At 61.2% G+C, this 57,671-nt stretch carries 35 protein-coding genes and 2 tRNA genes (1 of these 37 running past the window's edge); 19 read left to right on the top strand and 18 right to left on the bottom strand.

Annotation, left to right across the window (positions count from 1 at the left end; genetic code table 11):
* Together VF629_RS00185 and VF629_RS00180 are read left to right on the top strand one after the other, a co-directional pair.
* Positions 1–79, top strand: the 3' end of a protein-coding gene (locus tag VF629_RS00185) for an ABC transporter permease (protein ID WP_331056416.1). The gene continues 1,184 nt to the left of window position 1, outside the view; 79 of the gene's 1,263 nt are visible here — the last part of the coding sequence; its start codon lies beyond the left edge, outside the window; its stop codon occupies positions 77–79.
* Between the two features lie 167 nt (positions 80–246).
* The gene (locus VF629_RS00180) at positions 247–1,362 is read left to right on the top strand and encodes a mechanosensitive ion channel family protein (RefSeq protein ID WP_331056415.1); all 1,116 of its coding nucleotides are present in this window, start codon (positions 247–249) and stop codon (positions 1,360–1,362) included.
* A 184-nt stretch (positions 1,363–1,546) separates the two neighbouring features.
* Here the strand turns inward: VF629_RS00180 and VF629_RS00175 are convergent, their stop codons facing one another.
* Positions 1,547–2,449 (bottom strand): TerB family tellurite resistance protein, encoded by a 903-nt coding sequence (locus tag VF629_RS00175; RefSeq protein WP_331056414.1) that lies wholly within the window; start codon positions 2,447–2,449, stop codon positions 1,547–1,549.
* Between the two features lie 252 nt (positions 2,450–2,701).
* Here VF629_RS00175 and VF629_RS00170 point away from each other — a divergent pair.
* The 3 genes from VF629_RS00170 to VF629_RS00160 all read left to right on the top strand — a co-directional run bounded on the left by VF629_RS00170 (position 2,702) and on the right by VF629_RS00160 (position 3,837).
* Positions 2,702–2,776 (top strand) — tRNA-Val (locus VF629_RS00170).
* Positions 2,777–2,888: 112 nt separating this feature from the next.
* Positions 2,889–2,963 (top strand) — tRNA-Val (locus VF629_RS00165).
* Positions 2,964–3,036: 73 nt separating this feature from the next.
* Entirely contained in the window at positions 3,037–3,837 is an 801-nt protein-coding gene (locus VF629_RS00160) for a hypothetical protein (protein ID WP_331056413.1), read from the top strand.
* A gap of 355 nt (positions 3,838–4,192) precedes the next feature.
* Here the strand turns inward: VF629_RS00160 and VF629_RS00155 are convergent, their stop codons facing one another.
* Complete coding sequence (locus tag VF629_RS00155) at positions 4,193–4,759, bottom strand: serine protease (RefSeq protein ID WP_331056436.1); 567 nt, start codon at positions 4,757–4,759, stop codon at positions 4,193–4,195.
* Between the two features lie 50 nt (positions 4,760–4,809).
* Positions 4,810–5,295, bottom strand: coding sequence for a hypothetical protein (locus VF629_RS00150; protein WP_331056412.1), 486 nt, complete (start codon positions 5,293–5,295; stop codon positions 4,810–4,812).
* A 697-nt stretch (positions 5,296–5,992) separates the two neighbouring features.
* Between VF629_RS00150 and VF629_RS00145 the strand changes: the two genes are divergently transcribed.
* Positions 5,993–6,808 carry a PA2169 family four-helix-bundle protein gene (locus VF629_RS00145; RefSeq protein WP_331056411.1) on the top strand — a complete coding sequence of 272 codons (816 nt, stop codon included), beginning with the start codon at positions 5,993–5,995 and terminating at the stop codon, positions 6,806–6,808.
* Positions 6,809–7,061: 253 nt separating this feature from the next.
* On the opposite strand, the gene VF629_RS00140 is transcribed toward VF629_RS00145, so the two are convergent.
* Together VF629_RS00140 and VF629_RS00135 are read right to left on the bottom strand one after the other, a co-directional pair.
* Positions 7,062–8,279 (bottom strand): efflux RND transporter periplasmic adaptor subunit, encoded by a 1,218-nt coding sequence (locus VF629_RS00140; RefSeq protein ID WP_331056410.1) that lies wholly within the window; start codon positions 8,277–8,279, stop codon positions 7,062–7,064.
* A 9-nt stretch (positions 8,280–8,288) separates the two neighbouring features.
* Positions 8,289–12,692, bottom strand: a complete 4,404-nt coding sequence (locus VF629_RS00135; protein WP_331056409.1) for a CusA/CzcA family heavy metal efflux RND transporter — start codon at positions 12,690–12,692, stop codon at positions 8,289–8,291.
* A 295-nt stretch (positions 12,693–12,987) separates the two neighbouring features.
* On the opposite strand from VF629_RS00135, the gene VF629_RS00130 reads away from it, so the two are divergent.
* Genes VF629_RS00130 through nfi form a run of 4 tightly spaced genes read left to right on the top strand, consistent with a single transcriptional unit; the run spans position 12,988 to position 16,304 of the window.
* Positions 12,988–13,842, top strand: coding sequence for a hypothetical protein (locus VF629_RS00130; RefSeq protein WP_331056408.1), 855 nt, complete (start codon positions 12,988–12,990; stop codon positions 13,840–13,842).
* 1 nt (position 13,843) lies between these two features.
* Positions 13,844–15,196, top strand: coding sequence for a PAAR-like protein (locus tag VF629_RS00125; protein ID WP_331056407.1), 1,353 nt, complete (start codon positions 13,844–13,846; stop codon positions 15,194–15,196).
* A gap of 11 nt (positions 15,197–15,207) precedes the next feature.
* Positions 15,208–15,615: a hypothetical protein gene (locus tag VF629_RS00120; protein WP_331056406.1), complete on the top strand. Its 408-nt coding sequence runs from the start codon at positions 15,208–15,210 to the stop codon at positions 15,613–15,615.
* 26 nt (positions 15,616–15,641) lie between these two features.
* Positions 15,642–16,304, top strand: a complete 663-nt coding sequence (gene nfi, locus VF629_RS00115; RefSeq protein WP_331056405.1) for a deoxyribonuclease V — start codon at positions 15,642–15,644, stop codon at positions 16,302–16,304.
* A gap of 128 nt (positions 16,305–16,432) precedes the next feature.
* On the opposite strand, the gene VF629_RS00110 is transcribed toward nfi, so the two are convergent.
* Positions 16,433–17,071 carry an efflux RND transporter periplasmic adaptor subunit gene (locus tag VF629_RS00110; RefSeq protein ID WP_331056404.1) on the bottom strand — a complete coding sequence of 213 codons (639 nt, stop codon included), beginning with the start codon at positions 17,069–17,071 and terminating at the stop codon, positions 16,433–16,435.
* An 84-nt stretch (positions 17,072–17,155) separates the two neighbouring features.
* A complete protein-coding gene (locus VF629_RS00105; RefSeq protein ID WP_331056403.1) occupies positions 17,156–19,162 on the bottom strand; it encodes a tetratricopeptide repeat-containing sensor histidine kinase in 2,007 nt (668 codons plus the stop codon).
* Positions 19,163–19,450: 288 nt separating this feature from the next.
* Between VF629_RS00105 and VF629_RS00100 the strand changes: the two genes are divergently transcribed.
* Complete coding sequence (locus VF629_RS00100; RefSeq protein WP_331056402.1) at positions 19,451–21,073, top strand: hypothetical protein; 1,623 nt, start codon at positions 19,451–19,453, stop codon at positions 21,071–21,073.
* Positions 21,074–21,155: 82 nt separating this feature from the next.
* Positions 21,156–22,325: a hypothetical protein gene (locus tag VF629_RS00095; RefSeq protein ID WP_331056401.1), complete on the top strand. Its 1,170-nt coding sequence runs from the start codon at positions 21,156–21,158 to the stop codon at positions 22,323–22,325.
* 99 nt (positions 22,326–22,424) lie between these two features.
* On the opposite strand, the gene VF629_RS00090 is transcribed toward VF629_RS00095, so the two are convergent.
* Both VF629_RS00090 and VF629_RS00085 read right to left on the bottom strand, forming a co-directional pair.
* Positions 22,425–24,764, bottom strand: a complete 2,340-nt coding sequence (locus VF629_RS00090) for a BamA/TamA family outer membrane protein (RefSeq protein WP_331056400.1) — start codon at positions 24,762–24,764, stop codon at positions 22,425–22,427.
* Between the two features lie 47 nt (positions 24,765–24,811).
* On the bottom strand, positions 24,812–29,992 hold the full coding sequence (locus VF629_RS00085; RefSeq protein WP_331056435.1) for a translocation/assembly module TamB domain-containing protein: 5,181 nt from the start codon (positions 29,990–29,992) through the stop codon (positions 24,812–24,814).
* 230 nt (positions 29,993–30,222) lie between these two features.
* On the opposite strand from VF629_RS00085, the gene VF629_RS00080 reads away from it, so the two are divergent.
* Positions 30,223–33,012, top strand: a complete 2,790-nt coding sequence (locus VF629_RS00080) for a 4-alpha-glucanotransferase (RefSeq protein ID WP_331056399.1) — start codon at positions 30,223–30,225, stop codon at positions 33,010–33,012.
* A 111-nt stretch (positions 33,013–33,123) separates the two neighbouring features.
* Here the strand turns inward: VF629_RS00080 and VF629_RS00075 are convergent, their stop codons facing one another.
* A complete protein-coding gene (locus tag VF629_RS00075; RefSeq protein WP_331056398.1) occupies positions 33,124–35,517 on the bottom strand; it encodes a T9SS type A sorting domain-containing protein in 2,394 nt (797 codons plus the stop codon).
* A gap of 1,097 nt (positions 35,518–36,614) precedes the next feature.
* Between VF629_RS00075 and VF629_RS00070 the strand changes: the two genes are divergently transcribed.
* Both VF629_RS00070 and VF629_RS00065 read left to right on the top strand, forming a co-directional pair.
* Positions 36,615–43,316 carry an IPT/TIG domain-containing protein gene (locus VF629_RS00070; protein WP_331056397.1) on the top strand — a complete coding sequence of 2,234 codons (6,702 nt, stop codon included), beginning with the start codon at positions 36,615–36,617 and terminating at the stop codon, positions 43,314–43,316.
* 140 nt (positions 43,317–43,456) lie between these two features.
* Positions 43,457–44,383: an NAD(P)/FAD-dependent oxidoreductase gene (locus tag VF629_RS00065; protein WP_331056396.1), complete on the top strand. Its 927-nt coding sequence runs from the start codon at positions 43,457–43,459 to the stop codon at positions 44,381–44,383.
* A 45-nt stretch (positions 44,384–44,428) separates the two neighbouring features.
* On the opposite strand, the gene VF629_RS00060 is transcribed toward VF629_RS00065, so the two are convergent.
* Positions 44,429–44,983, bottom strand: a complete 555-nt coding sequence (locus VF629_RS00060; protein ID WP_331056395.1) for an RNA polymerase sigma factor — start codon at positions 44,981–44,983, stop codon at positions 44,429–44,431.
* A gap of 437 nt (positions 44,984–45,420) precedes the next feature.
* On the opposite strand from VF629_RS00060, the gene VF629_RS00055 reads away from it, so the two are divergent.
* Positions 45,421–46,131, top strand: a complete 711-nt coding sequence (locus tag VF629_RS00055; protein WP_331056394.1) for an alpha/beta hydrolase — start codon at positions 45,421–45,423, stop codon at positions 46,129–46,131.
* A gap of 21 nt (positions 46,132–46,152) precedes the next feature.
* Here VF629_RS00055 and VF629_RS00050 read toward each other — a convergent pair whose 3' ends face one another.
* The 5 genes from VF629_RS00050 to ruvX form a co-directional block, all read right to left on the bottom strand.
* On the bottom strand, positions 46,153–48,462 hold the full coding sequence (locus tag VF629_RS00050) for a patatin-like phospholipase family protein (protein ID WP_331056393.1): 2,310 nt from the start codon (positions 48,460–48,462) through the stop codon (positions 46,153–46,155).
* Between the two features lie 98 nt (positions 48,463–48,560).
* Positions 48,561–48,935 carry a DMT family protein gene (locus tag VF629_RS00045; RefSeq protein ID WP_331056392.1) on the bottom strand — a complete coding sequence of 125 codons (375 nt, stop codon included), beginning with the start codon at positions 48,933–48,935 and terminating at the stop codon, positions 48,561–48,563.
* An 87-nt stretch (positions 48,936–49,022) separates the two neighbouring features.
* A complete protein-coding gene (locus tag VF629_RS00040) occupies positions 49,023–50,000 on the bottom strand; it encodes a zinc dependent phospholipase C family protein (RefSeq protein WP_331056391.1) in 978 nt (325 codons plus the stop codon).
* 78 nt (positions 50,001–50,078) lie between these two features.
* Positions 50,079–50,678: a peptide deformylase gene (gene def, locus VF629_RS00035; protein ID WP_331056390.1), complete on the bottom strand. Its 600-nt coding sequence runs from the start codon at positions 50,676–50,678 to the stop codon at positions 50,079–50,081.
* Positions 50,679–50,843: 165 nt separating this feature from the next.
* Positions 50,844–51,269 (bottom strand): Holliday junction resolvase RuvX, encoded by a 426-nt coding sequence (gene ruvX, locus VF629_RS00030; protein ID WP_331056389.1) that lies wholly within the window; start codon positions 51,267–51,269, stop codon positions 50,844–50,846.
* Between the two features lie 422 nt (positions 51,270–51,691).
* On the opposite strand from ruvX, the gene VF629_RS00025 reads away from it, so the two are divergent.
* From VF629_RS00025 to VF629_RS00015, 3 genes are all read left to right on the top strand, one after another.
* Positions 51,692–53,365 (top strand): S41 family peptidase, encoded by a 1,674-nt coding sequence (locus VF629_RS00025; RefSeq protein WP_331056388.1) that lies wholly within the window; start codon positions 51,692–51,694, stop codon positions 53,363–53,365.
* Positions 53,366–53,629: 264 nt separating this feature from the next.
* Positions 53,630–54,835 carry a homogentisate 1,2-dioxygenase gene (locus VF629_RS00020; RefSeq protein ID WP_331056387.1) on the top strand — a complete coding sequence of 402 codons (1,206 nt, stop codon included), beginning with the start codon at positions 53,630–53,632 and terminating at the stop codon, positions 54,833–54,835.
* 71 nt (positions 54,836–54,906) lie between these two features.
* Positions 54,907–55,425 carry a hypothetical protein gene (locus tag VF629_RS00015; RefSeq protein WP_331056386.1) on the top strand — a complete coding sequence of 173 codons (519 nt, stop codon included), beginning with the start codon at positions 54,907–54,909 and terminating at the stop codon, positions 55,423–55,425.
* Positions 55,426–55,497: 72 nt separating this feature from the next.
* On the opposite strand, the gene VF629_RS00010 is transcribed toward VF629_RS00015, so the two are convergent.
* Complete coding sequence (locus VF629_RS00010) at positions 55,498–56,175, bottom strand: hypothetical protein (RefSeq protein WP_331056385.1); 678 nt, start codon at positions 56,173–56,175, stop codon at positions 55,498–55,500.
* A 278-nt stretch (positions 56,176–56,453) separates the two neighbouring features.
* Positions 56,454–57,671, bottom strand: a 1,218-nt coding sequence (locus VF629_RS00005) for a hydroxymethylglutaryl-CoA reductase (protein WP_331056384.1), incomplete at its 5' end; no start/stop codon positions are given.

The raw sequence follows: 57,671 nt of genomic DNA, 5'->3' as shown, positions 1-57,671 counted from the left end.
CATCGGGGTAATTGCCGGCATTGTGCCGGCGGTGATGGCCGCCAACCTGGACCCCGTTATCGCCATTCGGGCCAAGTAGAAACGCCTGCTGGCGTCTTGGCGTTGAAACAACCCTGCGGGCTCCCATTACCGCGCCGCTGGCCGGCTGGGCGCAGCGTTTGCGCAAAAAAAAAGTTGTCATGCTTCGACAAGCCCAGCAGGACGTTCAAGTTATTGTTCAGATAAGTTCTTAACCATTATTGCTTCATGACGCTACCTCCTTTTTTGCAGCACGAATTTCTGGGTAATACCGTGGGGCAGTACCTGCTCGCGGGGCTGATTCTGCTAGTGGGCGGGGCCTTGCGCCGGCTGCTGTCGCGGCTGCTGAGCAAGGTGCTGTTTCGCCTCACCAAGCGCTATACCGCCGGCGTAACCGAAACGGAGCTGCACGACTTGCTCATTCAGCCCGTATCCATCCTCTTTTTGCTTTTTACACTCTATTTGGCTTTCAGCGTGCTGCGCTACCCCATGCCACCCGACGCAGTGGAGGGCATAGAGCCCTGGCCCAAGGTGGCGCTGCTCCGCGTGTTCCTGTTGGGCGTTATTGCCACCGTCACGTGGGTGGTGCTGCGCATGGTCGACTTTGCGCTGCTGGTGGTGAAGCGCCGCAACGAGCTACGCGCCACGGCCCGCGTGCAGCGGCTCGACAACCAGTTTTTGCCTTTTGCCAAAGACCTGCTCAAGGTGCTCGTCATCGTTATCGGAGTGATGGTGGTGCTGGGCGAAGTGTTCGGGGTGAACGTGACGGCGCTGGTGGGGGGCTTGGGCATTGGGGGCCTGGCCGTGGCGTTTGCCGCCAAGGAAAGCCTCGAAAACCTCATTGCCTCCTTCACCATCTTCCTCGACCAGCCCTTTGCCGTGGGCGACCTCGTGACGGCGGGCCCCGTGAGCGGCACCGTGGAGAAAATTGGCTTCCGCAGCACCCGCCTTCGCACAGCCGAAAAAAGCTACCTCACCGTGCCCAACAAAAGCATGATTGACAAGCCGCTCGACAACCTCTCGCTGCGCACCTCGCGCCGGGTGGGCTTCTCGCTCACCTTCGACCAGCGCACCACCAGCGCGCAGCTTCACGCCATCATTGCCGCTTCGGTAGAAGCCATGAGAGCCCACCCGCTCGTGACCCAGGACGTGCAGATGAAATTCAACGCCCTTACGCCCACGGGCAAGGAAGTGACCGTGCAGTACTTCGTGGACACCACCAGCTACGACGAGTACCTCGACGTGAAAGAAGACCTCAATTACCGGCTGGTGGAAGTAGTGGAGCAGCACGGCGGCTTCTTTGCCAACGCGCCCGCCCCGGTGGTCGAAGCAGCCAAAGTCTGAACCACGGATTCCTGCGGATTGGTCGGATTCCACGGATTTTGTGGACGCCTCCCTTTTTGTTTTGCAATAATCCGACAAAAAAGGCCACTCATATGAGTGGCCTTTTTTGCTTTCAATTTTGTGCAGCAATCGTCCACAAAATCCGTGGAATCCGACCAATCCGCAGGAATCCGTGGTTCAGATATTACCGGCCACCGAACAGGCCGCCGAGCAAACCGCCCATGCCGCCGCCGCCACCCAGCAGGCTACCCAGGCCGCCGCCGCCAGCTTGGCGGGGCTGCGTGTTGGGCCGGCCACCCAGGCCACCGAGGATGGACATCATCGAACCCAAGCCGCCGCTGCCAATGGCCGAGCCCTGCTGCGGCATACTGGCCGACTGGTTGCCGCCGCCCATCAGGCCACCAAGCATGCCGCCGCCGAGCAAACCGCCCAGCATGCCGCCCAGGCCGCTATTGGTGGCGCCGCCGAGCAAGCCGCCCAGGCTGCCGCCCCCGCCGAGGCCGCCAAGCATGCCGCCGCCCCCGCCCATGCCTTGGCTGCGGCCGCCCATTACCCGCGAAATCACCATGGGGGCTACTACGCCCAGCAGGCCGCCCATGAGCGCACCCTTGGGAATGCCCACGCTGGAAAGTTTGTCGCCGATGCCGCTCAGGAAACCCTGTTTGCCGGGGTCCTGGGGGTCGTGTTGCACGTGCGCGGCTTGGTCAACCACCGTTTCCAGGGTCTGCTGCTGCTGCTGGTTGATGCCCAGGTACTGCGACATCTTGGTAATCATGACCTCCTCGTCGTTGGCATACGAGCCATCGGCCCGCGCGAAGCTGATGAGGTCGGTGACGAGCGAAAAGCGCAGGTCGCTGTTCTTGAGGGCGTCGAGGTTCTGCTGAATGGTTTGGTTGTTGGAGTCTTGAGCGGCGGCCAGCACCTGCTGCGTGGCGCCACCCGACAAACCGGCCTGCTGGGCCAAGGCTTGCAAGAACTCGGCTTCGGCGCCCGAGGCTTGGCGGTCGGCAGTGGCCAGGCTGGCAATGGCGCTCAGGTAGGCGGTTTTTTCGGCTTCCGAGTAATTCTGGAGGAGTTGGGCGTCCATGGGGAAAGAAAAGTTGGTTGGGAAAGAAGTCTGCACACTTCAACGGTGCCGCCGCGAATACGTTGCTTTTCACGGAGAGGAGCCGCAAGGCGTATTATTTGCCGCTTGTGCGCAAATTTTCTGGCCCTGAAAATGAATTTGTTGCTACGCCAGGACCCGTCTTGGGGCAAGATTGCGGCCGATAAAACCGAAATTTGTTTGGCACTTCCAAAATCACCTCCCATCTTTGCAATCCCAAACGGAAATGCCCACGGGGGATTAGCTCAGCTGGTTCAGAGCATCTGCCTTACAAGCAGAGGGTCGGCGGTTCGAACCCGTCATCCCCCACAGTGATTATCAGCCACTTAGGTTAGAATCTGAGTGGCTGTTTGCTTTTGGTGCCTACTACGGTGCCTACAAACGCCCAGGAAAGCTTAGCGCTTGCTTGTGTGTCTCATTCGGGAGGTTAGCTCAGTTGGTTCAGAGCGCTGCTTTCACACAGCAGAGGTCGAAGGTTCGAGCCCTTTACTTCCCACATCGATTAACAGCCATTTAGCTTGCTTGCTAGGTGGCTGTTTTGCTTTTGGTATACTACGGGTACTAGAACCATGTTCACTCCTGAAATTTATAATCATTGCACCAAAGGGGAGGACATTAAGCGGCTGGAGGACCTTTGTTCTCATTGCCCAATCCCTGCCGAAGTAGAAGCAGCTTCGAAGCGCATCAAAGCTGAAATAGCGTCCCGTAAGGAAACTGACACGCCTTCTATGTTCCTGCGCTATTGTGAAGAGAGCTTAGAGCGTCATTCTAAGCTAGCGGCTAAGTTAGCCAACGACTTAAATAATCCTATCAAAAACTGGTATCCACAAACAATGGGCGCTAAGTTTTGGAATCAGGAAGTAGCAAAGCTGTATCGTGACGAACTATCCAGTTTAGAAGCTAACGCAGCCCCTAGTAACCCTTTTGGTATGCCGCCTGAACTGTATGCGCTGGTCCTTCAAATGCAGGAACAGCAGCGTCATGAGGCGTTAATGCAGTCGGTTGAAGCCAAACCCGCAAAACGTTCAGTAAAAAAGGCCAATAAGGTCGCCAGTGATGCACTTGAGGGCTTGCTACGCCAGATTGATAAAGCAACATTTGAGGCTTTGTTGCTAAGGGAGGGAATGTTGACGCTGGAAAATGAGAAGCTAGCAGCGGCTCCCAGCAATACCCCTGGGGCATGGGTAGCATTGGGATGGGCGCTCAAGGAAACGGGGCTATTGCGAGAGAATGGGTTTGCGTCGTTACGCCGCGCGCTTGTGCAACAGTACGGGGCTAAAGTAAGCGAGAAGGCTATGCAGGAAGGGCCGGGAATTAGGGTAGAACGGCGCTACAATGAGTTTGTGACGGCCCTAAAAGGCTTGAAATAAGCAGAGAAATTGCGGAGTAGTGCGGTTGTGTGCGGGCCGCAAGGTGCCGCAAAGGGCCTTGGGTTCCTTTGACCCAACGCTACCGGCCAACCTTTCCGGAGCAGTGGAAACATGCACACTTTGGAAACCCTGTTTAGAACGGTCGCTGAGCAATTGTCTACAAATGAGTCAGCGGGGCCACTACTGTTGCTTTGCTTAACTCTAGTAAAAGGAGCTATTTATGAAACTGGTAAACAGATAGCGTCTGTTATTTGGCGCTGGCTAGCTAAACGCGGACAGTCTGAGCGAAAGTAAGTTTGATAGTAAGCAAAAAGCTCCGGCCACGTGGGCAAACTTGCAAAGCAGTTCAACGCCTTTATTCAAAGTCAGTAGTGTATCGTTTATAGATGTTAGACTGATAGAGAGCAGAGAGAATTGTTTTTGCCGGGATACATGCTGAATAGGGAGTAATACCTTTTTCTTGAAACGTTGACTTCTCGAAAAGCTCTCGCGCAACCATTCCCACAACGCGGCCAGTGTCGTCAATCACAGGGCTGCCGCTACTGCCCGGTGCAGTACGGGCCGAAATAACAAGTAAGTCTTGCCCCCACATGTCAGCAACTTGGGCATTTACTTCTCCCCGATGGACAACTTGATAAGCTTCCCGCGACAAGGGCACGGCTGGGTAGCCGATTGTGATTACATCTTCTAGTAGTGGCACATCTGTACTTAAGCAGAAATTAGAAGCAGGTGGTGTATCAACCAACCTGATTAGTGCCATATCGACGCCAGTTTTAGCTAACAGGAGTTCGACTTCGCTATGCCCTAGTTCCGTTTCCTCTTTTGTCAGGACTCGAAAGCTGCTGTGTTTGTCAAGCACATGGTCATTTGTTACAATAAGCCGTAGGCTGGGGGTGCTGGGGGTAGTAGGTGGCAAATCCATAAACCAACCCGTGCCGATGGATACATCTTCTCCGCATTTCACCTCAATTTTTACAACAGAGGCATGGTAACGACGAATAATATAATCAAAACCAAATAAATGGTGTATATTAAATCGTTATCCACTAAGTATTTAACAAAATACGTATTTACCTCATACTCTTTAACAGGAAATAGCCATGTAATGCCGTCAGGCAGTCGTTCAAATAGCATACCCTTATCGGCCAACAGCGCAAATGCTTTATCAACTAGCTCTACAGGCATGTTTCCATAACTTGGCTTACCCAATCTCATTGAAAGAATATGGAAAAAGCGGGTAGAAATTCTTCCGTTGATAGGATAGTAAGACATGGGAATCCTTTGCTTCCATCCTTCTAGCGAGGATTGTATAAGAGCGACTTCAACTTTGGCTATCTCTTGGATGAAGGGCCATAGTTTTGAGTTAGTGCATTGCGCGCTGATATAGTCAACAACAAGCTCAAGCCATGCCAAATTTTCGGCGTGTGAAGTAAAGTATATCGATGCAGGGAACTTCATACCTGTAAGGTAAGAGGGTTATACCTGTGCTGAATGAAATCTGAAAGCAGACTAGCCGGAAACGCATTGTTTCTGGCCAGTTACGGCAACGAAAACCCTTTGGTCATAGTCCAGCGCCTCTAAGCAACTGATAGGCTGTGTGCAGCTCTAACCCCGACACGTGCCAGTTCACGTCCAAATCTGGGGGCAAATGGAGACGAACCGGCTGAACATAGATAATAGCGACCAGCGTTGCGACTGGCTCCGTATCAGCTAAAGTTACTTTGGGTCACTTCTGACAAGTAGGCAGAGCAATTGAAAACGTAGGGAGCTATTGTTCACACGCAAGAGGTCGAAGGTTCGAATACTTTATTTAAAACATTGATTAACAGTAATTTAGTTTTCTGCTGGATGGCTGTTTTGCTTTTAACAGTATCAGGTGCAGACCGCAGCGGGAGAGCATAACCGCCTCAGTAAGCCAAGGGTGAAGACACCACGCAACTATACGGCTGCCGAGAGCACCAGCGGCCCACGGTAGTAGGTGGCAAGATGCCGTTGAAGGTAGATGCATGGAATGCGCCAGATTTTTAAGTAACTGCCTCAAAACCCGTTTGCTACCCGTACTGCTTGGGGCAGCAACCTTTGTGGGGGCATCAACGAATGAGAAGCGTGCCCGCTGTAGTTGCAGCGTGGCCTTCACCGTTTCATTTCCCATTCCATGAGCCACCCCGACAGCCCCCGCGTTAGCCCCGATTCTGCCGCAGCTAACGCCCTCTCCAAAGCCGGCGACCAGCAGGCGCAGGCCACCGACACCTCCTTAACCGCCGACGCTGGCAGCACCGACGCCCAAACGGCCGCGCCCGCAGCCGGCGGCGCCGCTGCCCTGATTTCGCAGGCCCAGCAATGGCTGAAAGGCCAGAGCCTGCCCACTTCGCTCACGCAGGTGCCCGAGCCCCTCAAGCGCCTGCCCTCGCAAATCGGCACCCAATGGGGCCGGCTAACCACTACCCAGAAAGTAGTGGGCGGCGCCCTGCTGGCAGCCGGTGGATTTTATCTGCTCCGGCGGACCGGCGCGGCTGCACGCCGCGAGAAGTCCAACCCTGTGAGCACGTTGCACGAATTGCTGCTTTTTGTGAACGACCGGGTGGAAGGCTACAAGCGCGCAGCGCACGAAAGCCAAGACGCGGACCTGCGCAATTACTACGAGCAACTGGCGGGCCAAAGCCGGAATTTTGCCACCCGCCTCAACGGCTACCTGCGCGTACAGGAAAGCGAGCCCGAAACCGGCACTACGCTGAAAGGCAAGCTGTACCGGGCCTGGATGGAAACCAAAGCAGCCGTGACCGGCTACAACGAGAAGGCCGTGTTGGGTTCCAACGTGTACGGCGAGGAATGGGCCATCAAGGCCTACAAGGAGGCGTTGATGGACCGCTCCGTTACGGGTTCGCTGCGCCGCGAGGTAGAGCGCCAGTACGAGCAGTCAAAGCAGACTTATCAGCGCCTGCAGCAGCTGCAATCGCAGCATCAGGCGTAGGGCACAGCTTCCCCAAGGGAATAGCGACAAAAGCGCGGGCTAACAGCCCGCGCTTTTTCGTTTTGTAGCGACCTTAACGTTTATAAAACCGTTTAGGCAGTATGTCGCTAGCCGGTCCGACGCCCTAGGCGTCCGACCGGTTGTCGGTCAACGGTCCTTTGGGTTTCGTGTTTGCGGCAACTGGTCGGACGCCTAGGGCGTCGGACCGGGCGGGGCCGGCTTTCCAAACCGCTTCGCTGCGGCAAACTGCCTGTTAGTCTTCCGCTTCGGCGTTTTTCAGTTTACCGAGCAGCGAATACGCGCCTTGCGTGACAAAGCGTAAAGATTGGCCTTGCGCAGAAGTGGGCAAGTGGACTTCGGTGTAGCCGTCCTCGCTCACGCCCTGCGTCACGGGGACCATGCGGTAGGCGGCGTTGCCGGCTTGGGCGGCGGTATCGGCCGCCACGAACACGTAAGCCTGCGCGCCAAACTGCACGACCGCCGCCGCCGGCAGCGTGGGCACCGTGACGCGGTTGGTTTCGATGACGGCGCGCACGAACGTGCCGGGCAGCAAGTGCTCGTCTTCACGGTCTTGGTGGGCGTGCACGCGCACGGTGCGCTCGTCGCTAATGGTCTTGCCGATGAGGTAAATGTGGGCCGTCCGCTCCCGGCCGATGGAGTCGTTGCCCAGCGTGAAGCGCACCAGCTGGCCTTCTTTGAGTTGCGGCACGTCCTTCTCGAAAACGGTGAGCTCGACGTGCAGGTGGTCGGGGTCCACGATTTCGAAGAGCACGTCGGTGGGCGTAATGCTTTGGCCCACGCTCACGTTGACGGCTTTCACGAAGCCCGCTTTGGGGGCCCGCACGCTGGCCGTGCTCACGATGGCGCCGCCCAGCGGCAAGCCCGCCAGCCGCAGCCGGGCGCCCTGGGCGTTGGCTTTCACCTGCATGGCTTCGTACTCGGCCCGGGCCCGCTGGAAGTTCTTTTGCGGGGCCACTTCCTGGCGGAAAAGCTCGCCCTGGCGCTCGTACTCCGCTTTGGCGAACCGGAGCTGGCTGCTGGTCTCAAGGTAATCTTGCTGTAGCTGCACGAACTCGGGGTTGCGGATGGTGGCCAGCACCTGGCCTTTGCGCACCCGCATGCCTTGCAGCAGCTCGGTGTGGGCCACGAAGCCTCCCAATGGCGCACTCACGGACACCAGGTTTTCCGGCGGCACGTCCAGCACGCCGTTTACCTTCAGGCCCCCGCTCATGGGGCGCTCGGTGATGCTGCCGAGGCGTACGCCACCCATCTGCTGCTCGGCCGCGGTGAGGACGACGCGGTCGGGGAGGGCTTTTTCAGCGTCTTCGTTGGCGGGGGCGCCGGCGGGCGCTGCCTGGGCTTCGGGCTTGGAAGTGGTTGCCTTATCGCCGCAGCCCACGAGCAGGCTGAGCAGCAAAAAGGTCGAGGGTAAATAGCGCATGATGATGTTCACTACGGGCAGGACGGCCACTGGGCTTGGTTATTGACCGCCCAGCAGATATTCCAGCTCGATGATGGTCTGGTTGTGTTGCAGCAGGGCATCGAGGTAGTCGAGGCGCAGCCGACGGGCCCGTTCCAGGTTGAGCAGGTATTCAGAATAGCCGGTTTCGCCGGCTTTGTAGGCCAGGGTAGCCAGCCGGGTGATGACGACGGCTTGCGGCAGCGCCATGGTTTGAAAATAGGCCAGGCGTTGCTCGTGCTCGGCTCGGCGGGCCCCCAGCTCGTCGACCAGCGCGGCGAGTTCGGCGCGGTAGCGGTCGGCGTTTACTTGGGCCGTTTGCTCCTGCAGCCGGGCCGCTTGCACGCGGGCTTTCTGCGGCGCCCGCCACAGCGGCACCGCCACGCCGGCCTGCACCCCTTGGAACCGGGAGCCCCGGCCAAAGTACCGCTCGGCTCCGGCCGCGTCGAGCCGCTGGTAGCCCACGATGCTTTGGTTGAAATAGCCCACGGTGAACTCCGGCAAGCCGGCGGCTTGGGCCACACGGGTTTCGGCGCGGCGCTCGGCCAGTTGCTGGGCCAGCACACGGGCCTGCGGGCTGGTGCGCTGCAGCGCGGTGTCTGAGGGGGCCACGGCCGCGAGCAGGGTCAGGGGGCGCAGCAGGCTGTCGGCTATTGCTACAGGGGCGGGCACTTGCAGCAGGGCCTGCAGCTGGCGCTGGGCCACCCGGAAATTGGTGCGGGCTGCCAGCAGCTGCGTGCGGATTTCGCCCTGCTGCACCAGGGCCGTGGCAAGCTCTAAGCGGGCGGCTTCGCCGGTTTTGAAGCGCAGGTTGGCCGCGCGCAGAAACTCGGTGTATACGCTGTCTTGGCCCCGCAACACCCGTAGGCGGTGGCGGGCGTGCACGGCCTGCTCGTAGTGCAGCCGCACCTGGCGCCGCAGCTCGGCCTGCACCTGCTGCAGCTGGGCTTGTTGCCCGGCAATGCGGGCGTCGGCCAGGCGGGCGGCGCTCCGGTACACGCCCGGCAGCGCCACGCCCTGCGTGATGGTGAACTGATTGTCGAGGTTTTGGGAATTGTATTGGCCGTAGCTGCCCCCTACGGTGGTGCGGCCAATGTCGTGAACGGCGCCGCGCAGAGCCTGCTGAGCTTCGAGCGCTCGGGTGCCGGCCAGCACCGTGCCATTGGTTTGCAAGGCCTGCGTCACGGCTTGCGTGGCGGTGAGCGGCGCTTGCGCCCGGCCTAGGAGTGGAAGTAGCAACAGCAGCAGCAGTAGCGGCAGGCTCTTGACGGCTCTGGGGCTGGGTGTGGGGGTGAGCTTTGGCGGTTGCTCCCGCTCGCTCAGGGCGTAGAGCACGGGCAGCACCAGCAGGGTGAGCAAAGTGGCCGAAACCAGCCCGCCGATGACAACGGTGGCCAGCGGGCGTTGCACTTCGGCGCCGGCCGACTGCGACAGCGCCATGGGCAAAAAGCCCAGCGACGCCACGGTGGCCGTCATCAGCACGGGCCGCAGGCGGACTTTGGTGCCGCGCATGATGCGCTCAGTAAGGTCATGGACGCCTTCGGCCTTGAGCTGATTGAAGTAGCCAATGAGCACAATGCCGTTGAGCACGGCCACCCCGAAAAGCGCAATGAAGCCCACACCCGCCGAGATGCTAAACGGCATGCCCCGCAGCCACAGCGCCGCAATGCCCCCAATGGCCGAAAGCGGAATGGCCGTGAAGATGAGCACCGATTGCAGGAAGGACCGGAACGTGAAAAACAGCAGCGCAAAAATGAGCACCAGCGCCACCGGCACCGCAATGCTGAGCCGCGAGGTGGCCTGGCGCAGGTTCTCGAATTGACCGCCGTAGGTGGTGTAATAACCGGGTGCGAACTTCAGCTGCCGGTCCATCTTGGTTTGCAGCTCTTCCACCACGGTTTGCACGTCGCGGCCGCGCACGTTGAAGGCCACCGAGACGCGCCGCCGGGCGTCGTCGCGCTGAATTTGGTTGGGGCCTTCGCGCATTTCCACGCTGGCCACTTGCTCCAGGGGCACCTGGCGGCCATCGGGCGCGGCCACAAAGAGGCGGCGGACGCTGTTGATGTCCTTGCGCAAGTCCTGGCGCAGGCGCAGCACCAGGTCGAAGCGCCGCTCCTGCTCGAACACCTGGCCGGCCACTTCGCCGGCGAAGGCGGTTTGCACGGTGCGGTTCACGTCGGCCACGTTCAGGCCGAACTGGGCGAGGCGGTTGCGGTCGAGCGCCACCACGATTTGGGGCAGGCCGGTTACTTGCTCCACGTACACGTCTTCGGCCCCGGCCACTTGGCGCACCAGGCGGCCGGCCTGCTGGGCGTAGTCGGCCAGCTGCTGCAGGTCCTCGCCGTAGATTTTGAGCACCACGTCCTGCTTGGCGCCCGAAATCAACTCGTTGAACCGCATCTCAATGGGCTGCTGGAAGCCAAACGTGACGCCGGGAATAACACTCAGCGCCTCCGACATTTTCTCGGCCAGCTCCTCGCGGTTCGGTGCGGAGGTCCATTCCTGCTGGTCTTTCAGCACCACGATTAGGTCGCCGGCCTCCACGGGCATGGGGTCGGTGGGAATTTCGCTCGACCCGATTTTGGCCACCACCTCTTTCACCTCGGGAAATTGCTTTTTGAGGATGCCGCCGGCCTGCTGGGCTTTTTCGATGGTGTAGCTCAGCGACGAGCCGGTGAGCGTGCGCATTTCCACGGCGAAGTCGCCTTCGGTCAACGAGGGAATGAATTCTCCGCCCAGTGTGCGAAACAGCAGGGCACTTCCCAGCAGCAAGCCGCCGGCGGCCGCAAGCACTGCCACCGGCCGGCGCAGGCTGCCGCGCAGCACCGGGTGGTAGCGGCGAATAAAAAAGGCCATCATGCGGTCAGCAAAGGTCGTTCTGGACTCCGTGGAGCGGCTCAGGGCCAGCGCCGACATCATGGGCACGTAGGTGAGCGAGAGGATGAAGGCGCCGAGGATGGCGAAGGCCACGGTTTCGGCCATGGGCCGGAACATTTTGCCCTCGATGCCGGCCAGGGCCAGCAGCGGGAGGTACACGATGAGAATGATGATTTCGCCGAAAGCCGCCGAGGAGCGAATGCTGGAAGCGGCCTGGTAGGTTTCGTCGTTCATTTCGCCTTGCGTGAGCTGGCCGGCGGCGGCGTGGCCGGGCGCGTGCCCGCCGTGCAGCCGGTGCACAATGGCCTCGACGATGATGACGGCCCCGTCCACAATCAGCCCGAAGTCGATGGCGCCGAGGCTCATCAGGTTGCCCGACACGCCAAACAGGCGCATCATGCTGACGGCAAAAAGCATGGCCAGCGGAATCACCGACGCCACCACCAGCCCCGCCCGCCAGTTGCCCAGAAACAGCACCAGCACAAACACCACAATCAGGGCGCCTTCCAGCAGGTTTGTGCTCACGGTGTGAATGGCCCGGTCCACCAGGCTGGACCGGTCGAGGAAGGGCTCGACGGTAACGCCCTCGGGCAAGGTTTTGCGGATGGTGGCCATGCGCTGCTTCACGTCCTTGATGACTTCGGCCGCGTTGGCGCCCTTGAGCATGAGCACCAGCCCGCCCGTGACTTCGCCCTGGTCGTTGAGCGTCATGGCGCCGTAGCGCACGGCGGCGCCGTAGCGCACGTCGGCCACGTCGCGCACCAACACGGGCAAGCCGTTGGCGGTGCTGCGCACGACGATGTTGCCGATGTCGGTGGGGGAGGTGGCCAGGCCTTCGGTGCGGATGAAGGCCGCGGTGGGGTTTTGGTCGAGGTAGGCGCCGCCGGCGTTTTGGTTGTTTTGGGCCACCGCCTGGTACACTTCGGCCACCGTGACGTTGAGCGAGCGCAGGCGCTCGGGGTCGAGGGCCACTTCGTACTGCTTGAGGCGGCCGCCGAAGGAGCTCACTTCGGCCACGCCGGGCGTGCCCAGTAGCTGGCGCCGCACCAGCCAGTCCTGAATGGTGCGCAGCTCGGTGGCGTCGTAGCGCTGTTCGTAGCCCGGCTTGGCCCGCACCAGGTACTGGTAAATCTCGCCCAGGCCGGTGGTGAGGGGCGCCACGGTGGGCTGGCCGGTGCCGGGCGGAATCTGGCTTTCGGCCTCCTTCAGCCGCTCCGTGACTTGGGCGCGGGCCCAGTACACGTCGGTTTGGTCTTCGAACACAATGGTGACCACCGAGAGGCCGAAGCGCGAAAGCGACCGGACTTCGACCCGGCCGGGAATGGTGGCCATGGCCTGCTCCACCGGAAAGGACACCAGGCGCTCAATCTCCTGGGCCGCCAGCGAGGGCGCCACCGTGTACACAATCACCTGGTTGCTGGTGATGTCGGGCAGGGCGTCAATGGGCAGGCGGCTGAGCGAGTAGCTGCCCCATACCACCAGGGCCAGGGTCAGGAGCCCGATAACCAGCTTGTTGTGAATGGAAAAATGAATCAGTCGGTCGAACATCCGCGGACGGGGGTAGGGTCTAACACGTCGATGCGGCCCTGCCGACTCGTGGCGCCAACTACTGCAGGCAAGGCAACGGCGCTAGCCGTCAGCCATTTCCTCTGATAAGGAAGGGCCAGCAGGCCAAACACTAACCGCATACTGCGCAAAGGTACTTCAGCCACCAAGCCAAGCGCCGGTTTCACTGACTACGGCCGACGGAGGGTAGTTGGTTATATGCTTTGGGCGTTTCTGGCAAGTGCAAGGCTGACAAATAGATGGTTTGCAATAGCTTTACCGGCTCTACCCTAAACGTATGCAATCTTCCCCCTTCCCCGCGTCGGCGGTACCGGTCGGTGCCCGTGTATCGCGTACCTACCAGATACAGACGGATACCAGCACCAAAGTGCGGGACCGAACCGTCAGCAACTCCATCGCGACGACGCTTCGGCAGACGCACTACGGACGCACCCGCTACGGCACCGATGCGGTGTTTACGGAACTGCTGTCTTTTCAGCAGACCGACCAGTCACCGCTGGCCGTTTTACTGGCCGACCTGAACCCGGTGAATAACCAGGTGCTGTTTGAGGTCAGCACGTACGGCGACTTGCTGGCCATTCGTAATCTTGAACAAATAGAAGCGCAGTGGCAGGGTCTGCGGCCTCATATCAAGCACAAGTACGGGCGCACGGCGGAGGGTCGGGCATTCATCGAAGGATTCGAGCAACGGCTGAGTTCAGATGCCTTACTTAGCAGCTTTCGCCACAAAGGGGCCTACGGCATCCTGTTTCCGGGGCAGTTCAATCCGGCCGGACCGGCCGGCGCAATTCGTCGGGGCTACAGCGAGCGGCTGATGAGTGGTTTCTTTGGCAGCGTCGACCTTCCACTGAAAATGCACACCCAAGTAATGCCGGACAGCGGAGCGCCGGGCCAATGCCAGCTGCGCGTAACGGGCGAGATTGACGAGGTCCGGTTTGACGCCGCTGGCTTCCAGCTGCTGGTGAAGCAGGCGATGGATATGATTAACTACCGCGTGGTGCATCACCTCGACTGCCAAGAGGAGTACGACCTGGACGAGGCCGGCTGGCTCACGGCGGCCCGGCAGGAGCTGACCTTTACGGTGGACAACTTCTACCACCAGCACACCCGCCACGAGCTAAAAGTGGTATGAGATGGCAAGCAAAGGCGATAAATACATCACCAGCGGCGTGTGGCTGCGCTGCGACAAGGGCGCGGTCCCCGGCCAACTGACGGCCACGCCCAAGACGGTAAAGCTCTACGGGCAGGACTGGGCCACGCAGCTGGATGCCGTGCCTCTGGTCAACATTCCTTCCTTTGGCGCGTGCCTGGTGACGCGCACCCCCTGCGCGCCGCTGACGGGGCTGTGGACCAACGTGATGGAAACCGTCAGCGTGCAGGGTCAAAAGCCGCTGCTGGACCTTTCCACCTGCCAGTGCACGGTGGGCGGGCTGATAAAAATCTATTTCACCCAGCAGGCCGCCCTCGCGGCCGGCCTCGCGCTGCCACCGACGCTAACCCAAGAAGATGCCGACGCCGAACAGGAAGCGAAAGAGGACGCGGAGTTTTGGGGCGATGTAGGCAAGGGACTGCTGATTGCGGCAGCGGTGGTGGGCACGGCCGCTATCATCGTTGGCACCGGTGGCGCGGCGCTGGCCGTGCTGGGAGCCGCCGCCGCGACCGGGGCGGCCGTAGGCGGGGTGGGCGGCGCCGTGGCGGGCGGCATCAGCGGGGGCGCGGAAGGGGCGGTATCGGGCTTCTTTCAGGGGGCGGCCTTCGGCGCGCTGGGTGGCATTGCCGTGGCCAGCGGGGCGGGCGTGGTGGCCGGCGCACTGGCCCTTGGGGCGGCCGGGGCCGGGGTGGCCAGCCTGGGCTTTCTGGGCAAGGCGTGTTACCACAACCCGAGCCAGGAAAACGGGCTGGTGCTGGTGGGAGCCGGGGCGGGTCTGCTGGCGGGCGGGTTGACGGCGAAGGGGATAGGCGGGGTGAGGTCAGCCGCTACTAAATCTGGCTCGTTATCGAAGGGCATTACTGATTTAGTAAAGTCAGTGCGCGAGGAAGCTCTGAACCGAGTCGCTAATCTGTCGGTAAACAAGAGAGGTCCGTGTTACAGTGGTGTGCATGACCCGCTAACAGGGAGAACTCACTACGGCGAGAATTTTAACATGAGTAAGCCTGCGGGTCGGGCGGCGTACACTAAGTTCTACGAGGAATCTCATCCTGTTATTAAAGGCCGGATTGACTCCCAAAACGAGGCATTGCGAAATGGTACGGCCACTGCTAAAGAGACGGCTGGAACCCCCGGGGCACACTCAGAAGTTGTTGCGTTGGACAAAACGTTAAAAGCACGGGAAGCCCACACAGGTCGACCCGTGACGGAAGCAGACTTGTCGGAGCTACATCTTCATAACCGGTCCACAATGAATGCGACTGCCGGGCAACCGATGAACCGCTGCGATAACTGCCGGAACATCACGCACGGAGTCAACTCCGTTGGTCACAAATAAATACTCGTACAATGAACAGGATAAACATAGATGCTCTGGATGGTCGGATTGACCAGAATGTCACCGTTCTCTACCAGAATGGCCAACCCTACTCCGGAACTGTGTATGAGATGTCTCAGGGCCGGACTGATGTGGAATACGAAGTCTTCAATGGCGTAAAGCACGGAATAGAAACGGAATTCTATCCTGATGGGAAGATTCAATCCGTCAGCCAATATATTGGCAATCTGCTGGATGGGCCGTTGATTAACTATTATGAATCCGGTGCGGTCGAGGAAAAAGCCATATTTGAGAAAGGCGTGTGCGTTCGCTCGACCTCGTATGATGAGAACGGGCAAGTTGTTGAGGAATATACCATCAGCGAGGAAAGTCCGGAATACCCTTGGCTCACTTACCTCCGACAAAAAAGCCACGTTTAAGAAAAGGCTCGTTTACTTTCTTTTTCATGCTGACCGAATTCCAAGCCATTAGTATTCAGCAAGAGTTGCGTCAGCGCGTCATCACAGTTGATGATTTGCCGCAGCCCGTGCAGATTATTGCAGGGGCTGATGTGGAGTATGACAAAAACAGCGACCAGATTGCGGGTGCCATCGTGCTGCTCGACGCGACCACCAAGGCGGTGCTCGACGCGGCAACCCACGTAATGGCAGCGCCATTTCCGTATGTGCCAGGCTTGTTCTCCTTTCGGGAAATGCCGCCGCTGCTGGCCGCTTACCACAAACTGCGCCTGCAACCGGACGTAATTATCTGCGATGGCCAGGGCCAGGCTCACCCACGTCGGTTCGGGTTGGCCTGTCATTTAGGCATCGAACTGAATATACCGACCATCGGCTGTGGTAAAACCCGGCTCATCGGTCAGTTTGATAACCTGGCTTCGGAACGGGGTGCCACAGCTTCACTTGTGGATGAATTGACTGGCGAGGTACTCGGCCTAGCGCTACGGACGCAAACCGGTATAAACCCGCTTTTTGTATCGGTTGGGCACCGTGTCTCACTCGAAACAGCTACTCGACTAGTCCTGTCGATGAGCGACGCTGTGCGTCTGCCTGAAACTACCCGGCAAGCGGATAAGTATGCCCGCGAAGCACTGAAAGGCGCTGTTTACTAGAAGGGTGCTAGGTCGCTGAATACGCCCGGCGCAAGCTATAAGCAAGCTATAAGCTACAATCACCTCGTCCGTGGCCCATTGCTGTGCTTGGCACTATCGAAAAACACCGTACCATCGCCAAGCCCTGCTCAGCGGCTGGTGAGTTGGGGTGCTGAAGCCCGCAGCCGCACACAGGCGCGCTCGCCAATGCGGAACGGGGCCCGCGAGGTGAGCATGATTTGCACCACCTCGGCGCCGGCGCTGTCCTGCGCCGCAGGGCCCACCACGCCGGTTTCTACGCGGGATGGGCGGCTGGCCACCCACACCCGAACCGAGTCGCCGGGGTGGGCGCTGCCCTGGCGGCCGGGCGGCAGGGCCAGCGAAACCATCAAGTGGCTGCGTTTGGTTAGCGTGGTAACGACTGTAACGGGCGTTAGGTACTGGCCAACCGTGATTTGGCAGCGACCCACAAAGCCGTGGCGGGGCGCCAGCACGTAGGTGTAGTTGTAGCACTTGGCCAGCACCTGCCCGCCGCGCACGTATTCGCCGTCCGCAAAATAGATTTTCCGCACCCGCCCCGTGACTTGCGCACGCACGGCGTCGGTGCCGCCCGCGCCCACGTCGCCCATCGCCACGAAGTACGTCGAATCCGGCGTTGCCTCGGCTGCGTCGAGGGCCGTCGGCGCGGCAAAGGCTTCGGCGGGCGTCGCGGAGAACGGCTGTGCCCACCAAACGCCGCCCAGCGCCAGCACGCCCAGCGTGCCACCCACGAGCAGAAGCTTTTTCATACTACTAAAATATTAAATATTTGCCGTTATTAATGCGGCTGCACCGGCGTGGGTTTGGGCCGGAATGGGCTGGCCGCTGCATTGCTAGCCAGGAAGGCATATGGTGAATTCGGCGAATTCTCCCTCTTGGGAAGCGACAGTGAGCGACCCGCCGTGCGCCTTCGTCACAATGTCGTGCGACAGGGACAAGCCCAGCCCCGTGCCTTCGTGCGCGGGCTTGGTGGTAAAAAAAGGCTGAAAGATTTGCTGCTGCACTTCTGCTGGAATGCCGGTGCCGTTGTCCCGAACCCGAATTTCGGCCTGGCCCGTGGGCAAGCGCTGGGTGGTCACGCAGACTTCGGGCGTGTAACCAGCGGGGGTGTTGCTTGTTTGCTGGCGCTGCTGCACCGCGTAAAAAGCGTTGGTGAACAGATTGAGCAGCACGCGGCCCAAATCGGGGGCCACGGCCGGTACCAAGCCCAGGTCGGGGCACAGCTGCGTGGTGATGGTCGTGGTGAAGGAGGCGTCGCGGGCGCGCAGTCCCTGGTAAGCCAAGCGCAGGTACTCGGTCACCAGGGCGTTGAGGTCGGTGGGGGAGCAGGGCGCGCTGCCGTGGCGCGAGCGCGCCAGCATGCCGGCGATGATGGAGGTGGCCCGCTGGCCGTGCTGGCTGATTTCCTGGAGGTTTTGTTTCAGGCCGGCGAGAAGCAAGTCCTGGTTGGCGTCGCGGGCGGGCTTGGGCCCTTCGATGGCAATGTCGTCGACCAGCAGCGCGCTCACGTCGGCAAAGTTTTTCACGAAAGCCAAGGGGTTTTGCAGCTCGTGGGCAATGCCGGCCGTGAGCTCACCCAGAAACGCCATTTTTTCGCTTTGCACCAGCTGGTCTTGCGTGGCCTTGAGCTGGCCGAGCGTGCTGCTCAGCTGGTCGCGCTGGCTGGCAATCTCGGCGTTTTGCGCGTTTAGCTTTTGGTTGGCGCGCTGCTTGAGGCGGTTGTTGCGCCACAGCAGCAGCAGGGCCGGCACGGTGCTGGCCAGCGCCGCCAGCAGCAGGTTTTGGCGGCGCTCGTCGCTGGCGGAGGCCCGTTGGTCAGCCAGCTCCTGCTGGCGCAGCCGTTCGCTCACGTCGATGGCCTGCAGCTGGGCCATTTTGTTCTGGCTAAACAGGGTGTCGCGGGTGCTGCCGGCCAGCAGCAGGTAGCGAAAGGCGGCCGCGCTGTCGCGCCGGGTGGCGTGGGCCGCCGCCAGAAACTGGCTGGCTTCCAGTACGCCCCGGGGGTGGTGGCCCACCTGCCCGGCCGCCAGCGCCTGGCGCCCAAAGTAGAGGACGGAGTCGGCCCGCGGGCCGTTGAGGCGCTGGGCAAGCCGCGCCTGGCCCATGTAGGCGCGGCACAGCGCGAAGGTGATGCGCTGGTTGCCCGCCCGCCGAATGCTCCGGCGGTAGTATTGCCGGGCCAGGGCGGGCTTGCCCAAGCCAGCGTAAATGTTGCCCAGCATGGCCGCGTCGCCCACTTCGCTGGTCAGGTCGTGGTTCCGCAAGCTCAGCGCGTACCCTTGTTGGGAATAGAACAGTGCCGAATCGAGCTGGTTGAGCTGGACGTACGCGTTGCCGATGTTGCCCATCAGGCGGGTGAGCAGCTGGGCGTTGTTGCTCTTTTCGGCCACGCGCTTGGCCCGGAAAAAGTAGGCCAGGGCCGTGCGGCTGTTGCCTTGCTCCCAGTTGAGGTAACCCAGTGCGTTGGTGGCCCGCCCGATGAGGAAGTCATCGCGCAGCATTTCGGCCAGCCGCCGCCCTGCCAAGCCCATTTGCAGGGCGGCGGGGTAGTTGCCCACCTCGCGAAAGCCAGACCCCAGCCGCACCAGGGCCCAGGCTTTTCCGCGCGCATAGCCCAGCTTTTGGGCCAGCTGCAGGGCTTGCTTGCCGTAGGCAATGGTGAGCAGCGGGTCGGTTTGGGTGTGCTCGTGCGCCAGTTGAGCCAGCAGCAGGACCCGGCTGGTGTCGGGTGGGGCAGCGAGCAGTCGCTGCTGCAAGCTGTCGAGGTGGGTGTTGGGTGGGGCGGCAACAGCGGCTGCCGCCGTGGCGCACCACACCACCAGTAAAAGGCTTGTTTTCATATAGCAAAGAGTGCGGGCGGGAACGGGTAACGCAGTGCGTAAGTGGGCAGGTAGCCGCTCCTGTGTTGGGGCTGCTGGGCAGTAGGCCCCGGCAAAAGCAGCGCATCAGGGCGGCGTAAGGGCGGGATGGGAAGAGTAGCTAGTGGCTTCTAACCGGCGGGTTCTAACATATATAATAACCAATTTACTAAGATTATTCAATATACTGCCCGTTGGTAGCCTCTGCCATTTGAGCGCTGCAGAAGAGCATATTTGCAGCGCTGTTCACTCCTGCGTTTCATCTTCGTGTTGTCCACCCGCTCTGCTTCCGTTCGCGTGCGCCGCTTGGCAGCAGGGCTGTTTTTTGGGCTGCTGGCATTGCTGGGCGTCGTTTTCACCCGCGACTACGGCATGAGCTGGGACGAACCGGCGGACCGCCTCAACGCCTTCGTGACGGCCAAGTACGTGGCCCTGCGCCTGGCCCCCGCCCTGGCCCAACGGCAGCCGCGCCTGGCCGACATCCCCGACCTGCACCAGCACCGCGACGCCGACCACGGCGTGCTGTTTATGCTGCCCTGGGTGGCGCTGGAAGCTCTGTGGCCGGGCGTGGACCCCGCCGAATGGGCCTACCGGCGGCATTTGGTGGGCTATTTACTGTTTGTAGCCAGCGCGTGGGCGGTGTACCGGTTGGCCCGGGAGTGGCTGGCCAACTGGCGCTGGGGCTTGGCAGCGGCGGGCTTGCTCGTGCTATCGCCCCACATTTTTGCCGAAGCGTTTTACAACTACAAGGACATCGTTTTCCTCAGCCTGTTTGCGCTGGCCATGCTCACGCTCACGCGGCTGCTGCGCCGGCCCACCATCGGCCGCGCCGCGCTTCACGCCCTGGCAACGGCCGTGGCCATCGACGTGCGTTCCATGGGCGTGTTGCTGCCGCTGCTCACGCTAGCGTTTGTGGGGTTGGAGATGCTGTACCGGCCGGTGCGTCGGCGCGAGTTTACGGGGGCGTTGGCGGTGTATGTGCCCCTGGCGGCCGGTTTGGTGGTGCTGGGGTGGCCGTATTTGTGGGAGGCGCCGCTGAAGAATTTTGGGGCGGCGCTGACCAGCTTCAGCCAATACGCCAAGCCGTTGGAGGTGTTTTATATGGGCAGTTTTGTGTCCATTCAGCACCTGCCGTGGCACTATGCGCCGGTGTGGATGCTCATCACCACCCCGCTGCCCACCGTGGTGCTGTTTCTAGTTGGGTTGGGAATAATAGGCCGGGCAGCACTGGCAGGGCCCCGGCGCTGGTTGTGGCGCACGGCAACCCGCCGCAACCTGCTGTTAGTGGCGTGGTTCGGGGGGCCATTACTGGCCGTGATGCTGCTGCAGTCGACGCTGTACGACGGGTGGCGGCACCTGTACTTCGTGTGGCCCGCCATGGCTTTGGTGGCGGTGCAGGGGCTGCGCGCGATGTGGCGGGCCTGGCGGGCCGAGGCCTCTGCTGCTGCGCCTTGGCGCCGTTGGGCCGCCGGAGGCTTCGTGGTTGTGCTGGCAGCGGGGGCCGTGCAGGTGGGGTGGCGCATGGTGGCCGAGCACCCTTTCCAGTACGCGTATTTCAGCTTTTTGCCGGGCAAGACCATTGAGCAGAACTTCGAGCGGGACTACTGGGGCTTGTCCACGAAGCAGGGGCTGGAATGGGTGCTGGCCCACGACGCGCGCCCGCTGGTGCCGGTGGGCATGGACGAGCGCACGGCCGTCACCCTGCTCATCAATTGGAAAATGCTGCCCGTGGCCGACCGGGCCCGGCTGCGCATCGTTCCCGCGGCCGAGGCGGAGTATTATTTCACTATATACCGCTGGCACCCGGGCCCGTACCCGCCCAGCGTGGGCCGGCCGGTGCTCAGCATACGGGTGGGCGGCGCGGCCATTCTCACGGTGCTGCGGCGGCCCTGAGCAGCCGGTGGGCTGTTTCTTTGCACCCGTGCCGGGCCTTCTGCGACGTTTTTGTGGGGGAGCTTTGGCCGTGCCCTGCCCTATGCCGCTTCTTGAAGTTGTTGATGCCCGCCTGAGGCGCCTGTTTCATGCCTTGCCCGCGCGCCTGCACCACGGGGTGCCGCAGTACATCGGCCCGTTGGAAAACGAGGTGGACGCCGCCTTCGACCCCGCTAAAAACCCAAAATTCATTAACGGCGAGGCCATTCGCTGGGTGCTCACCGATGCCACGGGGACGGTCATCGGCCGGGTGGCGGCGTTTCTCAACCGCGACGCCGCCGACGTGCAAAACCCCGACCTGCCCACCGGCGGCCTGGGCTTTTTCGAGTGCATCGACGACCAGGCGGCCGCCAACCAACTGCTGGATGCGGGCCGAAAGTGGCTGGCCGCCCGCGGCATGCAGGCCATGGACGGCCCCATCAACTTTGGCGAGCGCGACCGGTTTTGGGGCCTGCTCATTGACGGGTTCGACCGGCCGCCGAACTACGGCATGTTCTGGCACCCGCCGTATTACCAGCGCCTGTTCGAAGCATACGGCTTTCAGCTTTACTTCAAGCAGTACACCTGCTACCGCACCACGGCCGCGCCGCTGCACGCCAGCTTCGCCAAGCGGGCCGAGGAGCACGCCGCCGAGTTCAGCTTCCGCCACGCCCGCAAGCAGAACGCGGAGCAGCTGGCCCAGGACTTTCACCACGTGTACAACCTGGCCTGGGCCCGCCACACCGGCGTGAAGCCCATGACCCTGGAGCAGGCCCGCAAGATTGTGAAGGAAATGAAGCCCGTGGTGGACGAGCGCCTGCTTTGGTTTGCCTACCGCGGCACCGAACCAGTAGCCTTTTTCATCAGCCTGCCCGAGCTCAACCAGATTTTTCGGCACGTGGGGAGGCGCCTCAACCTGCTCGGCAAACTGCGCTTCCTGTGGGCCCAGTGGCGCTTTAAGCAGCGGTCCGACAAGCGGATGTTCGGCATCATCTACGGCGTGGTGCCGGCCTACCAAGGCAAGGGCGTGGACGCGGCCATGCTGGTGCACGCCCGCCAAGCCTTCATCGACGCAGGCTATGCGGACCTGGAAATGAACTGGATTGGGGACTTTAACCCGCGCATGCTGGTCACGACGCGCTCCATTGGCGCCACCATCGTGAAAACCCACGCCACCTACCGCTACCTATTCGACCGGGAGCGGCCGTTCGAGCGCATGCCCATTATTAGGTGAGATGGTGAAGTGGCGAACTGGTGAGTTTGATGTTCCAACCGCGCTAAATGCGCAAGCAGAACGTCAAACTCACCATCTGACCAGTTCACTAGTTCACCACTAAAACGGATACCCAATGGCCAGATTGAGGCGGCCGGCCGTGTTGGTGGGCGTGCCGTAGGGAGCCATCAGGGGGAAGGCGTAATCCAGACGGATGACAAAGAACTGCACGTCGATGCGCAGGCCAGCGCCGTAGCCAACGGCCAGCTGGTTGAAGATATTGCTGGCCTTGAACTCGCCGCCGGGCCGGTCGGGGTCGGGGTTGGCCAGCCAGATGTTGCCCGCGTCTACGAACACGGCGCCTTTGAGGTAGGGCACCAGGTCCTGGCGGTACTCCAGGTTGCCTTCGAGGCGGATGTCGCCTACTTGGTCGTAGTAATTCAGGTTGTCGCTGTTGTTGTCGTCGGGCCGGTAGGTGCCGGGCCCGATTTCGCGGGCGGCAAAGGCCCGGATGGAGTTGGGGCCGCCGATGCCGTACTGGCGCAGGTAGGGCAGAGACCGGCCCGCCGAGTTGCCGTAGGGCATGCCGATGCCGGCCTGCAGGCGTGCCACAATGCGGTTGCCCGAAGTCGGGTTCTGCGAAATGCGGTAGTACTCGCGCAGCTCCAAATCGAACTTGGCGTACTGCGAATACGCTTGACCAAACACCGTATAGCGGCCATCGGTCTGGCTCAGGCCTAACACGTTGCTGACGGCCGAGGCCAGGTTGCCGCTCACTTCGACCTGGCCCTGAAAGAAGATTTGCTGGCGGCGCTGCTCCAGCACTTGCTGGTTGTAGGTGTAGCGGTAGCTGCTGCCCAGCACGAACTGCTGCTCGAACGAGTTGCGCAGAAACGGGCGCTGCTGGAGGATAACGTCAAATTCCGGAGTGGTCGAAACCAAGCTGTACTGCACGTCGATGGGCCGCAGCTCCTGCTCGTTGGTGATTTTCGTTTTCCAGCTGTAGCCGTAGTTCAGGTTGAAGTTGGTGGTGCTGAAATAGCCCGTGCGCGTGACGTAGCGCACCCCCGCCCCGAAGGTGGTGCGGGGCTGGAAGTCGGAATTGGGCAGGCGCACATCGAGCAGCGGCAGGTTGGGCGAAATCAGCCGGGGCACGGAAAGCTGGGCGTTAATGCCAAATTCCGTCGAGGTCAGGCCGGTGTTGTTGCGCGACTCGCCGTTGGCCGGCGGCGCGGTTTGGGTTTCGGCGGTGGCGGTGGCGTTCACCAGCAACTGCTCGCCGCCGCGCAGGGCCGAGCGGTTGCGGAAGGAGAGCGTGAGGCCCGGCCCGGTGAAGCCGTTGCTCTTTGAAACCAGCTGCAAGTCGGCGCGCAGGCTCTTGCGCTTGAGCTGGGTCATCAGCACGTCGGCGTCGAGGCGGGCGCGGCCCGCGGAGTCACCCGCTTCGGCTGGTTTCAGGCGGATTTCCACAAACTTGAACAGGTTCAAGCTCATGATGCGGCTGATGGTCTGGTCGCGCCGCCGGCGCCGGTACAGGCTGTCGGGGTACAAGAACGTGGCGTTGGTAACGGCCTTGGCCCGCAGCACTTTCTCGTCGGGGAAGTACTGGTAGCCGCGGTAGCGCACCGGCTCCCGGCGGGTGGTGTCGGTGAGCACGTAGTTGGTGTTCAGCTTGATGACGTCCAGGTAGTAGGGCTGGGTAGCCTTGGTGGGGGCCGTGGCTTTCACGCGCATGTACACGTTCACCTTGTCATCCAGCGTGCTGTCGACCTGGAACAGAATGTAATCAGGCGTGAAGTAGAAGTAGCCCTCGTTTTTCAGGACGTTGTCGATGCGGACCCGCTCGGCGGTGAAGGTGTTCAGGTTGTAGGGGTCGCCCACTTTCAGCAAGCTGCCGGCCTGCGTGGCCCGAATGTCGCGGTCTATCAGCGTGTCGCGCTCCGGGAAATGAATTTCCTGAATGGTGTACACCTTGCCCGTGTTGGCGGTGTAGTTCACCTGGGCCGTCTTTTCCTGGGCCTTCACCTCGTTGGTCACCGTGCCCTTGAAGAAGCCGTTGTTGTAAAGCCGGTTGGTGATGAGGCCCGACGTGGCGTTGATTTTCACGTCTTTCAGCAGCACCGGCGGCTCGCCAAACTTGGTGGCCAGCAGCTTGCTCAAGCCCTTTTTCTTGCCCTGGCCCTTGCCCCAGAAATACAGCTTGGGCCGCAAGCCCAGAAAAGACGTGTTGGGCTTGGGCTGAATCACCGATTCCAGCTCGGTTTGCAGCGCCGACTCGTTCGGGATTTTCCCTGGAGTCTTGAGGGTGACTTTGCTGCCGGTGTACAGCTTCTGGCCTTCGGGCACGTACTTCAAGCCCGAGCAAGCCGACAGTAAGACAAGGAAAAACGAGAAATGCAGAACGAGGAATTGCCTGTTGAGCAACCGCTTCATCTTCGCTCCTGAGTGTTGGACTAGCATAGCAAATTCTTCATTCCTCATTCTTATTTCTTCATTAAGAGCAGCGCTTAGCGGCGCACTGAGTCTACCCGGGCGGTGGGAGCGGGAGCAGTTTGCACCGAATCCTTGGCTGCTTTCTCTTCCACTTTTTCCTGCTTTTTGTTGGCTTTGCGCTCTTGCTTGATGTCTTCCGGCACTTTCGAGAACAGCTCTTTCAGGTCGCGGTAGTCGCGCTGGAACACCAGCGCAGCTCCAGTCCGCACAATCTGGCCGTCGATGTCCTCGTAAGCATTTTGGCGGAACACGCGCACCCGCAGCCTGCCATCGGCCAGCACTTGGTATTCCAGGCTCACGTCGCCGGCCAGGTTGCTGGCCGCCGACTGGCCCGTGGTGTTCTGGGTGCCCGCGCCACTCAGGGCGATGTCGGTGCCCACGCGCACGGTCAGGCGGTTGTTGAGCAGCTGGCGGCGCACGGCCACGTTCAGGTCGGTGCGGCTGCGGGCCTCGCCGGTGCTGTAGTCGGCCTGGTTGGTCACGCCCAGGTCCAGGCCCAGGCCCGAGAGGTACTTGTCGGTCAGGTTGCTGAGCTGGTCGGTGAGCACGGCGCTGGCGCTGCCGCGCAACTGCGAGGCCACCAGGCCTTCGCCGCTGCTGGTCTGGAAGGGGTTTTGGGCCACAAACCGCCCCAGAATCAGCAGCGAAAATACCTGCTTGCTGAGTTCCGACGTCTGGTTGGGCTGGCGCAGCCGGTTCAGCTTGGCTTCCACCTGTTCGCTCACTGAACTGCTGCGCCGGTTTTCCGGCTGCCGTATGTCGAAGCCGATGGTGGGCTTGCTCAATTGGTCCGTCACCTTCAGCAGGACGTTGAAAGGTAGCCGGTTACGGGATACGGTGTTGCTGGTGGGGTCGTCTTCGCCCTGGCTGGCCAGTAGCTCGGCCGGGGCCGCCTGCACCTTGTAGATGGCCGTGAGGTCAAGCGTAGCGTTGTACGGGTCGCCATCCCATACAATTGATGAGCCGCGGCCCAGGATGAAGTCGCGCGAAGCCAAGTTGTAGAGCGACATGTGGTACTGGCCGCGGGTGACGTCGATGCGCCCGCTCAGCGTGATGGTGCCGTCCGGGGCGATGTTGGTGTTCAGCGTGCCGGCGGCCCGCACGCGCAGGTTGTCGCCGCTGGCCGGGTCGATGACGAGGGTGAACGGCGTGCGGTCGGTGATGGTGACCACGGCCGTAATGTCGTAGCCCGAAGCAGCCACCTTCACCGTGTCCACGGCCACGTTGCGGGCCAGCATGGTATCGAGCGGGGCACTTTTGTCGATGAATTCCACAATGCCTTCGCGCTCCACGGCGGTAGGGGCGGAGCTGGGGGACTCAACCGTCAGGTTGGAGCCTTCCACCACGGTCACCTTGGTGTCAATCTTGATAAGCTCCAGCGGCCCCGTGAGGCGCGTATCCGAGTCGAGCACCAGCCGGCCGTAGAACAGCTCGTTGTTTTCGCGGGTGCTGCGCACGGCCAGGAAGTTGTTGGTAGTAGCGCGCAGGTCGAAGGCGTAATCCACGAAATTGGTGGTCAGCAGGTAGCCATTCGCCACGGCCTTGTTCGACGCCGAATCGAGCACCGTAAAATTGTTGAACGCAATGCCGCGGTCGTCGAACGCGAGCGACTGATTGGGCAGCCGGAACGGCGAACCCAGCTGCGGCACCACAAAGCCCGCATCTTCCGAGGTGGTGAGGGAGCCTCGGACCTCCGGTGCTTTCACCGCCCCCACAATGGTCAGCCGCCCGTTGAGGTAGCCGCTGGCCCGCCGCACCTGGCCCGCCGAGAAAGGCTCGACCAACTTCAGGTTGAGCCGGTTGGCCGTCACGGTAAAATCGAGCGGCGTGGCGCTGCTGGCCAGGTAGGTGCCGCGCACCTGCACGTCGTTGCCGGCGGCCCCGGCCGAGCCCGGCGCGCCACCCGTCAGGCGGGCGTCCACGTCGTAACGGTCGGCAGTGGGGTTGGTGGCTTTCAAGGAAATGTCGCCGATGAGGGCCTTCTGGAACACCAGGTTGCTGATGGTGGCATCGGCCGTGAAGGCCTGGCGCGGCGTGCCCAGGTTATCGATGCGCGCCACCCCGTTGAGGCTGCCAGCCACCAGCGAGTCTTGCTGCTGCACAATGCGGGCCAGCTCCGCCAGCTCGAAATTGGTGAAGGTGACGCCCAGGGGCGAGGTTTGCACCTGTGGGTTCTGGCTTTGCAGGGCCAGCGTGCTGCGGCCGTTGGTTAGGCTCAAGCCGCTGGCTACCACGGCGCCGGTGGGGTAGTAGCGCACAAAGTTGTTAGCGCCGGCCGTCCACTCATCGTAGTTAATTACTTGCTGCGGCGCGGCCTGAAACTCGTACACAATGCTGCTGTTGCGTCCGCCGCTCTGCGCCAGGGCCTGCAAGGTGCCGGCCACTGCCAGCCGTTCCCGGTTGGCGCTGTCGCCGAGGATGGCTACCCGCGAAAAAACCTTGTTGTTGGCCACGTTGCCCACCAGGCTGGGGCGGCGCAGCTTGAGCGTGGTGTCCTGCGCGGCCTGGGCCAGGCGCAGGCCGTAGTCCAGCTTGTTGGCGTCGGAGTCCACGTTCAGGCGCAGCGAGTCGAGCCGGTAGTTGTTGTAGACCAGGATGGGGATGTTGGTGTTGGCCGTGAGGCGCGCGTCCTGCCGGCTGTAGTCGCCGGCCAGCGTGAAGGGCGAAATCTGCTTGAGGCCCGGCACCAGCTTGGTGGCCAGCTTGGCGTCTTTCAGCTGCACGGCGTAGGTGAAGCGGCGGTTGGCTGAGCTGGCTACGTAACGCACGTCAGGCAAATCAAAGTAGCGGTCGATGTGTTGCTGCAACTCGGTGGCCAGGTCGCCCAGGCGCACGTTGCCGTCGAGCCGCGCGGCCACAATGTTCGAGTTGAAGTCCACCGCAGTGCGCGTGGCCGTCTGGGTGATTTTGCCTTGCAGCGTATCGAAAGCGAAGGGCTGATTGTCGCGCACCACCACCACGTTGGTCCCGTTGAAAGTGCCGTTCAGCGTGTTCAAGTCCGAGCCTGAGATGTTGGCTTGCAGGTTGCCCTGAATGCGCAGGTCGCCGCCGGTGTAGAAACCCAGCGCCGTGAGGTTGGCGCCGCGCAGGTTCAGCGAGGTCAGCTCGTAGGTGGGGTTGTTGGGGTTGCGCAGGTTCACCACGGCCTGTAGGTCGAGGTTCAGGTTGGGGTCGTCCTTGCTGTTGGCGCTGATGACGTAGCGGTTGCGGTCGAGGTTCACGTTGGCGGCAATGCCGCGGTAAGTGTAGCCGTTGTATCGGGCGCTTTGCACGGTGGCGTTCACCTTGCCCACCAGGGTGGCGGGGTCCTGCAGGTTGCCGGTCGCGTTGATGCGACCTGTCGCCGTGACGCGGCCAATGGTGGGGTCCTTCAGCAGCTTGCCAAAGTCGAACCCGCGCACCGCAAACGTGCCCAACAGCGGCTGCCGGTTGTTTGCCTGTGCCGCCCCCAGGTTGCCGCTAAAAGCGAGGTCGCCGTAGCTGGTTTTGGCGGTGAGGTTGGTGGTGAAAGCCAGCGTGGTGGGCCGGCCCCGGAAGGTGCCGCTCACCGCCAAAGTAGGCGGAATGCTGATGTTATTGGGAATGCTGCCCTTGGGGGCCAGGCTGAGAATGTCGGCCCGCGAGGTGCTGAATTGCCGAATGTCGAGGTCGGCGTACAAGCGGCCATCGGTGTTGGGCAAGCCTTGGATGCGGCCGCGGGGGGCGCGCAAAATGGTGTTGCGCAAGCCCACAAACTCCAGGTTGCGCACCGTAAAGTCGCCCACCCGGCCCGCAATCTGGCCATTCACCAGCACCGACTGATTGGGGCCGGTATTGAATGGCGGCGTGCCCGCCAGGTCCGGCGCCAGGTACAGAATGTCGCGGAAGCCCAGGCGCACGTCGCGCAGGTCGCCTTCCAGCTTCAGGTTCGGCAGGTTCTTGGTGTCGCTCAGGGCGTCGAGGCTTTCGTAGCCAATGGCCAGCGTGCGCCGAATACGGGTGTGCGGGGTTACCAAGTCCAGGCTGTCCAGGCGAATTTGCACGGAGTCGTACACAACGTTGGCCTGCCACTTGTCGATGCGGAAGCCGCTTTGCTCGCGGCCCGCCAGGTTCTGTACCCTGGCCGTGGTGCGGTTTTCGGAGTACGACAAATCCCGCGTGTTCAGCACCAAATCCGTGAAGTGGAGGTGGTTGTAGTCCATGGCCGGCACGCGGGTGCGCTGCTTGGGCTGGTTGAAATTGTCGAAATTCACGGCTAGGCCGCTGATGTCGGACTGGTCGAGGGCCACGCGCCAGCCCGGCGAGGAGGCCGTTTGGCCAGTATTGGTTTTGGCCTGGTCGGTGGCGTCGTCCAGCTTGCGCACGGCTTCGGCGGGGTTCACCACGCGCTGCTCCACGGGCACCTGCTCGTTTTGGGCGTAGGCGAAGGTGGTGTTTTTCAGCGTCAGCTTGCCCAAATCGACGCGCTGGCGCTGCAGGTCAATGTTCTTGGCCGTGACATCAGCCAAGCCAATGCGGGTGCTGATGAACTGGGCCGAAGGGTCGTTCTTGTACACAAAGCTCACGCTGTCGAGCGTGGCCCGGTTCAAGCCGAATTGCAGCGTGAGCGGCTCGGTGGGCTCGGGGTTGTCCACCTCCGGGGCCGTTTTGGTTTGGGCTATGCTGATGGCTGAGCGCCGCAGCGCCGCGTTATCCACCTTGTAGATAGAGTTATCCACATCCACCTCGTCCATGTTGGCCGTGAACTCCCCAATTTTGGCACGGATGTCGGAGCCCGTTACCTGGTCTTGCTGGGTGAAATAAATATTCGTGAGCCGAGCCTTGCCGATGTCGTACTTCAGGCCTGAGGCCGTGGTGTCGACGGGCGCAGTGGGGTCAGTGAAAGCGTCGACAATGAAGTCGTAATTGTTCACCGAATCGGGTTCTGTGCGCGTGAGGCGCACCCGGCCATCGTTTAGCTCCACGTTCGATACGTTGATTTGGCCTTTGGCCAGGGCCCAGATATCCACGTCCACCCCCAGGTGGCCCACCGACAGCAGGGTGTCGCGCTCTTGGTCGGCCAGGTACACGCCGTCGAGGTTGATGGCGTGGCGGAAGTCCGTCCGAAACTTCCCGATGCGCACGTCAGTCTTGAGCTTATCGCGCAGGTAGCTCTCGGCCCGACGGGCCACAAAGTCTTGGCCCGCTGGAAATTGCAGGACCACCACTACCACCACAACGAGCAATAGGACAAAGGCTAAAAGCCCAAGTATACCGTAAAGGGCACGACGCAGAAATGTGGACAAGGGGATAGGGTAGTAGGCCGAAAACAATAACGCACGCCCTTTCCAAACGCAAAATCGTAGGCTCAGGTTGGCATCCGGTCTTGTTCAGCCTCAATAGTTCTGCTTAATAGGGCCTGCCAACCGCTCGCCTTATCTTTCGCCTTCGAAATCCCACCGTCCGCATGATAATACGTTTCTCTCTTCCTTACCGCACCGTTTTGGGCCAACGCCTGGCGGTTTGCGGTTCCCACCCCGACCTGGGGAATTGGCAGTTGTCGGCTGCTGCCCTGATGCAATACGACGAGGCCACCACCTGCTGGAGCCACGAACTGACCGTGGCCGATGCCGCGGGCACGCTCACCTATAAGTACGTGCTGCTCGACGCCAACGCCAACAGCACCCAGTGGGAGTTTGGCCCCGACCGGAGCGTGGCATACAATGCCGCCCTAGTCCAGCACCTGCACCTGGCCGACTATTGGCGCACCCCCGGCCAACCCGAAAACGAGTTGCTGACGGCTGCCTTCACCAAGGCCTTGTTTCGCCGGGCCGCCACCGGCGCCGCCATTCAGACTCCCGTTGCAAAAGGTAAAAAGGCCAAGGCCGGCACTCCTGCGCCCGCGGCGCCCGCTCTCGAACGTAGCACGACGGCTCCAGCAGCCGGCGAAACGGTCTTTCGCTTGGTTGCCCCCCGGGTGGCCCCGCAGCTCGGCCTGTGCATCCTGGGCTCCGACCCCGCGCTGGGCGCCTGGGACAACACGAAGTGCCTTGTGCTCTCCGACCAGGAATACCCGGTGTGGTCCGGCAGCATCAAGCTCGAAAACCCCGCCGAGGATTGCCTCTATAAATACGCCATGTGGGACCCGCAGGCGGGGCACGCGCTCGATATGGAAGGCGGCGAAAACCGCGTGGTGCCCGCCACCACCGACCGCACCACGGCCCGCGTGTTCAACGACGAAGCCTACCGCTACCTCGACTCGTGGCGCGGCGCGGGCGTGGCGCTGCCCGTCTTTGCCATGCGCAGCGAGAAAGGCCTCGGGGTAGGGGAGTTCTCGGACCTGAAACTGCTGACCGATTGGGCCGTGCAAACTGGCCTCAAGCTCGTGCAGATTCTGCCCATCAACGACACCACCGCCACCCACACCTGGGTTGATTCTTACCCGTACGCGGCCATTTCGGTGTTTGCCCTGCACCCGCAGTTCATTCACCTCGAAGGCATCGCCGCGCTCAAAGACAAAAAAGCCGCCAAGGAGCTGGCTCAGTTGAAGCAGGAATTCAACGCCAAGGATTTCGTGGACTACGAGCCGGTGATGAATGCCAAGTGGAAATTCCTCCGCCTGCTTTATAAACAAGAGAAAGCCACTTTCCTCGCTGACCCTGAGTACCGCGAGTTCTTTGCCAGCCAGGCCGCGTGGCTGGTGCCGTACGCGGCTTTCTCGGCCCTGCGCGACCGGTTTGGCACCGCCGACTTCCAGCAGTGGCCCGCCGAGTTCCGTGCCCCGCGCGACCTCGAAGCCCTCACCGCCGAAGCCGCTGCCGACTACGACGAGTACGGCCTATTCTTCTTCGTCCAGTACCACCTTGACCGGCAACTGCGCGCGGCCGTGAGCTACGCTCGCGGCCGCGGCGTGGTGCTGAAAGGCGACCTGCCCATTGGCATCTACCGCCACTCTGTGGATGCCTGGACGCAGCCCGAACTCTACCACATGGACCGCCAGGCCGGCGCCCCGCCCGACGATTTCTCCACCACCGGCCAAAACTGGCGCTTCCCCACCTACAACTGGGAGCGCATGGCCCAAGACGACTACGCCTGGTGGAAGCAGCGCATGGGCCACCTCGCCCGCTACTTCGACACGCTGCGCATCGACCACATCCTGGGCTTCTTCCGCATCTGGGAGATGCCCATTGAGTCGGTAGAGGGCTTGCTGGGCCACTTTGCGCCCGCCCTGCCCCTGCACCGCCACGAGATTGAGCGCCGCCTGGGCTGGTTCGATTACAGCCGGCTGTGCGAGCCGTACATCCGCTGGCACATGTTGCAGGATATCTTCCAGGGCGAGGCCCAGTCGGTGTTTGACGAGTACATGTACGACGCCAGTTACGGCCGCATCCATCTCAAGGAAAACGTCGACAACCAGCGCAAGATTGAAGCCTACATCGCGCAAAAAGTAGCCGATTACCCGGAGCACGCACCCTATTTCGCGTGGCTGCAAACCGGCTTGTTCAAGTTGGTGAACGAAGTGTTGTTCTTGCCCGCCGGCAACGATTTCTACCATCCGCGCATCACCCTCAACAAGAGCTACTCGTTCCGGGAGCTGGACAGCGACGAAGACCGCCGCCGTCTCTACGACGACATCTACGTGGACTTCTTCTTCCGTCGCCACGAGGAGTTCTGGCGCCAGCAGGGCCTGGTGAAGCTGCCCCCCGTGCGCTACGCCACCGACATGCTCATTTGCGGCGAAGACCTGGGCATGGTGCCCGCCTCCGTGCCCGGCGTGATGAAGCAGCTCGGCATCCTGGGCCTGAACATCCAGCGCATGCCCTCGAACCCCGAGACGGAGTTTGGCCACCCCGACGCCGCACCCTACTTGAGCGTGGTCACGACCAGCAGCCACGACATGAGCACCGTGCGGGGCTGGTGGGAAGAAGACCGGGTGCGCACCCAACGCTTCTTCGAAACCATCCTCGGCCACTGGCGCGAGGTGGCGCCGTTCTACTGCGAGCCGTGGGTGGCGCGCGAAATCCTGGCGCAGCACCTGCACTCGCCGGCCATGTGGGCCATCTTCCCACTGCAGGACCTGCTGGCCATCGACACCCACCTGCGCCGGGCCAACCCGCACGACGAGCAAATCAACGTGCCCAGCAACCCGGCCCATTTCTGGAAGTACCGCCTGCACCTGCCCTTGGAAGAACTGGCGGACGCCGTGGGCTTCAACGAGCCGCTGCGGGCCCTGGTGCAGGCTAGTGGCCGCAGCTAAAGCCGCAGGCGTCCGGTAACCGGACCACGCCTAAACCAAGAAGAGCCGCCACCAACCTAGCTATTGCTAGACGGTGGCGGCTCTTCTTGATTAGTGGCTTAGAGTCCCGTATTAGTTTTTGGTGATGCGGACCACCTGAGTACCGGTCGTGGTTTGCACGCGTACGAAGTACACGCCGGCCGGCTGGCTGCTCAAATCAAACTGCAGGCGCTTGTGGGCCGCAAGCGTAGCCTGCGTGGGCACGCGAACGCCCAGGATGTTGAATACTTCCGCGGCCAAAACCTCAGTAGCGGACGTCCAGATTTCAAACCGCCCGGCGCTGGGGTTGGGCACGGCCGTAACGCGGGCATCCCACGCGGCACCAGCTGCCTGCACCGTCACCACGGGCGAGTAGCTCACCGTGCCGTCGGTATCGGTTTGGCGCAGGCGGTAGTAGGACAAGCCCGTCAACGGGGCCTTGTCCTCGAATGCGTAATTCACCCGCTTGGTCGAGTTACCGGCGCCTTTTACTTCGCCAATGCGCGCAAACTCCTGCCCGGTAGCGCTGCGCTCCACCGTGAAATGGTCGTTGTTCTTTTCACTGGCCGTGGCCCAGGCGCACGCCACCGTCGGGCCTGTCCGCTTGGCGTCGAAGCCCAGTAGCTCCACTGGCAGTGCGCCGTTGGCACGCGAGGACACTGAGAAAGGCGAAAAGCTGCTGATGCCGTTGCGAGTGACTACGAACGGGCCGGTGCCGGTGGCGCCCACCTCGCCCTTGTACACATCCCAGGCGCCGTTAGTGTAATGATTGATGTGGGCTTGAGCATTGAGGAAATTGGTCGTTGCCTCGGTAGCGTTCCATTGCAGCGTCATGGCTACCGTGGCGGGATTGGCCGGTACTTCCTTGCTGATAAGCCAGGTTTTCTTGACCACTTCGCTAGCCACTTCCGTGGTGCCGGGGGCGTAAGTAACAGGCGCGTACGAGGTAAATGCCTTGTCCAGCATTCGCACCTCAAACACGTCGTCGCTGGTGGTCGAAGTTTGCCGCAGCGTAACGGGCGTGTAAGAAGTGAAGCTGCTGCCCACCGGGAAGGTCACCTGCGTGCCCGAAGTGGTGGCGCTGGCGGCGCGGGGCACACGTATCCGCAGGCGGCCGGTGCCGTTGGCCACCACGTAACCCGTCGCCGAAAAATTAGGAATGCCTGTTCCGGTTCCGTTTAGAATGGTGAGGTCGTAGTTGCCCAGCACCAAGTTTGAGCCATTACCAATGCCGAGAGTGCCCGCCACCACAACGTCACCGTTGAGCTGCTTTCTGTTGTCGGCACGACTGCCACTGGTACCCGTGACTCTCAAATTGCCATACTGGTTGGCCGGAATGGTGTGGGCCGTTGAGTTGCTATTGTATTCCACAGTGCTCGTCGCCGCCAACGTGCCCAATACAAAGGCTGGAGCGTTTGTGCGGCGGCTTAGAAAATAAGAGTTGTTGCCCACGTCAATGGTGCCAACAATGTTATTATCGAATTCCACCATCAAGCCTGCCGGTGCAGAGGGCGTGCCTACCACGATTTTGGAATTGGCTCCGGTCACGGCCCAGGTCGTGTTCGACCCGGTGATTCGGTCCGCTGCCGTGGTAGCACTCGGGCTTTGCACGTAAAAAATTTGGTTGGCGGTGGCAAAGCTGGCCGGTGCAGCGCCCGAGCCGTCGGGCTGCGTGCCCCACGTGGACAGGACGTCTAGGTTGCCCATCGTTTTTGAGTAGAACACGTTGGTTTGTGGCGTCACCACCACGTCGTCGATGCTCAAGCCGTTGCCGTTGGTATTAGAGTTAAGCACATACGCCCACCGAATCATGATTTCCTCGCCGGGCAGCAGGCTCACGGGCACCGTGGTGCTCACCACCCGCCGGTTGGAAGCCGCATTGCCGTCGCGTCCGCCCACCGAAGTGGCCGTGGACGGCGCCGCTACATCCAAGTCTGCTAGCGGTTGCCAAGCCCCCGCGCTTGCCAGCAAGCTGGTCACCGAAAGCCCTTTGAGGTAAGATACCGATACTTTGGCCGCAGTGCTAAACGTGGAGTTGTACCAGTGCTCCATGGCGTACTGGATTTCCAGGTTGGTGATGGTGGTGCCGGCCGTGCCGTTTTTGAAGCGAATGCCCGCGTAACCCACGCCCGGCGTGGGGTTGGCGTTGTCCAAAAAGCCCCCGATGCCGCCGAAAGCGCGGTCAGCCGCGTCAGTGCCAGTGCCGTAGCCAAAGTGGTAGTAATTGGCCGCCGAGGTGTTGCCATCATTCGGCCCAAATTGGCCAAAGAAGCCCGGCAAGAAACGCACCCCGTTGAACTCTGCCTCCGCATACACTTCCGGCATAGAGGTGATGGAATTGCCAGTCATGGTCACCGTCCCAGCCAACGTGTTGAAATCCTGTCGGTAAGGGCTAAGGGTGGTTTCGGTGAACGTGTGCTGGGCTCGCGCCGCATCGCATGCCAGCAGAGCAGCTAGGCTTAAAAGTAATGCGTAGGTCTGTTTCATGTTGACTAAAGTTTTATGAAGTAAGGACTTTGTTAATTGAATTTTTTATTGAATTAAAATCAGCCTGAGAATGAAGCTGTAGGAAATAATGCAAATTTTAAACTAGGAATGCGTAGCAAAAGTACGTTCCAATCGCAAAAATAATTATTGAAAATTATTCATGGACAATAAACGCAAAACCAAACTGTTTTGTGAAATATAATATTTTAAATAATAATTAATAAAAAGCAAAACTTCAAATGTCGCAGCTGCCCATGGCTGATGCTGCATGACCCTGCTTGAGCAGAGTGGGATGGCAACGAGCAAGTGGCGACTGTTCAGATTCTCTTTTACAGACCGGATTAGCCCAACGCCGGCGTTTGAGCGGGGCAAGCGGCATGTGCTCGCAGGGCGGCTTCGCGGGCAGTATCCCAACCGCGCTAACCGAACCGGTGAACCGCCCATGTCGGGAGCGCAGACCGCGCCCCGACCGAGTAGTGGATGGTTTAGTCAGAAGGGCAACCCATCGGGGTAACCAGCTCCCTGTAGCCGGTTGGGTAGTCGGGAATAAGCCCTTCCATAACAACGCGAAGCAGCTTACAGAAATAGACGCCCGGTCTACAAAAAATATAATATTGAATTTTGGATTTTAATTTGTGTTTTTACTTGTTTTTACGCACTTACTTGTTGCGCTTATTGGCAACACGTAAAGTTTTATAAGCAGTGGTATAGCGTGTAAATGCCTTGAAGAGATTGTTTTTCGCGTTTTTTTCAGTTTTGGAAAATGTGTTCCCATATTGAGCCAGATGGGTTCGCGGCCCTGTAATTTCTTAGTAATACGGCCCTGCCTGACTTACTTTTGTCCTGATTGCCGGATTAAGATATAATATACTTCAGGCTATGCACAAAGCACAACACGCATCTTAAGTTAAGCTGGTCTTATTCATTTCGGGAACACGCCAAGAAGTCCTGCATGAAGCGCTATCACGCGCCTCCCGAAGCTGCAAAACCTAACTCCGACGATGACACCAGCTTGGCGGCGTGGTCTCGCTCAATAGCCGCCTAAAACACCAACAGCTCATTCAAACACCTGCATTTTTACAACACAAGCTAAATCCATGGAATTATTTTTACATTTCTATGCCAGGGGAGCAGCCTTTGCCGCTTCTCGCTACACCAAAAGCCGGGACTGGCTCGCGACAGCCAGACCGCTGTATGTGTTCCCGGCGGTGTGGTTGCTGGGGCTCCTGATGTCCTTTCAGGGAATGGCGCAGAACAACATCAATTTGGCCACAACTATTGCCAGCACGCCCGCTACGGGCGGCACGGCGGTAGGAGGAACGACAGTTTCATTCTCAGCCACTACTACTAATCCTTCTGCCCTAAACGCGTTTAATGCTGTTCAACAGCAAATACTCATTACCAACGTTTCGGCTGCGCTGTATGCAACGCTGACCTTTTCGGCGCCGACCAATACTAGCATCACCCACGCGGGCACAACGGTTACAGTGGCCTTTCCGCGGGCCGACCTGCCAGTAACCCCCGACCGCACGGAAACGGTCAGTTTCACCGTTCCCAACAACGTATCGCAAGTCACCATCGCCGCAGCAGCATCGTCTAATGAGACTGGGGACGATACGGACCCAACACCGGGCAATAACAATGGCACGGCTGCCAACGCACAGTCGTCCATAACGCTGCGGGCAGCGGCGCCCACCATTACGTCTTTTACCCCGGCCAACGGACCCTACACCGGCGGCACACTGGTAACGGTGACCGGGACAAACTTTGTGAGCGGGGGCACCACGGCCACGCTCGCCGGGCAAACCGTCACCGTGACGGTGGTTTCGGCCACGCAGTTCACCTTTACCACGCCCCCGCGCGCCGTTGGTACCACGGGCCCTATCGTCGTGACCACCAACGGCGGCACGGATACATCCGACTCGTCTTTCACGTATCTGGGAACGGCCACCATCACCGGCAACATTTTTGAAGACCCCAACTACGGGGGCGGCGCTGGCCGGCCCTTGGGCACCGCCGGCACGGCTGCCGTGGGCACGGCGGGCAATGCGGCCACGGCCGCAACCGTAGAACTTTACACCAGCGCCGGGGGCTATGTGGCCACCACCACCAGCAGCACCACGGCCGGCACCGTGGGCCAGTACACCTTCCGCAACTTGTCGACCGGAAACTACCTGGTGCGGGTAGTGAACTCCACGGTGCGTTCTACCCGCCCGGGTTCCGTGGCGGGACTGCTGCCAGTGCAAACGTTCCGCACCACGGCCAGCGGTGCCACCAACGACGTGAACCGCGTGGGCGGCGAGGCTCCCCAACTCCAGGACGCCGCGGCTTACATTCCCGGCACCCGGCCCGTGACACTGGCCTTCGCCGGCCTCAACACTGCGGGCGACCAAACGGTGTTCATCGATAACATTACCCTCAACAACGGGGGAGCGTACGCCAACAGCAGCTTCGAAACGCCGGCCCTGGGCACGGGAACCAATGCCTTCGCCTACGGCCCGGCCGGTGCGTCTTGGTCCTTTGGCGGGACTCCGGGCAGCGGCAGCGGCATTGCTGCCAACGGCAGTGCCTTCAATCCGGCCCTCACGACAGCCGGCACGCAGGTTGCCTTTGTTCAAAATGAGGGCAGCTTCGAGCAGACGGCCAATTTGACGCCGGGTACCACGTACACGTTGACCTTGCTGGCCTCGCAGCGCACGCTTAACGGCAGGCAGAACGTGCGTGGGTCCATCAACATCGGCGGAACAACCACCGTGCTAACGTTCAGCGGCGGCCCGGTAAGCGGCGGCAACATTGCCCCAACGTCGAATGTCGCCTACGCAACCTACACGGCCACCTTCACGGTGCCGGTGGTGGGAGCCAGCGTATTGGCTTCGCTTACGCAAGGCGACTTCACGCCCCAGAGTTTGGCGCCCGTGGACCTGCCCGCCGACAACAGCGCGGTGGCTGGGATAAACTTTGGGTACAACTTCTCGACCATCGTCAACAGCAACGACACGGGCCAAGGCTCGCTGGCACAATTTATCACCAACGCCAATGCGCTCACTAATGCCAACCTGGCGCAGGTCGGCCAACTGGCCGGGCGCGAGGTCAGCATTTTTATGATTCCCGACGGCTTCGCGCACAGCGGCCTTCGCGCCGGGCTGCCCAGCGGCCTGACGGGCGCGGCCGGTTCCGCGCGCGCCCTGATTCAGCTCAGCTCGGTACTGCCGACCCTGACCGACGGGCGCACCCGCATCGATGGCACCACGCAGACGGCGAACATCGGCGACTCCAACGCCGGCGTGCTCGGCACTGGGGGCACGGTGGGCGTGCGCGGCGTTCCGTTGGCCCAGATTAACCGCCCGGAAATCGAAATTGCTTCCAACACGTCGTTGGCCTACGCCCTGGACCTGGAAGGCGACAGCTTGGGGGTGAGGGGCATCGCCATTCACGGCGGCAATTTGCGGGCCGGATATACCACGGCGGCGCGCAACGTGCAAATCATTGGCAACCTGATTGGCATTACTGCGCTGGCCGTGGCCGACCCCGCTGGCACGGCCTACAACCCAGAGTACGGCGTGGGCATCCGCGGCGCCTCGTTCGGCGTGGTGCGCAACAACCTGATTGGCTACGCCGGCAGTTCGGGTCTGGGCTACTCGGGCGGAGCCAATACCGCGGGCCTGCTGGTGACGCGAAACGAATTTGTGCAGAACGGCTACCGCCAGACCGGTGGTGACGCCATCAGCATCGGCGACCAAGCCGAGTCTGGTCCTGTGACGATAACCTTCAACCTCATTACGACCAGTAACTCGGACGGCCTGCAGTTTGACATTGGCCGCGTGGGACTGGGCGGCATCAACGTGGTGCGCAACAATACATTCTTCGACAACGGCAACGGTAGCACCTCGCTGTCGCGAGCCCAGCTCGAAGGCGCCGCCATTCTGTACTTGCAGCGCACCGGCAACCGCACCGGTACCAACGCCGACTCCATCGTGTTCAACCGCATTTACCAGACGCAGGCCTCCGGAATCGTGGTGGGCTACGGGCAGCGCGGCATTATCATCACCCGCAACAGCACGTTCGGCAACGGCACCAGCCGCAACTCCGCTACCGGGGGCAACCTCGGCATCGACCTGATTCCGCGCTCCAACTACTACGTGGGCGCCCCGAACGCGCTGGGCAACGGCCTGGGAGCGCTTGACTACGGCAACGGCGACGGCGTAACGCCTAACGACGGCACGCTGAACACCGCCTTTGCCAATGCCGGCATGGACTATCCCGTTTTCACGCTAACGCGTTACAACACGGCCCAGAGCATTACGGTGGCCGGTCACGTAGGCAGCGCCCCGAACCAAACGGCATTCGGTGGGGCTACCATCGACCTTTACTTGGCCAATAGCCTCGACAACAACAACGATGGCCCAACCATTGCTGGCGATGGAACGACGGTGCCGCACGGCGAGGGCCAAACCTACCTAACCACGATAACGGCCGATGCCAATGGCAACTTCAATGCAACCATCACGGCTCCTGCCAGCTTAACGTTCAGTACCAGCGGCCAAGCCCTGACGGCCACCGCCTATTTATCCAGCTCTGGTACTTCCGAGTTCGCAACTAACTCGGAGTTGGAAGCAACGGTGGTGAGCGGCTATGTGTTCGAGGATGCTAACTACGGCGGCGGCGCTGGCCGCAGCCGCGCCACTTTGGGCAGCGGCGCCGTGGGGCGCCCCGGCGCAACGGTCGAAATCTACGATGCCACCAACGCCCTTGTGGGCACTGCCACCACCGATGCCAACGGTCAGTATTCGTTCAACGTGGCTTCGGGCAATTATACGGTTCGTACCGTGGTGCCCACGGTGACTTCGGCTCGTGCCAACGGCACCACGGCCAGCCCGGCGCCCCTAGCTGTGCAGACCTACGTGCGCAACGACGTGAACCGAGTTGGAGGGCAGGACCCCGCCGCCGCCGCGGACAGCCCAGCGGCTGCGACCGTGGGAGCGACGCTCACCTTCGTGGGCCAGAACCCCAGCGGATTGGACAACACCGCCTTCGTCGACAACGTAGAAATCCTGAAAGCCGGCGTTCCGTTGGCCACCAATTCCATCGCAAACCAGAGCTTTGAAACGCCCGGTGTGGGCAGCGGATTCCAATACGGGCCCTTTACTGCGGGTTGGGTGTTTCCAGCGGGTGGCACCGGTGTTGCAGGAAACGGTGGCGGGTTCTTTCCCAATACCACAACAGGCACGCAAGCTGCTTTCATTCAGGGCGATGGTTCCTCTTTTGAACAGAACATTCAGTTGCCTGCAGGCACGTACTCCGTGCGTTTTAACACCGCGCAGCGCGTTGCTAACGGCCGCGTAAATAACCAAACCATCATCGTACGTCTCAATGGCGCTGAAATAGGTCAAATCACGCCCTCCTCAAACGCGTACGCCTCGTTTACTACCAGCGAATTCAGCGTAAGGGGCAGCGCCCTGGCCAACGTGCCGGGCAACAGCCAAGTGCCGCTGACGGTGAGCACGACCAGCATCACCGACGTGGATTTTGGCTACAACTTCAACGTCGTCACCAACACCAACGACACGGGTCAGGGGTCGTTGCGGCAATTCATTGCCAACAGCAACGCGCTGGGTGGCGAGTCTGCCTTGGCTCAGCAATACACCAACGCGGCCGGCGCAACCACCAACCTGACGGCGGGCAAGGAATCGAGCATCTTCATGGTGCCGGGCCCGGCGGCTGTGCCCGGCTTGCGGGCTGGTCTCACCAACCGCCTTAACGCCAATGGGGTGGCGGTGTTTGCTCCCGCCACTGCTACCAACGGAGCTTTCGTCATTACCGGAAACAACACGGTAATTGATGGTACCACGCAAAGCCGCAACAGCAACACCAACGCCGCTTTGCTTGGCACGAGCACCACGGTGGGCACGGCCGGCACGTCGCTGGCACAGCGCAGCGGCCCCGAAGTACAAATAGTGGGCGTGCCGGGCACCACTGGTTCCGAATTCGGCCTGACGCTGTCGGGGGCGGGCAACGGCGTACAGGGCATTTCCATTTTGGGCTTCGGCAACAGTGGCGCCACTGGCACCGGCAACGCTGGCGGCGCGAACATTTACGTGACTGGCGCCGCTACGTCGGACATCGCCATCTCGAACAACGTCATCGGCACCGCCGCCACCACTTTCCCCACCAACGGCACCGACCCCAACACGGCTACCACCCGGAGCACAGGCAACGGCATCTTGCTGGCTGGCCTGAACACGGGCAACGTGAGCGCCACTATTAGCAACAACCTGATTGGCTACAATGGCAACAGTGGCATTCAGAATCTGGCCATGGCCTCGACCAGCAGCATCCTAATCCAAGGCAACGAGATTCGCAACAATGCTCTGCTCAACTCGACCGCCGATGGTGTCCGCCTAGGCGCAAACGGGGGCACGGTGCAAGCCAACCTCATCACGGCCAACCGCGGCTCGGGGGTGGACTTTGACGGCAGCGCCGGCAACATCCTCGTGACCGGCAACACCATCAGCGGCAATGGCACGGCTACGGGCGCCACCGAGACCTCCGGGGTGCGGGCCTATGGCCAAGCCAACACAGTGAGTCTAAACGTCATCACCAACAACGTTGGCGACGGCGTGGTGGTGCGCCCCGGTACCAACACGGCCAACGTGGCCGGCTCGACTGTGATTACCCGCAACTCCATTCTCACGAACGGCAAGCTCGGCATCGACCTGCTCAATACCGGCGATGACGAAACGGCTGGTACCGTGGGCCTCAACGACACGGGCGACGTGGACGGCCGCACCAACGGCGCGTCCGCCGTCGGTGCCAACGGCTTGCTCAACTTCCCGGTTATTGCTCAGGCACGCATCAGCAATGGCAACCTATTGGTGCGGGGCTATGCCCGGCCCGGCGCAACGGTTGAGCTGTTTTTGGTAGGCACTGCTGATGCCACCGGCTTCGGCGAAGGCCAGACATTCATGGCCTCGGCAGTGGAAGGCAACACGGTTGCCAGCAACGGACTAATCGATGAGAACAACCAGACAGGCCTCTATTTTGGCGTTATCAACGGCCGCAATCAAGGTACTGACAACACCAATATTTTCGTGTTCACCATTCCGCTTGCTTCGTTGCCCGCCGGCGTGGCCGTCAATGCTTTGGTAAGCGCCACGGCAACATTCGCGGGCGTTGGCACGTCGGAGTTCTCCGGGGTGGTGGCCATCAGTACCGGTCCCCTGCCGGTGGAGCTGACGGCGTTCGCGGCGCAAGCGGTGCAGAACCGGGACGCCCAGCTCACCTGGCGCACGGCTTCGGAGAAGAACAACGACCACTTCGACGTGGAGCGCAGCCTCAACGGCACGGACTTCGCCACGATTGGCGCGGTGAAAGGCCACGGCACCACCTCGGCCGCCGCGGACTACGCCTGGACCGACGCCGCCGTAGCGGCCAAAGCGAACGGTGCGGTGTACTACCGCCTCAAGCAGGTGGACGCCGACGGCACGGCCACGTACTCGCCCGTGCGCACGGTGGCCTTCACCCAGGAAGCGGCGGCCAAGACCCCGGTCATCCGCGTGTACCCCAACCCGGCGACGACCCTGAACGCGACCAAGCTGGACCTGACGACGTTGCCCGCGGGCGCGTACCAGGTGAGCCTGCTCGACGCGACCGGCCGCGTGGTGCTGGGCGCGTCGCTGCAAGCGGGCATGGCGCATCCCCTCGACCTGAACACCGTCGCCAGCGGCACCTACACGGTGCTGGTGCGCGGCCAGAATGGTGGGAAGGTGGTGAACCTGACCGCCCGCCTCATCAAAGAATAAGGCGCCCGGTTCGCCGGTTATCGAAAAGGCCCTCCCCATTGCGGGGAGGGCCTTTTTTTGTGTATCGGCTCGACCGTCGTAACCTCTGTTGCGCAGATTGGGTTAGCATAGTCATTGCCCCCCGCCTCTTCAATGCTTCCATGCAGTACGATTACGACGTTCTCATTGTCGGTGCCGGCAGTGCCGGCCTTGCGGCAGCGCTGACTTTGGGCCGCTGCCTGCGCCGGGTGCTGCTGGCCGACGGCGGCCCCCCACGTAATGAAAATTCGCCGGGAGTGCATGGTTTTCTCACCCGGGACGGCATTCAACCGTCCGAACTGCTGCGCCTTGGCCACGAGCAGTTGCGGCCCTACCAGACGGTGGAGGTGCGAGAGCTGCACGTTGATAGGTTGCAGCAGCAGGGGAGGGGCTTTCTGGCCACCGGCAGCAGTACCGTCGACGATGCTCCCGCTTCCTTCACCACCAGGCGGGTGCTGCTGGCCACGGGCGTGTCGGATGTGCTGCCGCCGTTGCCGGGCTTTCGCGAGCTGTGGGGGAGGGGCGTGCTGCACTGCCCGTACTGCCACGGGTGGGAAGTGCGCAACCAGCCGCTGGCCGTGTACGGGCAGGGCCGCACCGTCACGGGGCTGGCGCTGTTGGTGAGTCGTTGGAGTTCCGATGTGGTGGTGGTAACCAACGGACCCGGGCACCTCACGCCCAACGCCCGGCGGCGGCTACGGCACCAGAAAATCACCGTTCGCGAAGAGCCCATTGCGCGGTTGGTAGGCACGCCGGGCCGCGATTTGCAGAGCATTGAGTTTGCCGATGGCAACCAGTTGGAACGAGTGGCCGTGTTTCTGCACGCGCAGCAGCACCAGCGCAGTTCGCTGGCCGCCGACTTGGGTGCCCGAATTACTAGCAAAAAAGCGGTATGGGTAAACGCCGGCCTGCAAACGTCCATCCCCGGCCTTTACGCGGCCGGCGACACCAAGCCCGGTGCCCAGCAAGCGCTACTGGCCGCTGCCGATGGCAACAAGGCCGCCATCTCCATCAATGAAAGCCTGACGCGCGAAGAGTGCCCGCGCTGAAGGAGAGCCCCTGTACGCAACGCGCAAAGTGCCCAAACAAAGGGTTTACCGGGCCAGCTGAGCCAGGGCTTGCAGGGCCGCCCGGGCTCGCGTTTTAACGGTCGGCAAGGGGATGCCCAATTGTTCGGCGGTTTCGGCCTGCGTGCAGCCCCCGAAGTAGAGCAACTCGATGACTTCTCGCTGACGGGGCTTGAGGCGGAGCGTCAATTCGCGCAGCCCAATGTGTTCGGGGTTGAAAGTGGAAGCGGCGTGGGCCTGCTGGGCACCACCGGTTTCGAGCGACTTGTTGGCGCTATGGAACCGGTGACGGGGGTTGCGGAGGGCATCGATGGCTTGGTTGCAGCACACCCGCACCATCCACGTGAACAGGCGACCGCGCTGGGCATCGTAGCTCGCAATGCTGAGCCATACCTTGAGCAGGCCCTCCTGGAGCACGTCCTGCGCGAGGGACTCGTCGCGCACCAGCCTCGCAATGACGGTCCTTAAATTGGACGCATAACGGTCGTGTAATATCCTCAGGGCTTGTTCGTCACGGGAGAGGAGGCGCTGCACCAAGGCCTCTTCGTCCGTCGCCGTTGGCAACGCCGGAGTTGAGTTCATAAGTAGAAAAGAGCCTGCAGCCCCCTCGCGGTTCCTATGAGCTAGGAGCTAGCGACTGAGTTGCCGGTCTGGATAGATGGACAGAATAGTAGCAGGTTTACTATAGGTGCCGGAGAGTATTGGTTGGAAAGAATGGATAGCGGTAGGCTTCGAAGTCCGATGGAATTAGAACAAAAACCTACGTCCGCTCCGGTACACTGGATTGCTTGGTTGGCATTATAAACGGCATAGTGTTAACAAAAGCAGGGCTATTTAGTTAGCAAAGCCAGTTGATTGTCAACGCCACCGCGCTCATTCAACCAGTCATCATTTCCGTGTTGCGCTTCAGCCGGAAGCATCCCAGCGCCTTGCAGCCGCTGCCTGATGCCCTCACGTCTGCCCATTCAGTAGAGGCACCCGAAGGCGTGGTTTTCCTAAATCTCACCCTGGCTTAGCCCATGCCCCACACCATCATTGCCCTTCATTGCTGGGCTAGCTCGGGCCTCGAATACGAAGTGCTGCGGGCATTGCTGCCGGCCAGCGTTCGGCTCTTGGCGCCTGACTTGCCCGGGTTTGGGGCGCAGGCAGTACCGGCAGGGTTTGACTATTCGGTTCGGGCGTATGCCGACTGGGTGGCCGCGTATGCGCAGCAGCAGCGGGTAGCCGATTTCACCCTCATTGGGCACAGCATGAGCGGAAAAATGGCGCTGGCGTTGGCCGCGCGTCAGCCGGCGGGCCTGAGCCAACTGGTATTGCTCTCGCCCTCGCCACCGCCGGGCGAGCCCATGTCCGACGCTGACCGGGCGGCTTCGCTAGCTGCTCACGGCAAGCCTAAGGAAGCCGCCAAAACGTTCAAGAAAATCACCCGACGCCCTTTGTCTGCCGCCCTGCGCGACCAAGTGATTGCCGACAACCTCCGCAGCAGCTCGGCGGCCTGGGCCAATTGGCTGCTCGAAGGCGCGCGCGAAAACATCTCGGCCCAAATGCCCCGGGTGCAGGTGCCTTGCTGCTTGTTGGTGGGTGAAGGCGACCAAGCCATTACGCCCGCCACGCAACGGCGGCTCACGCTGCCGCTGCTGCCTGCTGGCACGCCGTTCACCGTGGTGCCGGGCGCCGGGCACTTGCTGCCCCTGGAGGCTGCTCCCGATATACAGCGCGTGTTGGCGTAACACACGCCGGCCAGCGGGCGCTTATTCCAGGGCGCGGCCGCGGAAAAGCAGGAAGCCCAAATGCCCGTAAACGCTAAACCGCTCGGCCGAATCATCATAGAAGCGGGCGTGCAGGGCCAGGGGGCCCACCGGCGTTTGAAAAATCAGGCCCGTGCTGGCCGTGAGGCGCGGCCGGTCGAAGCCCGATTTACGGACGGCCACTTGCTGCTCGCCCTGCCGTAGCGGCTGGCCGTTGACGTGAACAAAGGCCTCGGTGCGCCATTCGAGCTTTTTGAGGAAGGGCTGGATGTAGCGAAGGCCCGCCGCGCCGTAGCGCGCCGAACGGTAGCTGTCCAGAAAGAGCGTGCGCGAATCGGGCAGCGGGGCAAAGACGGGAGAAATCGTTTGGGAGGAGCGGAAAGTGGAGAAATCCGGCTGGCTGCTAACCATCAATTCAAGGAAATAGCCCCAGGCGTGCCGCTCCTTCTTAAAGGCAAAGTACTGCTCGGCGGTGGCTCGGAATTGCAGCCAGTCGCGGTGCCGCGAATTGGCCAATTGCTCGGCCGTGGAGCCGGGCGTATAGGTCGCCGAGCCCGATACTCCCCGCAGCGTGTACACGTAGCGGTGCCCGCTGGTAGAATACTGCTTGCGGTTGAGGGTGTTACGGGCCAGGCGCAGGGCCGCCGTGCCACCCCGAAACACCGTGGCGTCGAGTACGTCGCTCGAGTTGATTTCCTTGGAATTTGTGTACTCGTCCTTGGTCACAAACGCCGCCACGTCCAGCAGAATGCGGCTGCGATAGTTGGGGCTGATGCCCAATTGCCCGCCCAATTTGGTGTCCTGCTGCCGCACCTGCGTGTTCAGCACGTTGCGGCCCAGCACCCCGCCCGTGCTCTGGTAGTCCCACTGGTTGTAAGTGACCTCGGGCTCGATGAAAAACGGCAGCCGGGCAGGCACGTTGATGCGGAACGAGCCGTGGGCTCCGTTGTAAAAGCGCCCCAGGCTCACGTCGGCCGAGGCCGTGTAGAGCAGCCGGCGCAGGTACCGGTATTCGACGCCGAAGTACAGGTTGTCGATGGGCCGGTTGCTCAGCACGAAGCCCACTTCGGTGCTCACGTTGTTGTTGCGCTGGGCATCCACGCTGAAAATGTACCCCTGGCGGGCCGCGTCATACCGAATGCGCGGGTAAATGTTCTTGAAAAAGTCATCCGAGGCCAGGCGGTAGTAGCCCTCCTCCAGGTCGTCGAGCGAGTAGTCGCGGCCCGAACGCCGGAAGAAGCGCGCGGCGTACTCGTTCTGCTCGGGCCGCAGGCCGTTCACCCGCACGTCAACAAAGCGGGGCTTCGGCGCGCGGGCCTGGAACGCCTGCCGCCGCTTTTGCAGGTCCACCGAATCGACGCGGCGGCCAATGCGTTGCTTGATTTTCTCCATGTTGCGCAAGGCCGCCGTGTCGCCTTCCGCAATAAATTCCCTGACGCGCTCGAAGTCGCCCACGCCCATGCCGTCCAAATCGGGCTGAATGTAGATGCCGTTGCGGCCCACGCTGCCCGTATCGGCCACGCTGGTGCCCAAGAAAGCCACCGTGCTGCCCAACAAGGCATCGTCGTTTTTGGGGTACTTCTTAAAGGCCACGTCGCCCACATTCACCCCGATGATGATGTCCGGGGCGAAGGTCTTCTTCATGGCGCCGGTTGGGAAGTTGTCGTACACCGCCCCGTCGTAGTAGTACTTGCCGTCGAGGTTGCGAATGGGCCGGAAAGCCAGCGGGAACGACATCGAGTTGCGGATGGCGTCGGCCAGCGAGCCTTGCTTTTGCTCCACCACCGTGCGCGTAAACACCTCCGACGCCATGCACCGGAACGGCACAAACAGCTGGTCGAAGTCGTAGTTGCTGCTGGCCGAGGCCGGCGCCAGCAGGCGGGCCAGCGCCAGGTTCAGGTTCAGGTCGTTCACCAGATTGGTACTGACGCGGGCCTGAAACGTGGAATCGATGGCAATGCCCAGCCGCAGGGCGGACGGCGACGGCTCCGACGTTAAAAAGTTAAAGGTTTTGCTTTCCAGGGGCTTTCCCGAAGTCCACTTCTGGAAATCGTCGCTGAGCACAATCTGCTCGATTTCGTCGGGCGAGTAGCCCGCTGCGTACATGCCGCCAATCACGGCGCCCATGCTGGTGCCCACGATGTAGTCGACGGGAATGCAGTTTTTTTCGAGCTGCCGCAGCACGCCCACGTGGGCCAGCCCCTTGGCGCCGCCGCCGCTCAGTACCAGGCCCACTTTTTGGGCCTGCGCCCCAAACGCCAGCCAACCAAGCAACCCACAAAACACCACGGCACGCAGTAATTTTTCACACATAACAGCAAATAAGAGCGCCTCTTACGCCACGCGCAAGAAGCAAGTTGCTACGGACCGGCTAAGCATTAAGGATGAGAAAGATACAGCCAACTGCCGGCTCACCACTTTTTGAAAATAACGTACACCGCGGCCACCAGCAACCCAAACCCCACCACGTGGTTCCAGCCCAGCTTATCGGTCTTGAAAACGAACACCGCACACAGCGTAAATACCGTGAGCGTAATGACCTCCTGAATCACCTTGAGCTGAAACATGCTGAACGGCCCGCCGTTTTCCACAAACCCCAGCCGGTTGGCCGGCACCTGGAAAAGGTACTCGAACAACGCCAGACCCCAACTCACCATGATGACGCCAAACAGGCCCAGCTTGGTAAACCAAGCCATCTTCTTGAACAAGTGCAGGTGCCCGTACCAGGCAAACGTCATGAACAAATTGGATATGGTGAGCAGCGCCAGGGAATAAAAGCCTTTCATGATGGAAGCAGGGCAAGCGAGAAACGAGACGAAACCAACACTCCCCACCCGGCCAGCGGAGGGGAGTTCAGGACCCTTGAGCTGTGCTTACTCGTCGTGGCCCGGGGCGGTTACGGCGGGCGCGGCGGCGGTTTCTTTCTGCTCGCGCTCCAAGCGCTGCTTTTCGGTTTCGGAGGGCGTGCGGGGCAGCTTGCCGAGGTCGGGCGAGCCCCCGTCGACCCAACACGTGTACCAAAAGTTGCCGATGAGCGCCGCCGCGTAGCGCATTTGGCGTTCCACCTGCCCGTTGAGCTTGGCGTGGTAGGCCCGGCTGAACTCGCGGGAATACGTGCGCACGGTCTGGCTGCCGCGCTGCTCATACCCGAACTTTTGGTCCCCGGCGTACTGAGCCGTCAGTTCTTTTTCGAAGCGCAGCACCGAATCGACGGCGGCGTGCGACCGGATGACGGCGGCCCAAATGGCGTCGCTGGGATTTTCGAGGTACTTGGCCTTGCCCGTAAACAGGTCGTAGTCGGTGCTGAGCAGCTCCGGCAGGCGCGACTCCCATAGCCCGTGAATGCCGCGCTGGCCAGTGAGCTGGCCGTTGTAGTTCTTGGTGGTGTGCAGCGGCACGCAGGCGTCGGCAATGTAGTGGCCCATGTCGGCCGAGAGGCGCAGAATGCGGTCGGTGTCGCGGGCCTGGAAAGCGGCCGTGAGCTGGTTTTTCATCGTCACCACATTCCAGGGCACAATGCCGTGTTGCAGCAAGGAGTCTTCGGTGTAGCGGGCGATGGCGTCGGCGTAGCGCCGGGGCATTTTGTATTCGGCGCTGTCGCCGTAGCGGTCCACGTCGAGGAAATGCTTGGGCGCTTCGCCGGGCACCACCGTACGGCGCGAGTCGGGCCGGGTGGCGTTCACGGTCAGGTACTCAATGTTGGCCTTGTAAAAGCCCACCATGGCCGGCGGCAACGTGTACACCGCCAACCGGTTCAGCAGCCGATGACCGAAAAATCCCCACGCCTGGGCCTGCCGAGCGCACAAGAGCAGCGAGACGCTGCACAACAATAAAATTCCGTATTTTTTCACGCACAAAAGGTACGGCGAATGCCCGCAAAATCAAGCACCTGAATGAACGGTCCGCCCCTTGGTAGCTCTCTGTAGCTGCTACCGCCGCTTGCCGTCGGCCGCAAACCTCATGCGGTAGTCGTGCTTCACGTCGCCCTTGCTGATGCGGGCCAGCTTGCCCTTCAGCAGTTGCTTTTTGAAACCCGACAGTTTGTCGGTGAACAGGATGCCTTCGAGGTGGTCGTACTCGTGCTGAATGATGCGCGCGGCCATGCCCGAGAAAGCTTCTTCGTGCACCTGGCGGTTTTCGTCTTCGTAGCGCAGCACGATGTCGGCGTGGCGGTGCACGAGTTCGCGCACGCCCGGAATGCTCAGGCAGCCTTCTTCAAAACCCCATTCTTCGCCGGTTTCGCTCACCATCACGGGGTTGAGAAAAGCGCGTTTCACGGGCTCCTCCAGCACTTCGTCTTCTTCGCGGTCTTCCTCGTCTACCTCCACCATCGGCCCGGAGTCCATCACAAACAGGCGCACGCCCTTGCCAATCTGTGGCGCGGCCAGGCCCACGCCGTGGGCGTAGTACATGGTTTCGAACATGTCGGCAATCAGCTGCTGCAGTTCGGCGGCGGGCAAGTCGGTGGGGAGGTTCTTGGCTTTGGTTTTCAGCACCGGGTCGCCGATGGCGACAATGGAGTAAATCATTTCTAGTTGTCAGTTATTGGTTATCAGTGGGTCGTTGTTGGTTATTAGTTGTCAGTTGGTCGTTGTCCGCTGTTAGGATTCAAGCCCGTTTCTAAATAAGACTTAATGACAGCGCACGAACAACTAACAACGGACAACGAGCAACTGACAACTGATAACCGATATCTACACTTCCTTCATCAGCGGCGATTCGAGGAAGGACTGCAGAATGATGGCGGCGCTGATGCGGTCGACCGTGGCCTTGTCGCGGCGAGCTTTCTGGCCCAACCCGCCCGCCAGCATGGTGGCGTGGGCCATGCGCGAGGTAAACCGCTCGTCCAGCTCGTGCACGGGCACGTCCGGCAACTCGCGGCGCAGGCGGCGCACCAAGCCCACCACGGCGCTGGTCACGTCGGTGGGCTCGTTGAGCAGCGTGCGCGGCATGCCCACCACCACGGCCCGAAGCGGCTCGCGCTTGTGGTAAGCCAGTACGTACGCCACCAAGTCTTGGCTGTGAATGGTCTCCAGCGGCGAAGCAATCAGGCACAACGGGTCCGTCACGGCCAGGCCCACGCGCTTGTTTCCGTAGTCGATGGCAAGAATGCGGCCCATAAGCCAGAAAGCAGTTGAAGCAAATAGGAGAGGAGCGCCAAAGCGCAGCGCAAAGATACGGCGCCGGCAAGGCCCCAATCCAGCGCAGTAGCCCCGCCATAACCACACCGCCTCAACCTACCGCCATCCTTGACCATTCATCTCACCACGCTCGTCGCGAATCCACTCCATTTCATCGAAAGGATAAAAACGTATTAATGGTAAAATTATAAATTGCAATCGAATTATTTTAGTTATAGGGTAAGTTTATAAATTGTAATATGCCGCTGTAATAGCCCATTATTTAGGCTTTTTATGTAAACTATTGTATTTATAAATGAAATTTAGCCTTTCCGATATTTATTCGCTTTGAACTGAGAAAATTTAAATAGTTTTGAATCTCATTTAACCAGTTGCTATTCATCAACACCTCTATTCGGCCCATGTCTTTCACCCCGCCAGCTGCCCCGGAAACCGGCCAGCCTACTGCCTCGCGGCGGCGGGCGGGACTGCGGCAGGCGTTGCTGTTGACGCTGGCCATGGGGTGCGGAATACTAATAGCCAACAACCCTTTCCGTCCTTCGTCGGACAATCCTGACGGCACGGCCCGGGGCTACCTCCGATTCAAGGAAATTCTGAGTTACGTCGACCGGGACTACGCCGATTCCGTCGACACCGATGCCTTGGCCGACTTCGCCGTGGCGCAGATGCTCGAAAAGCTCGACCCGCATTCGGTGTATATCCCCAACCGTGACCGCGACCGGTCGGACGCTTTCCTGCAAAGCGACTACGACGGCGTGGGCATCGAGTTCAACCTCTTCCGCGACACCATGACCGTGGTGGCCCCCCTCAGCGGTGGCCCTGCCGAGCAAGCCGGCATGCAGCCCGGCGACCAGATTCTGAGCATCGGCGGCAAGCGTACCTCGGGGATGCACCTGAGCAGGGCCCGCTTGTCGGAGCTGCTGCGCGGCCCCCGCGGCAGCAGCATCACCGTGGAGGTGCGTCGGGCCCGCCAGGCCCGGCCGCTCAGCCTGACCATTGCCCGCAGCCGCATTCCCAATACGTCGGTTGACGCGGCTTACCTGGTGGACGACCAGACGGGCTACATCAAAGTGAGCCGTTTTGCTTCGGGCACCTACGAGGAATTCAAGACCGCGCTGGCCGATTTGCGGCGGCAGGGCCTGACCCGCCTCGTGCTGGACCTGCGCGGCAACCCCGGCGGCTACCTCGACCGCGCTACCCGGTTGGCCGACGAGTTCATCGGCGGCTCGCGCAAAATCGTGTACACCGACGGCAAGGGCGAGCAGTACGACTCCCAGACCTATGCCAAAGTAGCCGGCGAATTCGAAGAAGGCGCTTTGGTGGTGCTCGTGGACGAGGGCAGCGCTTCGGCGGCGGAAGTGGTGGCCGGGGCCTTGCAAGACCACGACCGCGCCATTCTGGTGGGGCGCCGCACCTTTGGCAAGGGCCTGGTGCAGCAGCCCATCACCCTGAGCGACGGCGGCGAGCTGCGCCTCACCATTGCGCGCTACTACACGCCCGCTGGCCGCTCCATTCAAAAGCCGTACGGCGCCAATTACGCGGAGTACAGCCGGGAGCTAGCCACCCGCGCCAGCCGCGGCGAATTGGCTTCGGCCGACAGCATTCATTTTGCCAAAGAACTGCGCTTCCGCACCGACCATGGCCGCACGGTGTACGGGGGCGGCGGCATCACGCCGGACGTGTTTGTGCCGCGTGACTCGATGGCCCACTCGGCCTATTTCACCAAAATGCTGAGCCACGGCGTGGCCCGGGCTTTCGCGCTCTCTTTCTACCAAGCCCACAAAGCCGAACTGGAGGGGCTGCGCTTCGAGCAGTTCAATGCCACCTTCCGCATCACCGATGCGCAGTTGGTGGGCCTGGCCGCGCAAGCCAAGCAAGTGGGCCTTGCGAGCGACGTGGCCACCATGCGCCGCTGTGCGCCCCTGCTGCGCAACCAACTCAAGGCCTTCATTGCCCGCAGCGCTTACGGCTCGGTGGCTTACTACACGGTGTTGCGCGAGCAAGACCCCGAATTGCAGCGCGCGCTGCACGCCGTTGGCGACAGCACCGCTCAGCTGGCACTGCTCGGAAAATAAACTCAACTGCTTGACTTACTAAAACAACCTACTGCTTTTTCTCTATTACCGTCCACTTATTGGTCACCACTTTTATCTATTTCCAACACCATTACCCATTATATTATCGATACTGAGTCCCAGTCTGGCAGGTGAGTGCTGGGCTGGGACTTAATTATTGCGGAGCAAGCGCGTTGGGGGCTTGTCCCGAACGGAAACAGGCCAAGCTCGTACCTTCACTGCTCCAACCGCAGGTCAGCGCAGCTATTCCCACCCCCTGATTGTATGGCACACTACCACCGCCTTGGTCAAATTCCGCGCAAGCGCCACACCCAATTCCGCCAGCCTGACGGCTCGCTCTATTCGGAGCAGCTGGTGGGCACGCTGGGTTTTCATGGCGTGTCGTCGCTGCTTTACCACGTGCACCCACCCACCCAGATAAAGCACGTGGGCGAGCCCCGGCCTTACGCGCCCAAGCTGCTGAAAGACCGGCCGCTCCAACCCGAACACCTGCGCACGCTGGCCCAAACCAGCACCGGCGGCGACTACCTGGCCGCCCGCCAGACGCTGCTCGGCAACGCTGACGTGACGATGAGCATTTGCAACCCCACCGAGAAGCAGATGGGGTACTACTACAAAAACGCCCAGGCCGACGAGGTGATTTTCGTGCACGAAGGCCGCGGCGAGCTCTGGAGCCAGATGGGCAAGGTGGCCTTCGAGCCCGGCGACTACGTGGTGGTGCCCCGCACCATCATCCACCAGCTGCACTTTGAGGAAGGCCCCGTCCGCTTGCTCATCATCGAGTCGTTCAGCCCCGTGGAAACCGTGCGGCGCTACCGCAATCACTTCGGCCAGCTGCTGGAACACTCGCCGTACTGCGAGCGCGACATGCGCCCGCCCACCGAACTCATCACCGACGACTTTCCCGAAGGCGACTACCTCGTGCAGGTTAAAAAGGAAGGCTTCCTGCATCAGCTCACCTACGCGCACTGCCCGTTTGATGTGGTGGGTTGGGACGGATACTTCTACCCTTACGCCTTCAGCATTCACGATTTTGAACCCATCACTGGGCGCCTGCACCAGCCGCCGCCCGTGCACCAGACGTTTGAAGGGCACAACTACGTCATTTGCTCCTTCGTGCCGCGCTTGTTCGACTACCATCCGCTGAGCATTCCGGCGCCCTACAACCACGCCAACGTCGACTCAGACGAGGTGCTGTACTACGTGGCTGGCAATTTTATGTCGCGCAAGGGCGTGGACCTGGCTTCGTTTACGTGGCACCCCACGGGGCTGCCGCACGGCCCGCACCCCGGCACCGTGGAAGCCAGCATCGGCAAGAAAGAAACCCACGAGCTGGCCGTGATGGTCGACACGTTCCGGCCGCTTTACCTCACCGAGGCCGCGCTGCCGTATGTGGACGCGCGCTACCCCATGAGCTGGAACCCCGGCTTTGTGCCCGACCCGCCGCGCTCGGCTGACATGATGGACTAGCCCAAGCTTTATTCATTTACGTTCACAACCTCTCTCTTTCAACTATATTCATCCTAACGTATTTTAGACCAATGAAAAAGCTCCTCCTCTTATTGCCCTTGGTGGCCCTGTTCACTTTTGTCGGCTGCAAAAAGATTGACCGACTTCTGACTTTCACGGTGGACGTGATGCAGGAGGTGCAAATTCCGGGCTATGTGGGCGGCGCGCAGCTGGCCCCTGTGACCGTGAGAACCAAGTCGGAAGACTCGTTCCGCAACAACAAAACCACCCGCGATAAGGTGAAAGACGTGTTGCTCGATAAGTTCGTCCTGACCATAACTGAGCCCGCTGGCAGCAACTTCGACTTCCTGCAAAAGCTGGAACTGTATATCAGCACCAACGCCAACAACAAAATTCTGCTGGCGAGCATCGACAACGTGCCCCAGGGCGTCAACACCCTTACGCTCGTGCCCACCAAGGCTAGACTTGACGAATACCTGAAGTCTGAGACCTACGATTTGACGTCGGTGGCCACAACAGTGGGCTTCAATTTCACGACGTTTAAAGTACGTTCCGACGCCACTTTTAAAGTGACGGCCGACCCACTATAGGCTTCCAGGCTACTACAACAAAAAAGCCGCTCCAAAGAGCGGCTTTTTTGTTGTTCAATATGTTGCGGAATGCTATTTAATCACCGCTACCCGGTTGTAGTAATCCATCATGCGGGCAATGTCGGCGGGGCGGGTGTAGTCGAGTCGTTCGGTGGCGACAAACTTGCGCACGGCGTCGGCCCGGCCGCCAAACAGGCGCAGCACCGACGGCTGGTCGGCCTCCAGCACTCGCAACGGCTCGGCCCCGTTGGTGCCCGAGCCCGCTACCAGCGTGCCGACCAGCGGGCGCACGCCCTTTGCGTTCGGCTCTGGCCCCAACGAATACATCCAGGCGAGCACCAAAGGGCCCGCGTCAATGGCCGTCAGTATTTCCACAAACTCGCGGCGGGTGCCGGCAGCGCCTTCCTTTATCAGGCGGGTGCGGAAGCGTCGCAGCGGCATTTCGGCGTCGCCGGCCTCGCCCAGGTCGAAGCCCCGGAGGCCGCCCGCGGGCCAGAGCTGGGTCGAATCGTTGTTGACGGAATCTTGGGCTTCCAGCAGCCGCAGTCCGGCGTGGTAGCGCAGGCCCGGCACGGGGCGGTAGCGGCCGTCGTAAGTGCGCAGGGCCCCAAACTGAAAGGCCCCTTGGCCCATGTAGCCAGCGGGCTGCTGCTTGAGGGCTACGCGGAGGGCTTTGCCCGAAGCGCCGGCGTTGGCTTGCTGGTGCACGGCGCGGGCTTCGGCCAGTTCCCGGTTGGATTGGGCCAACACAGGTTGGCCAATAGCGGCTATAAAAATCGCGAATAAGAAAAACCGTTGCTTCACCTGGTGGGAATAATTGGATAGGGAAAAGGGTGTCAAAAATACGACAGTAATGTCAGTAACTAAGCACCCGTGAGCGCCTTTCCAAGCACCGTGCCACGACCGGTGCCCCCGACTTCAAACAACTGCTATTTCGATGAATGGGCTTGTGCAACGCACGAACGTCGTCGCCATAACCCAAGGTTGGTGGGCCACAACGACGACGTTGGAAAGCAGAAGCAGTAACCCTAGCGGTTGCGGCCGTACTGCTCGTGGCTGCTCACCCAGTCGGAGCTGCTGATGGCGGCGCCCAGGCTCAGCTCGCCGGCCAGCACTACGCCGGCCACGATTTCGGCAAACTTGCGCACGGTGCCGCGGCCCACGCAGCCCAGCATGTGCAGGCACTCGTTTTGGGTGGCAAGGCCCGTGCCGCCGCCGTGGGTGGCCACAATGAGCGAGGGAATGGTGATGCTGATGTACAAATCCCCTTCCTTGGTCACTTCCGAGTACAGAATGCCGGCGCTCGATTCGCTCACGTTGGCCACGTCCTGGCCGGTGGCGATGAACAGGGCCGTGATGCCGTTGGCGGAGTGCGCCCCGTTGTTGTTGGCGCCCGAAATGAACGCGCCCACGTTGCTCACTTGCCCGTGGTAGGCCAGCTGTTCGGGCGTCACGCGCATGCGCTGCTGCAGCACGTCGCGCCTCACCACGGCCTCGGCCACCACGCGCTTGCCGCGGGTGCGCATCACGTTGATTTGCGAGGCTTTTTTGTCGGTCGCAAAGTTCGATTCGAGGTAGAAATGCTCGATTTTGTGGTCTTTGTAGTTCTCCAAAATCCAGGAGCAGGCGGCGAAAGTGGCGCGGCCCACCATGTTCTGCCCGGCCGCGTCGCCGGTGCTGAAGTTGAAGCGCAGATAAGCAAACTTGTTGCTCAGGTAGGTATCGATGTATTGCAGCTTGGCCACGCTCGACGTGCTTTCGGCTTGCGGCCGAATCTGGTCGATGTTTTCCTCTACCCACAGGCCGAAATCGCGCGCCCCGCGGGCGTCCGCAAACACGAAAACCGGGGCCCGCTGCATGGCATCGCCGATGACGGTGCACTTCACGCCGCCGCACAGGTTCAGCACCTGCATGCCGCGGTTGTAGCTCGCCACCAAGGTGCCCTCGGTGGTGGCCATCGGAATCAGGAAATCGCCTTGGGCGTGCTCGCCGTTCATGGTCAGGGGGCCGGCCAGGCCCACCGGAATCTGGGCCACGCCCATGAAGTGCTCGCAGTTGCCCCGCAGCTTGTGGGCATCGAAGGAATAGTGCTTGAGGTGCTGAAATTCTTTGCCCGAAAACTGCTCGGCGAAACGCTGCCGGGCCGCGATGGCCGCTTCGGAATAGTCGTCCTCATCGGAGCGCGGAATGCGGGGCTTGTGGTTGCTCGTGCTCACAATGGCATCTTCCACCTCCACGTGCAAGTC

Source organism: Hymenobacter sp. (assembly GCF_036388155.1).
In the GTDB taxonomy this organism is placed as follows: domain Bacteria; phylum Bacteroidota; class Bacteroidia; order Cytophagales; family Hymenobacteraceae; genus Hymenobacter.
This window is presented reverse-complemented; position numbering and strand designations above follow the sequence as displayed.

Bases quoted from the DNA above. Each gene is read 5' to 3' on its own strand.
- VF629_RS00120 (WP_331056406.1), top strand. From the start codon at position 15,208: ATGAACAGGATAAACATAGATGCTCTGGATGGTCGGATTGACCAGAAT.
- VF629_RS00050 (WP_331056393.1), bottom strand. From the start codon at position 48,462: ATGTGTGAAAAATTACTGCGTGCCGTGGTGTTTTGTGGGTTGCTTGGT.
- VF629_RS00060 (WP_331056395.1), bottom strand. From the start codon at position 44,983: ATGAACTCAACTCCGGCGTTGCCAACGGCGACGGACGAAGAGGCCTTG.
- VF629_RS00075 (WP_331056398.1), bottom strand. From the start codon at position 35,517: ATGAAACAGACCTACGCATTACTTTTAAGCCTAGCTGCTCTGCTGGCA.
- VF629_RS00175 (WP_331056414.1), bottom strand. From the start codon at position 2,449: ATGGACGCCCAACTCCTCCAGAATTACTCGGAAGCCGAAAAAACCGCC.
- VF629_RS00070 (WP_331056397.1), top strand. From the start codon at position 36,615: ATGGAATTATTTTTACATTTCTATGCCAGGGGAGCAGCCTTTGCCGCT.
- VF629_RS00020 (WP_331056387.1), top strand. From the start codon at position 53,630: ATGGCACACTACCACCGCCTTGGTCAAATTCCGCGCAAGCGCCACACC.
- VF629_RS00160 (WP_331056413.1), top strand. From the start codon at position 3,037: ATGTTCACTCCTGAAATTTATAATCATTGCACCAAAGGGGAGGACATT.
- VF629_RS00145 (WP_331056411.1), top strand. From the start codon at position 5,993: ATGAGCCACCCCGACAGCCCCCGCGTTAGCCCCGATTCTGCCGCAGCT.
- VF629_RS00110 (WP_331056404.1), bottom strand. From the start codon at position 17,071: ATGAAAAAGCTTCTGCTCGTGGGTGGCACGCTGGGCGTGCTGGCGCTG.
- VF629_RS00155 (WP_331056436.1), bottom strand. From the start codon at position 4,759: ATGGATTTGCCACCTACTACCCCCAGCACCCCCAGCCTACGGCTTATT.
- VF629_RS00095 (WP_331056401.1), top strand. From the start codon at position 21,156: ATGCCGCTTCTTGAAGTTGTTGATGCCCGCCTGAGGCGCCTGTTTCAT.
- def (WP_331056390.1), bottom strand. From the start codon at position 50,678: ATGATTTACTCCATTGTCGCCATCGGCGACCCGGTGCTGAAAACCAAA.
- VF629_RS00055 (WP_331056394.1), top strand. From the start codon at position 45,421: ATGCCCCACACCATCATTGCCCTTCATTGCTGGGCTAGCTCGGGCCTC.
- VF629_RS00065 (WP_331056396.1), top strand. From the start codon at position 43,457: ATGCAGTACGATTACGACGTTCTCATTGTCGGTGCCGGCAGTGCCGGC.
- VF629_RS00015 (WP_331056386.1), top strand. From the start codon at position 54,907: ATGAAAAAGCTCCTCCTCTTATTGCCCTTGGTGGCCCTGTTCACTTTT.
- VF629_RS00105 (WP_331056403.1), bottom strand. From the start codon at position 19,162: ATGAAAACAAGCCTTTTACTGGTGGTGTGGTGCGCCACGGCGGCAGCC.
- VF629_RS00080 (WP_331056399.1), top strand. From the start codon at position 30,223: ATGATAATACGTTTCTCTCTTCCTTACCGCACCGTTTTGGGCCAACGC.
- VF629_RS00125 (WP_331056407.1), top strand. From the start codon at position 13,844: ATGGCAAGCAAAGGCGATAAATACATCACCAGCGGCGTGTGGCTGCGC.
- VF629_RS00135 (WP_331056409.1), bottom strand. From the start codon at position 12,692: ATGTTCGACCGACTGATTCATTTTTCCATTCACAACAAGCTGGTTATC.
- VF629_RS00130 (WP_331056408.1), top strand. From the start codon at position 12,988: ATGCAATCTTCCCCCTTCCCCGCGTCGGCGGTACCGGTCGGTGCCCGT.
- nfi (WP_331056405.1), top strand. From the start codon at position 15,642: ATGCTGACCGAATTCCAAGCCATTAGTATTCAGCAAGAGTTGCGTCAG.
- VF629_RS00090 (WP_331056400.1), bottom strand. From the start codon at position 24,764: ATGCTAGTCCAACACTCAGGAGCGAAGATGAAGCGGTTGCTCAACAGG.
- VF629_RS00025 (WP_331056388.1), top strand. From the start codon at position 51,692: ATGTCTTTCACCCCGCCAGCTGCCCCGGAAACCGGCCAGCCTACTGCC.
- VF629_RS00180 (WP_331056415.1), top strand. From the start codon at position 247: ATGACGCTACCTCCTTTTTTGCAGCACGAATTTCTGGGTAATACCGTG.
- ruvX (WP_331056389.1), bottom strand. From the start codon at position 51,269: ATGGGCCGCATTCTTGCCATCGACTACGGAAACAAGCGCGTGGGCCTG.
- VF629_RS00045 (WP_331056392.1), bottom strand. From the start codon at position 48,935: ATGAAAGGCTTTTATTCCCTGGCGCTGCTCACCATATCCAATTTGTTC.
- VF629_RS00150 (WP_331056412.1), bottom strand. From the start codon at position 5,295: ATGAAGTTCCCTGCATCGATATACTTTACTTCACACGCCGAAAATTTG.